This window comes from Methylomonas sp. MgM2 (assembly GCF_054172045.1).
Window position 1 is genome coordinate 1 of the sequence record NZ_JBSYXO010000038.1, and the last position, 41,641, is coordinate 41,641.

Annotated in this window: 36 protein-coding genes; 23 read left to right on the forward strand and 13 right to left on the reverse strand. The window is 48.6% G+C overall.

The window, feature by feature from the left end:
* Positions 1–104 precede the first annotated feature (104 nt).
* On the forward strand, positions 105–644 hold the full coding sequence (locus tag ACW73I_RS19585; RefSeq protein ID WP_458031144.1) for an REP-associated tyrosine transposase: 540 nt from the start codon (positions 105–107) through the stop codon (positions 642–644).
* Positions 645–756: 112 nt separating this feature from the next.
* Here the strand turns inward: ACW73I_RS19585 and rpsI are convergent, their stop codons facing one another.
* From rpsI to def, 8 genes are all read right to left on the reverse strand, one after another.
* Positions 757–1,146 carry a 30S ribosomal protein S9 gene (rpsI, locus tag ACW73I_RS19590; RefSeq protein WP_458031146.1) on the reverse strand — a complete coding sequence of 130 codons (390 nt, stop codon included), beginning with the start codon at positions 1,144–1,146 and terminating at the stop codon, positions 757–759.
* Between the two features lie 15 nt (positions 1,147–1,161).
* Positions 1,162–1,590 (reverse strand): 50S ribosomal protein L13, encoded by a 429-nt coding sequence (rplM, locus tag ACW73I_RS19595; RefSeq protein WP_458031148.1) that lies wholly within the window; start codon positions 1,588–1,590, stop codon positions 1,162–1,164.
* A gap of 75 nt (positions 1,591–1,665) precedes the next feature.
* Positions 1,666–3,027, reverse strand: a complete 1,362-nt coding sequence (locus ACW73I_RS19600; protein ID WP_458031149.1) for a sigma-54-dependent transcriptional regulator — start codon at positions 3,025–3,027, stop codon at positions 1,666–1,668.
* Positions 3,024–5,180, reverse strand: coding sequence for an ATP-binding protein (locus ACW73I_RS19605; protein ID WP_458031151.1), 2,157 nt, complete (start codon positions 5,178–5,180; stop codon positions 3,024–3,026). The genes ACW73I_RS19600 and ACW73I_RS19605 overlap by 4 nt, the downstream gene beginning before the upstream one ends.
* Positions 5,162–5,725, reverse strand: a complete 564-nt coding sequence (locus tag ACW73I_RS19610) for a DUF4390 domain-containing protein (protein WP_458031153.1) — start codon at positions 5,723–5,725, stop codon at positions 5,162–5,164. The genes ACW73I_RS19605 and ACW73I_RS19610 overlap by 19 nt, the downstream gene beginning before the upstream one ends.
* The gene (gene rsmB / locus ACW73I_RS19615; RefSeq protein ID WP_458031155.1) at positions 5,700–6,995 is read right to left on the reverse strand and encodes a 16S rRNA (cytosine(967)-C(5))-methyltransferase RsmB; all 1,296 of its coding nucleotides are present in this window, start codon (positions 6,993–6,995) and stop codon (positions 5,700–5,702) included. Before rsmB ends, ACW73I_RS19610 begins: the two co-directional genes overlap by 26 nt.
* The gene (gene fmt, locus ACW73I_RS19620; protein WP_458031156.1) at positions 6,992–7,918 is read right to left on the reverse strand and encodes a methionyl-tRNA formyltransferase; all 927 of its coding nucleotides are present in this window, start codon (positions 7,916–7,918) and stop codon (positions 6,992–6,994) included. The genes rsmB and fmt overlap by 4 nt, the downstream gene beginning before the upstream one ends.
* Before the next feature lie 14 nt (positions 7,919–7,932).
* Positions 7,933–8,439: a peptide deformylase gene (def, locus tag ACW73I_RS19625; RefSeq protein WP_458031158.1), complete on the reverse strand. Its 507-nt coding sequence runs from the start codon at positions 8,437–8,439 to the stop codon at positions 7,933–7,935.
* Between the two features lie 193 nt (positions 8,440–8,632).
* Between def and gap the strand changes: the two genes are divergently transcribed.
* Both gap and pyk read left to right on the forward strand, forming a co-directional pair.
* Positions 8,633–9,646 carry a type I glyceraldehyde-3-phosphate dehydrogenase gene (gene gap, locus ACW73I_RS19630; RefSeq protein ID WP_458031160.1) on the forward strand — a complete coding sequence of 338 codons (1,014 nt, stop codon included), beginning with the start codon at positions 8,633–8,635 and terminating at the stop codon, positions 9,644–9,646.
* 9 nt (positions 9,647–9,655) lie between these two features.
* The gene (pyk, locus tag ACW73I_RS19635; RefSeq protein WP_458031162.1) at positions 9,656–11,092 is read left to right on the forward strand and encodes a pyruvate kinase; all 1,437 of its coding nucleotides are present in this window, start codon (positions 9,656–9,658) and stop codon (positions 11,090–11,092) included.
* Positions 11,093–11,368: 276 nt separating this feature from the next.
* Here pyk and ACW73I_RS19640 read toward each other — a convergent pair whose 3' ends face one another.
* Together ACW73I_RS19640 and uvrD are read right to left on the reverse strand one after the other, a co-directional pair.
* A complete protein-coding gene (locus ACW73I_RS19640; RefSeq protein WP_458031163.1) occupies positions 11,369–12,607 on the reverse strand; it encodes a ComEA family DNA-binding protein in 1,239 nt (412 codons plus the stop codon).
* Between the two features lie 843 nt (positions 12,608–13,450).
* A complete protein-coding gene (gene uvrD, locus ACW73I_RS19645; RefSeq protein WP_458031164.1) occupies positions 13,451–15,619 on the reverse strand; it encodes a DNA helicase II in 2,169 nt (722 codons plus the stop codon).
* Between the two features lie 102 nt (positions 15,620–15,721).
* Between uvrD and ACW73I_RS19650 the strand changes: the two genes are divergently transcribed.
* Positions 15,722–16,003, forward strand: a complete 282-nt coding sequence (locus ACW73I_RS19650; RefSeq protein ID WP_458031166.1) for a YgaP family membrane protein — start codon at positions 15,722–15,724, stop codon at positions 16,001–16,003.
* Positions 16,004–16,054: 51 nt separating this feature from the next.
* Here ACW73I_RS19650 and ACW73I_RS19655 read toward each other — a convergent pair whose 3' ends face one another.
* On the reverse strand, positions 16,055–16,507 hold the full coding sequence (locus ACW73I_RS19655; protein ID WP_458031167.1) for an FxsA family protein: 453 nt from the start codon (positions 16,505–16,507) through the stop codon (positions 16,055–16,057).
* A gap of 164 nt (positions 16,508–16,671) precedes the next feature.
* On the opposite strand from ACW73I_RS19655, the gene cutA reads away from it, so the two are divergent.
* The 10 genes from cutA (at position 16,672) to ACW73I_RS19705 (ending at position 25,579) form a co-directional block, all read left to right on the forward strand.
* Positions 16,672–16,989, forward strand: coding sequence for a divalent-cation tolerance protein CutA (gene cutA / locus ACW73I_RS19660; protein ID WP_458031168.1), 318 nt, complete (start codon positions 16,672–16,674; stop codon positions 16,987–16,989).
* On the forward strand, positions 16,971–19,190 hold the full coding sequence (gene dsbD / locus ACW73I_RS19665; RefSeq protein WP_458031170.1) for a protein-disulfide reductase DsbD: 2,220 nt from the start codon (positions 16,971–16,973) through the stop codon (positions 19,188–19,190). Before cutA ends, dsbD begins: the two co-directional genes overlap by 19 nt.
* On the forward strand, positions 19,187–19,711 hold the full coding sequence (locus ACW73I_RS19670) for a TlpA family protein disulfide reductase (protein WP_458031171.1): 525 nt from the start codon (positions 19,187–19,189) through the stop codon (positions 19,709–19,711). The genes dsbD and ACW73I_RS19670 overlap by 4 nt, the downstream gene beginning before the upstream one ends.
* Before the next feature lie 99 nt (positions 19,712–19,810).
* Entirely contained in the window at positions 19,811–20,272 is a 462-nt protein-coding gene (gene aroQ, locus ACW73I_RS19675; RefSeq protein WP_458031172.1) for a type II 3-dehydroquinate dehydratase, read from the forward strand.
* Complete coding sequence (accB, locus tag ACW73I_RS19680) at positions 20,262–20,705, forward strand: acetyl-CoA carboxylase biotin carboxyl carrier protein (protein ID WP_458031173.1); 444 nt, start codon at positions 20,262–20,264, stop codon at positions 20,703–20,705. The genes aroQ and accB overlap by 11 nt, the downstream gene beginning before the upstream one ends.
* Before the next feature lie 17 nt (positions 20,706–20,722).
* Positions 20,723–22,066, forward strand: a complete 1,344-nt coding sequence (gene accC, locus ACW73I_RS19685) for an acetyl-CoA carboxylase biotin carboxylase subunit (RefSeq protein WP_458031174.1) — start codon at positions 20,723–20,725, stop codon at positions 22,064–22,066.
* 67 nt (positions 22,067–22,133) lie between these two features.
* Positions 22,134–23,015 carry a 50S ribosomal protein L11 methyltransferase gene (gene prmA, locus ACW73I_RS19690; protein ID WP_458031175.1) on the forward strand — a complete coding sequence of 294 codons (882 nt, stop codon included), beginning with the start codon at positions 22,134–22,136 and terminating at the stop codon, positions 23,013–23,015.
* Positions 23,012–23,662: a zinc-ribbon and DUF3426 domain-containing protein gene (locus ACW73I_RS19695; protein WP_458031176.1), complete on the forward strand. Its 651-nt coding sequence runs from the start codon at positions 23,012–23,014 to the stop codon at positions 23,660–23,662. The genes prmA and ACW73I_RS19695 overlap by 4 nt, the downstream gene beginning before the upstream one ends.
* A 3-nt stretch (positions 23,663–23,665) precedes the next feature.
* Entirely contained in the window at positions 23,666–24,862 is a 1,197-nt protein-coding gene (locus ACW73I_RS19700) for a class I SAM-dependent rRNA methyltransferase (RefSeq protein ID WP_458031177.1), read from the forward strand.
* Between the two features lie 180 nt (positions 24,863–25,042).
* On the forward strand, positions 25,043–25,579 hold the full coding sequence (locus ACW73I_RS19705) for a hypothetical protein (RefSeq protein WP_458031179.1): 537 nt from the start codon (positions 25,043–25,045) through the stop codon (positions 25,577–25,579).
* Between the two features lie 678 nt (positions 25,580–26,257).
* On the opposite strand, the gene ACW73I_RS19710 is transcribed toward ACW73I_RS19705, so the two are convergent.
* Positions 26,258–26,644, reverse strand: coding sequence for a hypothetical protein (locus ACW73I_RS19710; protein ID WP_458031180.1), 387 nt, complete (start codon positions 26,642–26,644; stop codon positions 26,258–26,260).
* A gap of 346 nt (positions 26,645–26,990) precedes the next feature.
* Between ACW73I_RS19710 and ACW73I_RS19715 the strand changes: the two genes are divergently transcribed.
* The 6 genes from ACW73I_RS19715 to ACW73I_RS19740 all read left to right on the forward strand — a co-directional run bounded on the left by ACW73I_RS19715 (position 26,991) and on the right by ACW73I_RS19740 (position 35,004).
* On the forward strand, positions 26,991–27,167 hold the full coding sequence (locus tag ACW73I_RS19715) for a hypothetical protein (protein ID WP_458031181.1): 177 nt from the start codon (positions 26,991–26,993) through the stop codon (positions 27,165–27,167).
* Positions 27,168–27,726: 559 nt separating this feature from the next.
* Positions 27,727–30,465, forward strand: coding sequence for a preprotein translocase subunit SecA (secA, locus tag ACW73I_RS19720; RefSeq protein WP_458031182.1), 2,739 nt, complete (start codon positions 27,727–27,729; stop codon positions 30,463–30,465).
* Between the two features lie 112 nt (positions 30,466–30,577).
* Positions 30,578–33,082 (forward strand): glycogen/starch/alpha-glucan phosphorylase, encoded by a 2,505-nt coding sequence (locus ACW73I_RS19725; RefSeq protein ID WP_458031183.1) that lies wholly within the window; start codon positions 30,578–30,580, stop codon positions 33,080–33,082.
* A gap of 3 nt (positions 33,083–33,085) precedes the next feature.
* Positions 33,086–33,556, forward strand: a complete 471-nt coding sequence (trmL, locus tag ACW73I_RS19730; RefSeq protein ID WP_458031184.1) for a tRNA (uridine(34)/cytosine(34)/5-carboxymethylaminomethyluridine(34)-2'-O)-methyltransferase TrmL — start codon at positions 33,086–33,088, stop codon at positions 33,554–33,556.
* A gap of 158 nt (positions 33,557–33,714) precedes the next feature.
* Positions 33,715–34,248 (forward strand): septal ring lytic transglycosylase RlpA family protein, encoded by a 534-nt coding sequence (locus ACW73I_RS19735; protein ID WP_458031185.1) that lies wholly within the window; start codon positions 33,715–33,717, stop codon positions 34,246–34,248.
* A 255-nt stretch (positions 34,249–34,503) separates the two neighbouring features.
* Positions 34,504–35,004 carry a copper resistance protein NlpE gene (locus ACW73I_RS19740; RefSeq protein ID WP_458031186.1) on the forward strand — a complete coding sequence of 167 codons (501 nt, stop codon included), beginning with the start codon at positions 34,504–34,506 and terminating at the stop codon, positions 35,002–35,004.
* Positions 35,005–35,089: 85 nt separating this feature from the next.
* Here the strand turns inward: ACW73I_RS19740 and ACW73I_RS19745 are convergent, their stop codons facing one another.
* A complete protein-coding gene (locus ACW73I_RS19745; protein WP_458031187.1) occupies positions 35,090–37,267 on the reverse strand; it encodes an ABC transporter substrate-binding protein in 2,178 nt (725 codons plus the stop codon).
* A gap of 641 nt (positions 37,268–37,908) precedes the next feature.
* Here ACW73I_RS19745 and ACW73I_RS19750 point away from each other — a divergent pair.
* The 3 genes from ACW73I_RS19750 (at position 37,909) to ACW73I_RS19760 (ending at position 41,242) form a co-directional block, all read left to right on the forward strand.
* Complete coding sequence (locus ACW73I_RS19750; RefSeq protein WP_458031188.1) at positions 37,909–39,282, forward strand: CHASE2 domain-containing protein; 1,374 nt, start codon at positions 37,909–37,911, stop codon at positions 39,280–39,282.
* Between the two features lie 81 nt (positions 39,283–39,363).
* Complete coding sequence (locus ACW73I_RS19755) at positions 39,364–39,708, forward strand: hypothetical protein (RefSeq protein WP_458031189.1); 345 nt, start codon at positions 39,364–39,366, stop codon at positions 39,706–39,708.
* Positions 39,709–39,739: 31 nt separating this feature from the next.
* Positions 39,740–41,242: a M48 family metalloprotease gene (locus tag ACW73I_RS19760; RefSeq protein WP_458031190.1), complete on the forward strand. Its 1,503-nt coding sequence runs from the start codon at positions 39,740–39,742 to the stop codon at positions 41,240–41,242.
* Positions 41,243–41,641: the final 399 nt, after the last annotated feature.

Consider the following 41,641-nt stretch of genomic DNA (forward strand, 5'->3'; position numbering starts at 1 on the left):
GCTTTATAAGTTAATCTAGCGGCTGGCTCAGCGAATCAATGCGGATTGCGGGGGCGATAAAATCAACAGCCTGTTAGCTTTTTTAGAAGGAATGGGATGTCACCATGGAAATGAAGCACCGCTTGCATCATCCTCCACATATCTTTCACGACGAAACCGTTTATTTTCTGACTGCGGCAATTTACAAGAAGCGCCCATTGCTGCAATCGGCAGGGGTGAAATGGTATCTGCTGGAGTTGATCGAAAACACATTAAACGAGTTTGCTTGGGAGCTTATGCATTGGGTGATTTTGGATAACCATTACCATCTTCTGATAAAAAGTGCTCAAGGCTGCGATCTTTCACGGATTTTCAGAAAGATACACGGCGTTGGCGGCTTTTATATCAAACAAGCTACGCAGGCCGAAAGACCGATTTGGTGGAATTACTGGGATTATTGTCCGCGGGACGAGGCCGATTACTTCAAGCATTTGAATTATTTGTTTAACAATCCGGTTAAGCATGGCTATGTCACAGACTTGAACGATTATCCGTTTTCAAGTTTTCATCGGTATTTTGCCGAACAAGGCAGAGACGGGCTGGTGAAGCAGTTTAAAAAGTATGGCGGCTATCAGGAATTGGAATTTGTCGAAGACGACTTTTAGGAGTGCAATGGCTTTAGCCATTGCTTTTTAAAAATAGCTGAAGCTATTTTATTCCGTTTGGAAAATAAAAAAGCCGCTGAAAAGCGGCTTTTTTGCGTCCCGTGTAAAACGATTAACGTTTCGAGTATTGAGGACGTTTTCTCGCTTTATGCAAGCCGACTTTTTTGCGTTCGACGACACGGGCATCGCGAGTGACATAGCCTGCTTTTCTTAAAGGCGAGCGGCTGGTTTCGTCGAATTCGATCAATGCGCGAGCCAAGCCGTGACGGATCGCGCCGGCTTGGCCGGATGGGCCGCCGCCGGTGACGACGATGTTGACGTCGAATTCGCCGGTTTTTTCCAGCAGTTCCAGCGGTTGTTTGGCGATCATTTCGTCGGTTTTGCGGCCGAAGTATTCTTCGATAGGACGGTTGTTGATAGTGAATTTACCGGAGCCGATGCTCGCGTATACGCGTGCTACAGAGCTTTTGCGGCGACCGGTCCCATAGTATTGAGCTGCCATAAGCGAGGTACCTATTTAGAATTCCAAAACTTTAGGTTGCTGAGCTTGATGGTTGTGCTCCGAACCTGCGTAGATTTTTAATTTTTTGAACATCGCCCGGCCTAATGGATTTTTAGGCAGCATGCCTTGCACGGCGGTGCTGATGATGCGATCGGGAAAGGTTTGTCTCAGTTTGCCTAAGGAGGCTGACTTCATGTTGCCGACATAGCCGGTATGGCGGTAATACATTTTGTCGGTTTCTTTGTTGCCGGTGACGCCTATTTTTTCGGCGTTGACGACGATGATGTAATCGCCGGTATCAACATGGGGCGTATATTCCGGTTTATGTTTGCCGCGAAGACGACGTGCAATTTCAGTAGCAAGGCGACCTAGCGTCTTTCCTTCTGCATCAATCACGTACCAATCGCGCTTCACTTCTGCGGGCTTTGCACTAAATGTTTTCATCTTTGCTTCTTAGTCTGTTAAGGCTATATAAAGACCGGCCATTTTACTTAAAGCGGCAGCCGACTTCAAGTCGATTTAAAGTTTAATTTTTAGCGAATGCAATTTCCGGTATAAGTGAGTGCGCTCCATTCCGATAGCGGCAGCCAGTTTGGCGACGCTGCCACCGTTTTTCTCGAAATGATATTCCAAATAAGACTTTTCGAAATGGTCGCGCGCTTCCTTGAGCGGCAGATTGAAAAATTCCGGGACGTTAGAGCCCAATTTGGGTTGTTCGGCAATCGAGCCTAGCGCCGTTTTGACTTCGTCGAGTTCAATGTCGTCGCCGGCACCGAGTATCATCAGGCGCTGAACCAAATTGCGCAATTCGCGCACGTTGCCGGGCCAGCTATAGTTGCGCAAATAATTTTGTGCGGCCATCGAAAAACGCCTAAACGGCAGTTTTTCGTGTATGACGAAATGATCGACATAAAAGTTAAGCAGGCTCGGTACGTCTTCGCTGTGATCCCGCAATGGATCTACGGCTAATGTCACTTCGTTTAGTAGATAATAAAGGTCCTGACGGAAGCGGTTTTGGTTGACTTCTTCTTCGAGTGCCATACGGGACGAAGCAACGACGCGGACGTCGACGCGTACCGTTTGGCTGCCGGCCACCCTCAAGAACGAGCTGGATTCCAAGGCGCTCAACAAACGTGCTTGTGTTTCCGGATCCATGCCGCCTATTTCGCCGAGAAACAAGGTTCCTCTATCGGCTTGTTCAAGCAAGCCTCGATAAATCCTGCCGCCGTCCTCACGGCCGAAAAATTCGACAGCGGCATTTTCCGGAGCGATGCTGCCGACCGAGACATCGACGAAAGGACCGTCGCGGCGAGGGCTGTGGCTATGCAGATACCGGGCAAACAGCTCCTTACCCACGCCGGCTTCGCCGACAAATAGCACGCGAGTGTCGTGTTGCGCCAGGCGCTTAACCTTGTCTTTGGTGCGTTCTATGACGGCGCTTTTGCCAACCGGAGCGACGCTTATCATCAGCTGCTGCTTCAATCCGGCATTTTCGCGCTGCAACGAGCTGGTTTCCAAGGCGCGTTCGACAATCAACAGCAGCTTCGCCATCGACAGCGGTTTTTCCAGAAAATCGTACGCGCCCAGGCGAGTCGCTTCTACGGCGGATTCCACAGAGCCGTGTCCGGACATCATGATGACCGGGCACAACACTTCGTCTTCCGCGACCCATTCCCGCAGCAAGGTTATGCCGTCACAGTCGGGCATCCAGATATCCAATAAAATCAGCTGGGGTTCGCGTTCGCTCTTGAGTTTTTTGGCTTCAGCGGCATTTTCGGCCATGGCGACTTCATAACCTTCATCCTCGAGTATTTCCGAAACCAATTGACGAATATCTTGTTCGTCATCGACGACCAGTATGTAAGGCGCTTGCTTGTTCATTCACTGTTTCCAAATTCAAAAACCGGTAGCTGGATGACAAAACCAGCACCTTCATTATAAGCGGTATCCACCCAAATCGCGCCGCCATGTTCTTCGATAATTTTTTTAACAATGGCTAGCCCGAGGCCGGTACCTTTGGCTTTTGTCGTGACATAAGGTTCAAATAAGGTTTCGATTTGGTCGGCTCGTAGGCCGCTGCCGTTGTCGTAGACGCCCAATTCGACGTATTCGGCGTTGTTACGCACGGCTTTGCCGATTTTAATTTCGATATGGCATGGTCCCGTGGTGGCTTCCTGGGCGTTCTTGATGAGATTGTGCAGGACCTGGCGGATGCTGACCGGATCGGCTTCGATAATGACGCGATCGGTGGACAAGGAGAGGTCGAATTGAATGCCGACAGGCTGATATAAGGAAAGGATTTCTTGTATCAGGTCGATTAAATTGATCTGTTCCACTTGTTTCTTAGAGGGGCGGGCGTATTCGGAAAAGTCGTCCACCATGTGTTTCATCGCTTCTACCTGCTGGACAATGGTGCGGGTGCCGCGCTGCAAAAACTCCGAAGATTTATCCGACAACTCTTTGGAGAGCTTATGTTGCAGGCGTTCGGCCGAGAGCTGAATAGGCGTTAGCGGGTTCTTGATTTCGTGAGCCAGGCGGCGCGCGACCTCGCCCCAAGCCGCATTTTTCTGAGCCTGGATCAAGTCGGTAACGTCGTCAAATACGACGACGGCACCCATGCGCTTGCCGTCTTGTTGAAACAACGGCGTGCCGCGGCATAATAATTCCTGGCGGCCGCTGGGGCCCAAGAACACGATGCGCTGCTCCCAAATGTCGTCGGCCGTTTCCAATAGGTGTTCGATGGTTCCAAGCACATCGGTTAATTCATTGTTCCGTTTTGCCAGGTTCGGTAAGGTTTGGCCGACAAAACGGCTGACCGGCATGTGTAAAATGCGGTAGGCGGCTTGGTTGGCGGTTCGAATGCGGAATGAAGCGTCGAAACTAATGACGCCTGCGGTCAAGTTGGCCAAAATGGTTTCCAAATAGGCGCGCTGGTTTTCTACTTCCAGGCCGGCCGCTCGAGTTTCCGCCTGAGATTGCGCGATACGTTTTGTCATCAGGTTGAACGATTCGACCAAAAAACCGAGATCATCCTGGTTCATGACCGGCAGCTCTTGTTTGTAGTCGCCGTCGGCAACGGCTTGTGTGCCTTTCACTAGTTCTTTTACGGGAGCGACGATGTTGCGGATGCTGATAAAAGCCACCCAGATCGCCGCCAGCAGGCTCAGTAGCAATACCAACAGCAAGATCAGCGAAAAGCTGGTTTTGAGCGAATTGCGTAAAAAGGTCATTTGCTGGTAGCGGATAAAGGCAAACTCGATTGAGTCGGCCAAGTCGGTCACGCGTACCGGGACGGGGTATAGCACTTGTAAAAAACGGCGTTGATCCCGGTCTATCGGTAAGATGATCCGAACCATCATTTCATCGTTATCACCCGGATCGAATGCGTAATATTCCTTGTTTTGTTTGAGCTGCAACCAGATTTGTTCGTCCGGCATGTGCGGCAGAATCTCGGAGGGATTGGCGCTGCTGGAGGCTAAGATTCGACCCGTACTGGAAAAGGCGGCGATTTCCATGGCACCTGATTCCGCCCATAAGGTACCTATTTCAAGTGCGATCAGCGTATCCGATTTGTCTTCCAGCTGAGCGGCGAGTTGCCGCGTTTGTTTAATATGCCAAGTCATACGTTGCGCCAGAGAAGACTGGCTGAGTTCCAGCGCGTCGTCCATCGCACGGTCGACTTCGACATTAAACCAGCTGTCGATGCCTTGATGCAGGAATTGCACGGAAAAATAAAACACTATCGCCGCAGGCGCCAACGCGAGTAATACGAATAACGATATCATCCGGGTAGTTAGCCGCGACCCCGCTTCCTTTTTTTTCAACTCCCGTATCAAGGAATAGGCATTCACTACAACCAGCACTAATAGCGTGATGGAGCCTAAGGTATTGATCACCAACAACCAGGAATGCATCTCGCTGAGCTGGGAAGACTCCTGAGTTGAACTGCTCATCAACTGCAATGACAGCAGGATGAAGCCAAACAGTGCTAGGATCGAGGCGCTAGCCGGAAGTTTTATTTTCGAATCGGGCATAAATACCAGTCACTGGACAGATACCATTGTGAATCAAGATAAGTGAAAGGGCGGAGCGGTACCGGCAGCGATTCGCGATCGAATTGACATTTGACTGCCAATACGTGCCGTCGGCCGGACCGAAAGATGTCCGCCGGAATCGGCTTAGTGTCGCGTAGATTGGATAAGAAACTTAAGGCCGCGTTTAATGTTAAGAACATTTCGCTCTGCTTATTCGGCGTCACCACTTCGTATTGGTTCAGCAACGCGTGAAATTGCAAGCAATAAGGGAGTTCCAGAGAGTAGATGTTACTGTCCCAAATTCGGCCGATTTCGCGGATTTCCACCAATACGATCCACGTTAGCGCTACGCCTTTATGCAAGGCTTCCTTAGCCGTAGGGCTGAGCCGGTACTTGATTTTTGCTTGGACGCGTAAGTTTTGGCCGTTGTCGACCAGGTCGGCGCGCTGGATCTGAGCGGAGAATACGTCTGCAAGACTGCATAAAGGCCAAAAAAAAAGGAAAACCAATAAGACCGGACTAACCGTTCTTGCCAAGTTTGGCATAGTAAAAGCCATCCATTCGTAAATTGCCGGTCAGAATCTGCCTGCCATGCGGCCGCTTTAATCCCCAGTCAGCCGTTATCGGTAGCTCGACAGCATCGGCGTGCTGCTGCAAAAAACGGTCTATTTGGTATTCGTTCTCCTGTTTCAACACCGAGCAGGTGGCGTACAGCAAGACGCCGCCCGGTTTCAATGATGTCCAGGCGGCATCAAGGATTTTGGTTTGCAAAGTCTGCAAGGCGGCAATGTCGCTTATTCTACGCAACAGTTTGATGTCCGGGTGGCGGCGGATTACGCCGAAGCCTGAGCAGGGGGCATCGAGAAGAATGCGGTCGAACTGTTTGTGGTTGGCCCAGCTTTTTATTTGGCCGGCATCGGCAACCAATGTGTCGCCTGGCAAATGAAGTCGTTTCAATGTCTGGTTGACCCGCTGCAGGCGTTTTTCGTCTACGTCGACCGCCAGCATGGAAGCCGCTAGCGGCTGCCGTTCCAAAATCGCGGCCGTTTTTCCTCCCGGCGCCGCACACAGATCCAGCACATGATCTTTGGGCTGGACATCCAATAATATAGCCGCCAATTGCGCGGCAACATCTTGAACCGACACCCTGCCTTCGCTAAAGCCGGGCAGTTGTTCCACGGATAAGGCTTGGTCGAGAACGAGTGCGGATGAACAGTGGTCGACAGTTTGCGCGCTTATGCCTTGCTGGTTGAGTATGCCGAGATATTCGTCGCGGCTGTTTTGCAATAAATTGACGCGTAGTGCCATTGGGGGCGGCTGGTCGTTCGCCGCCAGTATTTGTCCGAATTGTTCCGGCCAATTCTGTTTGAGCAGTTTGATGATCCATGCCGGGTGGTTAAAGGCGGACTCTTCGTTGGTATTGCATGCTAGTTGCAGATTTTCGGCTTGGCGTAAAAAATTTCTGAGCACGGCGTTGACCAGCGACTTCGCCCATGGTTTGTGCTTTGTTGCGGCTACGGTTTCCGACACGGCGGCGTGCGGTTTTACGCGCATGTACTGCAATTGGTAAAGGCCTATTAACAGCAAGGCTTGAATATCGCCGTCTTTTTGCTTTAGCGGCTTATTAAGCAACTGCCGCAGGATGTGGTTCAATGCGAAATAGTGCCTGATTACGCCGTAGCACATGGCTTGTACGAAGGCGCGATCTTGCGGATTGTGAATTTTAGCGAGGTGGTTATCCAGCGCGGCCGTCAATGATTGGCCGTCGCTAATGACATGCGCCAGAATTCGGGCGGCATAACCGCGCAGGTTCATAGGCCTAACTTGACGCCGTCTGCAGCGTGGGCGTTCAGAAAATCCTTGCCTGCGATACGTTTGCCTCCTGGCATCTGAACCTCCAACAGCCGGATCACGCCGTCTCCGGTGGCTACATCCAAGGTATGCTGTCCGGTATCGATCGTGCCGGGTTCGGCGCTTAGGCTGCGATCGGTCAAGGCGCTGTTCCACACTCTAAGAACCTCCCCTTTGAATCGAGTCTGAGCGACCGGCCAGGCGTTTAAGCCGCGAATCTTTCGGTCCAATTCGACGGCTGATAGCTTCCAATCCAGCACGGCTTCTTGCTTTTCCAATTTATGCGCGTAGGTAACCAAGGCCTCGTCCTGAGGCTCCGGACGAACGTCGCCATTTTGATACTGTTCGACCACTCGTATTAATGCCTCGGCCCCCATTTCGGCCAAGCGGTCGTGCAGGGCGCTAGAGGTGTCGTTTTTCGAAATCGGGCATTCGACTTTCAATAACATATCGCCGGCATCGAGTTTTTTGACGACTTTCATGATGGTGACGCCGGTTTTTTCGTCGCCGGCCATCAGCGCTCGGTGTATTGGCGCCGCTCCGCGCCAACGCGGCAATAGGGAGCCATGAATGTTGATACAAGCTAAGCGGGGAGCGTCGATTACGGCTTGAGGCAGAATTAATCCGTAAGCGACTACGACCATCAAATCCGCGTCCATTGATTGTAATTGCGATAACGCTTCCGGGGCTTTGAAGTTTTCCGGCTGAAAAACCGGAATTTGATTGGCGAGAGCCAGTTGCTTGATTGGGCTGGCCGTCAGCTTGCGGCCTCTTCCGGCCGGGCGGTCCGGTTGCGTATAGACGGCGCAAACCTCATAAGGCGAATCCAGCAAAGCCCTGAGCGTTGGTACGGCAAATTCCGGTGTGCCGGCAAAAACGATTTTCATGGCTATTCTCGTCTTTAATGGTCTTGTTGCCGGTGGATTTTTTCCAATTTATTTTTGATGCGGTTGCGCTTGAAAGGCGATAAATAATCCACGAAAAGTTTTCCTTGCAGATGATCCATTTCATGCTGAATGCAGACGGCTAATAGACCGTCTGCTTCCATTTCAAAGCTTTCGCCGTCGCGGCTTAAGGCCTTTATTTTGATTTGTTCCGCCCGAGTCACCTTTTCAAAAAAGCCGGGTACGGACAGACAACCTTCTTCCGATTCCTCGGTGCCGCATTTTTCAACGATTTTCGGATTGATTAAGCAAATGGGTTCGTTTTTCTCTTCGCTAATGTCCATCACGATGACACGTTTATGTACGTTGATCTGGGTGGCGGCCAATCCGATACCCTTTGCGGCGTACATGGTCTCTAACATGTCGTCTACTAGGGTTTTAATGCTGTTATCGACTTGGTTGACTTCCTCGGCCACGGTGCGTAACCGTTTATCGGGAAATTCCAGAATCGTTAAGATACTCACTCAATGCTCCGCTAAAAAATGTAATTCGCTGATTTTATCCGGTTTTACCGGAATCTGAAACCAAAGGCTGAAATTTAACTTTGTCCGTCTGGACGCTATAAAGCGCTATTTGCTACAATTTAGACTATTTTTGGCGCTGCTAGTGCCAAATTGTTTACCCAGGTCTTTTACCCTTTATCCCGGAGAACACTTTATGGCAATTAAAGTTGCAATTAACGGTTATGGTCGTATCGGTCGCAATGTCATGCGCGCGCTATACGAATCTGGACGTACCAATGAAATTCAAGTCGTGGCTATCAACGATCTGGGCGACTCCAAAACCAACGCTCATTTAACCAAATATGACACTGTACACGGCAAGTTCCCGTTCGAAGTTTCTGTAGACGGTGACTATATCGTCATCAATGGCGACAAAATTCGCGTTTTTGCTGAAAGAGATCCTGCAAAACTGCCTTGGGGCGAACTGGGTGTCGACGTGGTACACGAATGTACCGGCTTTTTTACCAGCAAGGAGAAGGCGTCCGCCCATTTACAAGCCGGTGCAAAAAAAGTCATCATTTCCGCTCCCGGCGGCAAAGACGTCGATGCAACCATCGTATACGGCGTAAATCACCAAACTTTGAAAGCGTCCGACACTGTTATCTCCAACGCTTCTTGCACCACCAACTGTTTGGCTCCCTTGGTAAAACCATTAATGGACAGCATTGGCGTCGACCACGGTTTGATGACCACTATCCATGCTTATACCAATGACCAAGTGCTGACCGACGTTTATCATAGCGACTTGCGCCGTGCCCGCTCCGCAACCCAATCGATGATACCGACTAAAACCGGCGCGGCGGCGGCGGTCGGTTTGGTGTTGCCGGAAATGATGGGTAAATTGGACGGTTTCGCGATGCGTGTACCGACCATCAACGTTTCAGTCGTGGATTTAAGCTTCCAAGCGTCTCGCGACACAAGCAAGGAAGAAATCGACAGCGTACTGAAAGCGGCCGCCGAAGGCCCATTAAAAGGCATATTGGCATACAACGACGAGCCGCTGGTCTCTATGGACTTCAACCACAATCCGCACTCTTCGATTTATGAATCCACGTTGACCAAAGTGACTGCCGGCAACTTCGTAAAAGTCTTGTCGTGGTACGACAACGAATGGGGTTTCTCGAACCGCATGTTGGACACCACCGTTGCTCTGTTCAACGCCAAATAAAGGAATTACATGCTTTTAAGAAGAACCAAAATCTTGGCTACGCTGGGACCTGCCACGGATAAGCCGGGGGTCCTGGAGGAATTGTTCCGGGCAGGCATCGACGTAGTTAGGTTGAACTTCTCTCACGGTTCGGCACAGGATCATATAGACCGCGCTAACCGCGTTCGCGAGTTGAGCAAAAAAACCGGCCGCAGGGTCGGAATTTTGGCCGATCTGCAAGGTCCGAAAATCCGCATCGAACGCTTTAAGGAAAACAAAGTCTGGCTGGAAGAAGGCCAGGCTTTCGCTTTGGACATCAATTTGGGCAAATTTGACGGCGACAACACACAGGTCGGTATCAGTTACGAGCCGTTAGCCCGCGAAGTCAAAGCCGGCACTCGCTTGCTGCTGGACGATGGTCGCGTCGTGTTGGACGTTGTCGATGTGGAAAATAATACGCGTGTTAATACCACTGTTGTAGTTGGCGGCGATCTGTCCAACAATAAAGGCATTAACCTGTTGGGCGGTGGTTTGTCTGCGGCGGCATTGACCGACAAAGATAAAGAAGACATCAAAACCATTGCCCAAATCAATTCCGATTATGTTGCGGTGTCCTTTCCTCGCACAGCCGAAGATTTGCATGAAGCCCGTCGTCTGCTTGAGGCCGAAGGCTGCTATGCGGGTATCGTTGCCAAAGTTGAACGTGCCGAAGCGATGGAAGTCCTCGATGAGATCATCCTGGCTTCCGATGCGATTATGGTGGCTCGCGGCGATTTAGGTGTGGAAATCGGTGACGCCAATCTACCGGCGGCGCAAAAACTCCTGATTAAGCGTTCGCGCGAATTGAATCGGGTTGTCATTACAGCGACGCAGATGATGGAATCCATGATCGAAAACCCGATTCCGACTCGTGCGGAAGTGTTTGACGTGGCTAACGCCATTGTCGACGGTACCGATGCGATCATGCTGTCGGCGGAAACCGCCTCAGGAAAGCATCCGGTCAAAACGGTACAAGCCATGGTGCGCATCTGCTTGGAAACGGAAAAACAACCTAGCGTGACGCAATCCATGCACCGCATGTCCGAAAGCTTCAATCGTATCGACGAAGCGATAGCGATGTCGGCCATGTATATGGCAAACCACACCGAGATCGCCGGTATTGCGTCTTTGACCGAGTCGGGTTCGACTCCGTTGTGGATGTCCAGAATCAGTTCCGATATTCCGATCTTTGCGTTTAGCAGTCAGGAGCGTACCCTGGGCCGGGTGACCCTGTATAAAGGCGTATTCCCAATTCCGTTTTCCAAGGAAAAGATGGAATCGCCCAGTGTGACCGAAAGCCTCATTAGCGCTTTGAAAAAGCGCGGCGTAGTGAAAGCCGGTGATGCATTGATTCGGACCAAAGGCGACTTAACCGGTGCTAGCGGCGGCACCAACTCGCTGAAAGTAATTACCGTTACCGACAATTAGTCAGTAAGCATCGTTCGACCATGAAGGGAGGCGCCGCGCGAGCGGCACCTCCTTTTTTGTGCCGCAAATTTGCAAAACCTGATTTCCGAGCAAGAGAGAACTGGGCTTGGTCCTGTTAAGATAGGGGCTGCGCGCAAGAGACGGCGGTTTGATTGACGAAAGCGAGCGGTATCGATTGTCGTGATCGGGCGATCGAAGACAAGTTCGTTTACGTGTTGGTGTTTATATTCAGTTGTTCGGCGCCCTAAGGCCAATCGGCAAATGTTGATCTTGCGTTTACAGCGAGAAAATTTTCCGTAACATGTTCAGTAGCCTGGGGCCGACTCCTTTGACGGTCAATACGTCATCGAAGGACTCGAAAGGCCGATTAGCCACAATGTTTTCGGCCGTTTTCTTCGATAACCCTTTAATCGATACAAGCTCGTCAAAGTCTGCGTGATTGATTGACGCGGCGCCTTCCTCGGTTTTGGCTTTTGACTCGTTGCCGAGAGATGGTGATGTTTCCATCGCTGATTTTACCGTTTCGGCGACAGGGTAAACGGCTTTCTTGTCCCCGCCAAAGCTTACGTTAATGACATTGCTCGTGTCTCTACGTCCGACCGCCGGTTTGGCTTCCGCTATGTAAGGTATTGCAAAGTTGATGAAATCCCGCGTTTCGTACGCGGTACCGCTCCATTCGCGCAGCATAAGTGCCAGGCACCAAGTGCCTTCGGGCGGTTCCTGAAAATCTAAATCCAAGCAAGCGGAGTGAATGGCATGTTGACCTTGAATTTCGCCTATGCGTGTGCCTGCTAAGCAAATTCCGTTGAATCCTTCGCCGCCATAAGGTTGCTTCAGAGCCCAAAGCTCTATCGATAACGTGCCGCTGATATTCCCGGTTGGACGTAAATTGGCCACTTCGCCTACATTGATCGTAATTTGATCTTCTTGTAAGGTATAGCCGCTCATACCGTTGATTCTTAGCTCGCTAGCCACGGGTCTGGTCATTTGTGATTGTATTGTGCATTCGTTTAACGATTGATTTCCGGCTTCGGCATCCGGTACGGTGACATTTCTGGTTTCTGTAAAGCTTACTGTAATTACGTTGTCCGATTCGGTCCGGGCGACAGCATGCTTGCCGCTCGCTAAGTACGGCGCGGAAAAGTTGACGAAATCGCGGGTTTCGTAAGCGGCGCCATTCCATTCGCGCAGCATAAGGGTCAGATTCCAAGTGCCTGCCGGCGGTTCGTGAAAGTTTAATTCGAAGTTGGGAGGATTGATAAAATGTTCTCCGTAAATTTCGCCGACTTGCGTTCCGGCTAAAGAGAAACCGTCAAAATATCCTCCTTCATAGGGTTGTTTGAGTGCCCATAATTCGATGGACAATGTTCCGCTAATCGTTCCTGCGTCGCGTTGATTGGATATTCCGCTTATATCGATATTAATTTTGTCGCCGTGTATGCTGTAGCCGCAACTTCCGTTTAGGCTGAGTTCGGTCACTACCGGTTCGGCGGTTTTGGGGGTTCTTGCATACATTGAAATGCTCCTCGGTTGAAAGTGTTAATTATATAGCCGTTCAAAAAATAATTAATATTTTTTTATATTTAAAAACCAGTTAAAACAATAGGTTATGCACCTTATGGGTGCGTCTGCACCTGATTTATGCATATTAATTATCTGGCTGTTTGATTAAGTTACTTAATGTTTTATTTTGGTGCATTAAATTAATGCGGTTATTAATCTGCTTATAATCAATGGCGGATTTACCTAGTATTTATCTGGTTTTGTTTGGGCAAGGAGCTGTGAGAATCGTTGTGTTTTTTTAGATCGACACAGCGGAAAAGTTGCGCGTGCGCCGCTGCTTGGGCGGCATTGAAAAATGGATATGCTCAACAAACCAAATTTGTTGAATGTGATAGCCGGAGGTTCGGCGTATCGGATGGTCTGATTTTTTCTGCATCGCAGCGTCGAGCCGCAGCAAAATATGCTTAGCATGTTTATTACGGCGGACCCTGTTTATGCGTAGCAAGTTGCCGAATGCTTTTAGCTGTCCTCTGGCGAGCGTATTAAATATAGACAGTTTTATATGACGCCTTTTTTGCCGTATAAGCCGCTGATTTGGCGTTTTGCATGCCTATAAGTTTGAAACGGGAAATCAAAAACGGAAGGAAAGTGCCGAGCGGCCGTTTCAATCGTCTGGCATAGGCCGTACACAACGATATCTCGACGCATGACGACTGATGCGGAGCGCACCGCTATCGCGACCGAACAAAACGTACCGAGCGCAACATAAAGGGCGCAATCCGGTGTTTTTGCTGGATTACGCCGTCTGGAATGTCTTGGGTTGCCGCATGAAGGCAAACGATTTTGCTGGTGAAACTAAATCGCTTCCAGCTTGGCATAGGCCAGCATCAGCCATTTAATGCCGGCATTGCGGAAGTTGATTTGCACTTTTTCCTGTTCGCCGTCGCCTTCCGTTTGCAAAACCACGCCTTCGCCGAACTTCTCGTGCCTGACATTCTGACCCATGCGGAAGCGGCCGGCCGACTGGGCGATGTTACCCAAAGTCGTATTGAACGACGCCGCAGGCCGTGAGACTTGGGCGCGTAAACGGATTTCCCGGATCACCTCCGGCGGAATCTCGCGCAGGAAACGCGACGGTCGGGGATAGTTGTCTTTGCCATATAGCCTGCGCGATTCGGCGTGGGTCAGATACAGTTGTTCCATCGCCCGGGTAATGCCGACATAACACAGACGGCGTTCCTCTTGCAGCCGGCCGGCATCGTCGGTAGCCTGCTGCGACGGAAACAGCCCCTCTTCCAAGCCGACCATGAACACCAGTTTGAACTCCAAGCCTTTGGCCGAATGCAGCGTCATCAACTGCACGCAGTCCTGGTCCGCTTCGGCTTGGGTTTCGCCGGCTTCCAAGGCGGCATGCGTAAGAAACAGGTCGATCTCGCCGAGGTTCTCTTCGTTCATGCCGTTGGCGTCGAATAGACGCGCGGCGTTGACCAGCTCTTCCAGGTTTTCGACCCGCGCTTCGCCTTTGTCCTGCTTTTCTTTTTTATAGAGTTCGATCAGGCCGCTCTGTTCGACAACCAGTTTGACGGCTTCGTGTAAGGGCTGTTCTTGAGTTTGGCTGCCGAGGCGTTCGATCAGGTGTAAAAAGCCTTTCAAGGCGTTGCCGGCGCGCGGCGGCAAGCGGTTTTCGTTCAGCATGTGCACGCTCGCCTGCCACAGCGGTAGATTGTGCTCGCGAGCCACGATACGGATGTCGTCCAGCGTTTTTGCGCCGATGCCGCGGGCGGGGACGTTAACGATTCGTTCGAAAGAGGCGTCGTCGTCGCGATGCGCGGACAGGCGCAAATAGGCCAGGGCGTTTTTAATCTCCATGCGTTCGAAGAAACGCAGGCCTCCGTAGACGCGATACGGCACGCCGGTCGTCATCAAGCGCTCTTCGAATTGGCGGGATTGGGCGTTCGAACGGTAAAGTATCGCTACATCGCTGCGCAGACCGCCGTCGCTGATCCATTGCCTGATTTTTTCGACGACGAAATAGGCTTCGTCCTGTTCGTTGAAGGCGGAATACAACGCAATCGGCTGGCCTTCGCCGGCGTCTGTCCACAGTTCCTTGCCCATCCTGGCTTCGTTGTTGGCGATCAGCGTATTGGCGGCTTTCAGAATATGCCCGGTCGATCGGTAATTCTGCTCCAAGCGCACGACCTGGTGGTCCGGGTAGTGTTTTTGGAAATTGAAAATGTTCTCGATTTTGGCGCCGCGCCAACCATAAATCGATTGATCGTCGTCGCCGACCACGAACAGGTTGTTGTTGCCTTCGGTCAAAAGGCGCAGCCAAGCGTATTGTATGGTGTTGGTGTCCTGAAATTCGTCGACGTGTACCTGCTGAAAACGCTGACGATAAAAATGCAGCAAATCTTCGTTGTCGCGCAGCAGTTCATGGGCGCGCAACAACAATTCGGCGAAGTCCACCAATCCGGAACGCTCGCAAGCGTCCTCGTAGGCCTTATAGATAGCCAACATCTGTCGCAGGTAAAGGTCGCCGCTTTCCTGCATGTGCCTGGCCCGGATGCCTTCTTCCTTTTGGCCGTTGATGAACCATTGCACCTGCTTGGGCGGCCATTTGCCTTCGTCGATATTCAGGTTTTTCAGTAGGCGCTTGATGACGCGAAGCTGGTCGTCGCTGTCCATGACCTGAAAATTAGCCGGCAATTTGGCTTGTTCGGCATGTTGGCGCAGCAAGCGGTGCGCCAAGCCGTGAAATGTGCCTATCCACATCGCGCGGGCGGAGACTTCGAGCAGGTGCTCGATGCGTTCGCGCATTTCGTTGGCGGCCTTGTTGGTGAAAGTCACCGCCAAAATATGGTAGGGCGAGATTTGCTTGATTTTGATTTGCCATGCAATGCGATGAACCAACACGCGCGTCTTGCCGCTGCCGGCGCCGGCCAATACCAGTACGGCCTGGTCCGGAGCGGACACGGCCAGCCGTTGAGCGTCGTTCAACGGCGCAATGATTGCTGAGACATCCATTTTTTATTTGCAGATTTTACTGAGCTGTGTATAGTTTCTGGCTCGTTAAAGGAAAGCCTTAAGTCAGGATAATAAAAACTATTAAATCAACGAGGGTTGGAAATGAATTTCGATTATAAACGCTTGGTTAAATTTGAGCACAACGTCGGCGCTAAAGATAAAAAAATTCGCATGACTGCGGGTATCATATTGTTGGCCATATCTTTGTTTACCGCGAACGTTCTTTTTTTGTTGGTAGGCTTGGTGTTGGTTGCCACCAGTTATTTCGGTTGGTGCCCGGCTTATTCCGGTTTCGGCAAAAATACGCTCGAGCCGGATGAAGCGGTTGTCGGCGCGGCTGCGGATACCGAGTCAGAGTCCGGTTCGGATTCCGACGGTCAATAAAAAATCGGCGAGCTGTCTGAATCCTGGATATCGACGGGATTCGGACAGCTTTCAAATGTCCTTGTCTTCTTTGCTGAATTCGCCTTCGATGATGTCGCGATCACGAGGCCGGGTTCGTTTGAATATGTTGCCGGATTCAGAAAGCAATAAATGGTGCTCGATGATGTATTGAGCAATTTTTCGGCGCAAGCTCGGAATTAAACAGGCAAATCCCATCGCATCGGTGAAAAAACCAGGTGTTAACAGCAGCGCACCGCCAACCAACAAAATCGGACCTTCTATCATTTCATAAGCCGGAATCATGCCTTGATTCAGATTGGCCTGGAAACGTTGCCAGGTAGCGAAGCCCTGGCGGCGTAATAGCCAGGCACCTAATGCCGCAGTAAATACCACCAGCAAGATCGTTGGAAATGCGCCTATCCAGCCACCGACCTTTAATAAGAAGTAAATTTCCAAGAAAGGAACGATCAGAAAAAATAAAAATAAGGTTTGAACAGTTCTCATAAGACGACTCGATCAATTTTGGCCACGGCTAATGCAATTTCATCGTAGTTTGCTCAGCCAAGAGTGACAGTTTAACTGATAACAGCGGCCCGATCAGCTTTAGGCGCAAATACGGGATTCCCGCCGTTATAACATTTGAACCGAATTTACGGGATAATAGCGCTATGTATCATCTGATTTATTGTACCTGTCCTAATCAAGAATCCGCCGAACGAATCGCAAGACAGTTGGTTTCCGCGAAACTCGCGGCTTGTGTGAATATTTTGCCCGGCGTCACATCCGTGTACGAATGGGACGGACAGATCGAAACCGCTCAGGAACATTTTTTGCTGATCAAAAGTCGGAAAGACCGCTATGCGGCTATCGAAGCTGCAATCAAAGCCAATCATACCTACGATATTCCGGAAATAATTGCCGTTGCGATCGACAACGGCTCGAACGACTATATGCAATGGATCGACTCATGCGTCTCTACCCACTGATTGTTTTTTGTCTGTTTACGCTTTTGGCCAAGCCCGTAGCGGCGTTGACCAGCGAGGATATTCTTCCCCCGGGTGAAGCTTTTAAATTGACGGTTACCGGGCAATCACGTCAGTTGCTTGAATTGAGCTGGCAAGTGGCGGAAGGCTATCATTTGTACCGGGATAAAATCAAAATCGAGTCGAAAACCGAATCCATTCAATTGGAGCAATTCGAACTACCGCCGGGGCTGCTGGAGCAAGACCCGATTTTCGGCGAATCGGTGGTTTACCGCGGTAATCCTAAAGTCAGCCTGCCGTTGATCAATCACGACAATCAGGCGCGGATTAAATTGTTCGTTAAATATCAGGGTTGTGCCGATATCGGTGTTTGCTACCCGCCGCAAAAAGTCTTGATGGACGTCGATTTGCCGGAAACCGCGATGCTGAATGCGCCGAATGCGGTTGATCAATTTTTCGGTAAATTAAAAAAATTGACGCCGAGCCTTTTCGATGACGAGTTGTTGCCGCCGGAACAAGCCTTCCAATTCTTTGCGACGCTTAAAGACGCGCAAACCATACACGTAAGCTGGATCATCGCCGACGGCTATTATCTTTATAAAGATAAATTGGCCTTGAGTATTGCTGAATCGGCCGATACGCGTTTGCCGGCTTTGCCTTTGCCTACCGGAGAAACCCATCTTGACGAAGAATTCGGCCGGGTCGAAATTTATCGACATGAATTGAGCCTGGATGTGCCGTTGATAAGGCAAAGTCGCGAGGCGGAAACGGTAGAACTGATCGCTAAGTTCCAAGGCTGTGCCGACCGAGGGGTTTGCTATCCGCCGATGACGAGTAAGGTGGCTTTGACAGTGCCGGAGGTCGATGCATTAACTCCGGTTGCGGAATCTAATCGGGAAGCCGAAGTATCCGAGCAAGACAGGATCGTCAATGCCTTGAAGCAAGACAGTATGGCTTTAACCTTGCTGAGTTTCTTCGGATTTGGTTTGCTCCTGGCGCATACGCCGTGCGTGTTTCCGATGATTCCGATTCTGTCCGGCATCATCGTCGGTCATGGGCATCAGATAGGCACGCGTAAAGCATTCCTGCTGTCAGCCAGTTTCGTATTGGCTTCGGCCTTGATGTACACCGTTTTCGGCATTTTGGCTGCTTTATTCGGCAGCAATCTGCAAGCGGCTTTCCAGGAACCGTGGGTCATCGCGACTTTCGCGGGTTTATTTGTGCTGTTGTCTTTGTCGATGTTCGGTTTTTATGATTTGCAGTTGCCGTCGGCATTGCAGTCAAAGTTGCATCATTCCAGCGACATGCACCGCGACGGCTCTTATTGGGGGGCCGGCATCATGGGCGCCTTATCGTCGCTGATCGTTGGTCCGTGTGTTGCGGCGCCGTTAGCGGCGGCCTTGATTTACATCGGACAGACCGGCGACGTGGTTTTGGGCGGATCGGCCTTATTCGTGATGGGATTGGGCATGGGCGTACCGTTATTGGTGGTCGGTGCATCCGCCGGCAAATTACTGCCCAAGGCCGGCGCATGGATGAATGCGATCAAGGCGGTATTCGGCGTCGTCATGCTGGCAGTAGCGGTTTGGATGTTATCGAGGATCTTGCCGCCTGTTGTTACGATGTTACTCACGGCGATGCTGTTGATCATTCCGGCCATTTATTTGAATGCCATCGAACCCTTGCCGCAACCGGCATCCGGTTGGAAGAAATTGTGGAAAGGAGTCGGGCTGATAATGCTGGTATTCGGAGTCATGCAACTCATCGGCTTGAGCGCTGGCAATACCAATCCGTTGCAACCTTTGGCCGGACTGGCGTCTGGAGAGTCGTCCCGTGCAGAGTCCGGTCTGCAATTTCAACGAATTCATACAATTAAAGATCTGGCGCAAATTTTGGAGCGGGCTAAAGTCGACAAGCAATGGGTGATGCTGGATTTTTACGCGGACTGGTGCGTGTCCTGTAAAGAAATGGAGACTTTCACCTTTACCGATCGCAAGGTGCAGCAGCATTTGAGCGGATTTGTATTGATACAAGCGGATGTGACCGAAAACAACGACGAAGACCAAGCCCTGTTAAAGCGTTTCAATTTGGTCGGACCGCCCGGCATCATCTTTTTCGACCCTGAAGGCAGGGAGCGCCAAAGTCAGCGGGTAATCGGCTATCAGGATCCGGCGGCCTTTCTGCAATCGTTGAAGCGTTTATGAAAAGTAACGGCTTGATTGCCTTGGTGGCGATATTGGCTTTGGCTGTCGGATTTATGCTGCAAAAGCATCATACCGGCAAGCCGGCCGTGTCGGCGCCTATCCCGTTGGATTTCAGCTTTCCTGATATAAACGGCCAGAGGCAGAGTGTAGCGCAATGGAAAGGCAAGATCTTGGTGCTTAATTTTTGGGCAAGCTGGTGTCCGCCATGTTTGAAGGAAATTCCCGAATTCATTCGCTGGCAACAGGAGTTAAAACCTCAGCAGGTGCAGTTTGTCGGTATTTCCCTCGATGATCAAAAGGCCGCCGCCAATTACCTGCAAACGATCAACATCAATTATCCGATACTGGTCGCCGGTGACGAAGGCGCCGGGTTAGCCCAACAACTGGGTAATATCATTAACACGGTGCCGTTTACCGTGATCGTTAATCAACAAGGACAGATCGTACATCGCCAACTTGGCGAGTTCAGCCGAGCCCAATTTTTAGAGGAGATTCGGCCCTTGCTTCGGTCAAATCCCTAAAAGTTACGGCAAATGCCTTAAAAAATTGGTTTGTCTGGACAAAAACCTACAAATTAGGCAGAATTCATTTTTTAACATATTAGATGAATTTGTATCTCAATGGCGACTATTTCCGTACTAAACGGTCCCAATTTGAATCTTTTAGGCGTGCGGGAGCCTGGTTTATATGGCAATAAAACCCTGCAGGATATTCATGACAGTCTGGAACGACTGGCTACGAATTTGGGACATCGGTTGTTTTTTTTTCAGAGCAACGCAGAGCATGCAATCATTGAACAAATTCATCACGCTTATCAAGAAGGCGTGGATTTCATCATTCTCAATCCGGCCGCATTTACTCATACCAGCGTGGCGATTCGAGACGCCTTGCTGGCGACCCGAATTGCATTCATTGAAGTACATCTATCCAATGTGCATGCCCGCGAAGCATTCAGGCGACATTCCTATTTCTCAGATATAGCTCAAGGCGTTATCTGCGGTTTGGGTGCCCGCGGTTACGAACTGGCTTTACAAGCCGCCCACCAGATCTTACAAGAGAGAACTCAGAACAATGGATATTAGAAAAATAAAAAAGCTCATCGATCTTATCGAGGAATCCGATATTGCTGAGATAGAAATTTCAGAAGGCGAAGAGTCAGTCAGAATTAGCCGTTATACGTCTGCTCCGGCGCAATATATTGCCGCGGCGGCGCCTGCCGCAATGACGGCTGCACAGTCTGCTGCCGCGGCGCCGGCCACGCCTGCCGAGGAAAAAATCAGCGGACATGTGATTAAATCGCCTATGGTCGGTACCTTCTATCGTTCCGCGTCACCAGGTTCGGCGCCCTTTGTTGAAATCGGTCAGTCCGTTTCGGTCGGTCAGACTTTGTGTATTATCGAAGCCATGAAGATTCTTAACCAAATTGAGTCCGATAAAAGCGGCAAAGTCAAGCAAATTCTGGTTGAGAACGCCCATCCGGTTGAATACGGTCAGCCTTTATTCGTCATTGAATAAGCGGCAGGGTGACAACTATGTTCGAAAAAATTGTCATAGCCAACCGAGGCGAAATCGCGCTACGGGTATTACGCGCATGCCGCGAATTGGGTATTAAAACCGTTGCAGTCTTTTCAGAAGCGGATCGTGACTTGAAACATGTCCGTCTAGCCGACGAGGCGGTCTGTATCGGCCCCGCCGCTTCGGCGCAAAGTTATTTGAACATTCCGGCTATTATCAGCGCTGCCGAAGTGACCGATGCTCAGGCGATTCATCCGGGTTACGGCTTTCTGTCCGAAAATGCGGATTTTTCGGAAAAAGTTAGCCGAAGCGGTTTCGTCTTCATCGGTCCGAAAGCGGAGACTATCCGAATGATGGGCGACAAGATCTCCGCCAAAAAAGCCATGATTGCGGCCGGCATCCCCTGTGTGCCCGGTAACGGCGAACCGCTGGGCGATAAAGATCAGCTGAACTTGGACTTGGCCAGGGAAATCGGCTATCCGGTCATCATTAAAGCCGCCGGCGGAGGGGGCGGACGCGGTATGCGGGTCGTACATACCGAAGCGGCTTTGATTAGCTCGATCGAGTTAACCAAAGGCGAGGCCAGTGCGGCTTTTGGCAATGCCACCGTGTATATGGAAAAATTCCTGGAAGATCCCCGTCACATCGAATTTCAAATATTGGCCGACTCCCACGGTAACGCCATCCATTTAGGCGAACGCGACTGTTCGATGCAACGGCGCCACCAAAAAGTGGTGGAAGAAGCGCCCGCACCGGGCATAACGCCGGAACAGCGCCGGCAAATGGGCGAGCTTTGCGCGAATGCCTGCAGGGAAATCGGTTATTTAGGCGCGGGCACGTTTGAGTTCTTGTATGAGAGAGGCCGGTTCTATTTCATCGAGATGAATACGCGCGTGCAGGTCGAGCATCCCGTGACCGAGATGATCACCGGTTTCGATATCGTCAAAGAACAATTACGAATTGCGGCGGGTCTGCCTTTGTCGCTGACTCAAGATCAAGTCAGATTTACCGGCCACGCCATCGAATGTCGCTTAAATGCGGAAGATCCGAAGACTTTCATGCCCAGTCCCGGCACTATAGAGCAATTCCATATGCCGGGCGGGCCGGGTATTCGTTGTGAAACACATATTTACAACGGTTACCGCGTGCCGCCGTATTACGATTCTATGATAGGCAAATTAATCGCGCATGGCGAAGACCGAAACAGTGCGATTGCTCGTATGAAAACGGCACTGAGCGAAATGGTGATAGACGGCATCAAAACCAACATTCCATTGCAACAAAGTATCATGGCGGATTCGGCCTTCGAGACTGGAGGGCAAAACATCCATTACCTGGAAAAGAAACTGGGTATTCATTAAATACAGGCAATAAGGTGACGCGGGATGGGTGTCGCCTTTGTCCTATCCAAGATTTCTGAATAAAACTATGGCATGGCATCAGCTTTCAGTCGTGACTGACGAGCATACCGCTCCGGGGTTATCGGATTTTTTCAGCGAATTAGGGGCGGTATCGGTCACTTACAGCGACGCTGAAGATGAGCCTGTTTATGAACCGGCCATCGATCAAATTCAAATTTGGAACAACACTCGGGTCATTGCCTTATTTGAGTTGGATTCAGATCCGGATATCGTACAAACCTTGGTTTTCAATCAATTCATCGGCCATCCGTTGCAGCAGTGGCAGGCGGAAGTCATCCAAGATCAAGCTTGGGAACGTGCGTGGATGGAACATTTTCAACCTATGCATTTTGCCGACAAGTTGTGGGTTTGTCCTAGCGGTCAGGAGATCGATGAGGCAGGGACGGTCTGCATGACCTTGGATCCCGGTTTGGCTTTCGGAACCGGGACCCATCCGACGACGGCCTTATGTCTGGAGTGGCTGGCAAGTCATGATTTGCATCATAAAGTGATTGTCGACTATGGATGCGGCTCCGGCATCTTAGCCATCGCTGCTTTGTTACTCGGTGCGGAATGCGCATACGGTGTCGATATCGACCCGCAGGCTTTAGAGGCTACGCATTACAACGCCGAGAAAAATAGGGTGCTGGACCGAATCAGGTACTGTTTACCCGAACACTTCGATAGGGTTAATGCGGATATTGTGATGGCTAATATTCTTGCCAAGCCGTTGATCGAACTGTCTGCGACAATTGCAAGCATGCTAAGGCCGGGTGGACAATTGATTCTATCCGGCATATTGAACGAGCAAGCGCAAGCGGTAGCCGCTGCTTATCGGGCGTGCGGGCTGAATGTGTCGGAACCCGTCAGTCAGGACGATTGGTGCAGATTGGATGCTTGGAAGCCATGACGATGTTTTGTCGTTGTACGCATTGTAATAAGCAGCGGCAGATCAGTGCTCGGGAGTTACGCACCAGCCGTGGTTTGTTGAAATGTAGGAGTTGCGGACAGTCCTTCGACGCGTTGGCGTCATTATCCGAAAAGCCTGATGAAGCGCAACCACGATATGACAAAGGTTCCGGCTTTGCGTTCGGGCCGACTGAACTTATGCAAGCCTCTCGGCTTTGGACTATCGGCAGTGTCGTCATGTTGGTCGTTTTGTTGGCCCAGGTCGTCTACTTCGACGGTCGGCGTTTATATGGCCAGCCAGTCGTCAATGTCGCGCTGGCAAAAGTCTGCCGGGCATTGAATTGTCGCCCACCCATTTTCAACGATCCCGAGCAGTGGGCCGTATCTCATACTGAGTTAGAGCCGCATTTGGATAATCGTTATTGGTTGGTTGCCGCGTTGACAAATCAGGCTAAAGTGACTCAAGCCTTACCAAATTTAAAACTGACATTGACGAATTTCGGCGGTCAGCCTCTGGCTGAACGAGTATTTTTGCCATATCAATATTCTGCCGATACGCAACTGGCTGCAAACGAAACCGTGCTTGTTCGTTTGCCTTTGATTATGGCCAACGATGAAATTGGCGGCTATACGCTCGATACACTATAAACCATGAGTTACCCCGAACTGTTTCTGAAAAAACACGAGGACAAGCGCTTACGGCAAGGACATCTGTGGGTGTTCAGCAATGAAATCGACACAAAGCGCAGCCCGTTAGAACAATTTGAAGCGGGGGATTTGGTCGTCGTAAACGATAGCGGCGGTCAAGCGTTAGGGGTGGCTTATATCAATCCGCATGCGCTCATTTGCGCGCGCTTATTAACGCGTAAGCCAAACGGCGCCATAGGCGAAACTTTTTTCAAAACCCGTATCAATCGGGCCTTATCGTTGCGTCAGCGTTTGTTCGATAAACCGTTCTATAGATTAGTATTTGGCGAAAGCGACGGCTTGCCCGGCTTGGTAATCGATCGTTACGATGAGGTGCTGTCGGTGCAAATCACCACAGCCGGTATGGAGCGGCACAAGCAAGTGTTGGTTAAGGTGCTTGCGGAGTTATTGCAACCTAGTGCGATATTACTGAAAAACGATAATAGCCAGCGCCAATTGGAAACGCTGTCTTTAGAGCCGGAAGTGGCTTACGGCGAGTTGCCGGAAACCTTGCTCATTGAAGAAAACAATACTCGCTTTTTTATCGATGTCGCCGAAGGCCAGAAAACCGGCTGGTTTTACGACCATCGCGAAAGCCGCGCTCAGTTTTCGCATTGGGCGCAAGGCCTGAAAGTCTTGGATTTATTCAGCTATGCAGGGGCCTGGGGTATTACTGCCGCGCTGGCCGGCGCCAAGGAAGTCACCTGCGTGGACAGTTCGGAGACGGCGTTGTCGCTGGCCGCGGAAAGCGCCGGGCTGAACGGGGTGCAGGATAAGATACGGTTTGTGCGTGGTGACGTTTTTGAGTTTTTGAAACAGGCCCGAGAACAAAATCGGCATTACGATGCCGTGGTGCTGGATCCGCCTGCATTGATCAAACGTCGGAAAGATTACAAAGCCGGTTACGAGGCCTATCGCCGCTTGAATCATCTGGCTCTGCAAGTTCTATCGAACGACGGTCTATTAGTATCCGCTTCTTGTTCACATCATCTAAGCCGAAGCGATTTGCATGAAATTTTGCGGTCTTCGGCCCGGCATATCGACCGGCATTTGGTGTTCCTCGCCAGCAACGGGCAGGGGGCGGATCACCCTGTATTGCCGGCGATGCCTGAAACCCAGTATTTGAAAACCTTTTTCTGTGCAGTGTCGGCGCGTATGTAACAAAGACATGAAAAAAAAACATTATCCCTGCGACTTATGCGGTCAGTCGGTCAGATCGTCCGGATTCACCTCTGAGGGCTCCGATGGGCTGAAAAAGTTTTGCTGCGAAGGCTGTTTACGGATTTTTCAACTGCTCAGTCCCGAGCAACATTCAACTAAACCACCACCGGAGAAAACTTCATGAAAGCCTGCGAATCCTGCGCCGATCGGGTTAATATTGGTTGCCATCATAAACAAAAGTCCGTTCTGTCGAGAGCAATCGGACTGGTGTTTATTTATTTACCGATATTGACCCTGCCGTTCGTATTCATCAGTGCTTATTTAACGTATTTCAGTTTGAAGTTGGTCGGCGCTGAAAATGTCAAGAAATATAGCGACTTCCTACCCGATCGCGCCAGCCATCGATATACCTTAAAGAACCAGATTGTCATGGATGGCTCTTTTAAACTCAGCATGGCGCAGTTCAGATTGTTTTGGATTTTAAATTGCACCTGGTATTGCCCATACAGCGTCGGTTTGTTCGAATGGCATGCCTATATGGTTAAAGTAGTGGAAAATTGGTGGTGCCCGTTCGGTCATAGCCGCAAAAACAGCTATACCGAAGGTGCGATTGATCAATCCTTCTGGCATATCTACCCGGACGAAAAAGCCAAATTAACCGAAGAAGATAAAAATAATCCGATTTTTACCGTTGACGCAAGCGAAACGGAAGGTTGATCTTGCATCGAAAAATTGGCGAGAGCACGTGGAATGCGGGCGTGCTCTCAACTCGTCAGCCTTAAACCTAGGCGATGAGCAACGGTAATCAAATTACAAGGCGTCGATAAGCGTAAACCGGATGAGCTGCAAAGGAAGGATCAGCGCGTTCTGGAGTTGAGAGATAATGATAGTCTCATTCGCCCTATTGAAGGGATGACATCGCCGTATGAGGAGGGGCATGTCATCACTGATGGCGGACTACCGGATTCATTTGGATTACGTCCCTATAAACCCGGGCTTGGTTGCCAGAGTAGCCGATTTCCCCACAGGGCATAAAGGCCGGATTCCGCCATCAGTTGGTCGATATAAAGTTTATCCGTCGAATTAATTGGGCTGACGGGTCGGAGCCTGTATTGGCTTATAACGGTTAATTCGCATTCGGTGCAATGCCCGTCGGTTATTTTCATCCTACGGCTCTCCATGGCTAGTCGAAGAAATAGAGAAGTCGCACAGAGTTCTTAGGCCGAATAGTCTTTTGCTTTTTTACAAAACCGCCATAATCTCAAATTCGAATGATTCTCCGTCATTCGGGAAGATCCATTAAACCGAGCCGTGTCAAGGATTCCCTTGGTTCCGATTTCATGGCCGGCACTAAATGGTTAATAAATTTTCCCGGTTAAATCAAATGCGACCGTTTCATTGCGTCAGGGGCAATACCTCAATGATCCCTTTTGGCTGACGGTTGTTATAACTGTAAATGGCGCGACCATACGCGGTATTAACATACTCGATATTCCATGGCGTAACTTTTTCGGTTCCTGAGTGCGGATAGCTATAAATGGCTGGCCCATAAGCCTGACTGACATAAATCAGCTCCGGCTTAAGAGAGATTTCCCCTAATAGACTATTTATATAACTATAAATACTGGGACCGCTTGTTTTGGATTGATAGATTACAGACGGCTGTTCCTCCGGTTGCAATTTTTCGTTCGCGTCAGCATTTACCGATACACTTATAGCAGTAGCAATAGCCGCCATCACGATTGTCAAATGCTTTGTCGTTTTAATTTTTTCTGTGTTCATGGCAAATCTCCTTTTATGTTATTTTCTACATTTTCTAAGAATTAGTTTTACCTAATAAAGTTCAAGAAAAATCCCTTAGCGACCTAAACACAAGCAAACGTTTTGAATTTTTCATCGTTTGACTTTACGTTAGGATATCGTCCAAAATAACTTCCCGATATGGCAATGGTCACTGGGGACGTACCGAGTGAGGATGTCGGCGGCAAGGACGCTGCCGTCAAGCCCCATGGAAGGGTTCACGGCGATCCTCATTCGGTATGCCCCAGGGTTCGCATCGGCAAGACGGGAAGTTATTTTTGGCCAAATCCTTAGCTGCTATCCAAGTCAATCCAATAGAGACATTACAATGAGCGACGAAGAAGCCCAAAAAGTAATCGTAGTTGATTTGCAAATGCCGTTTTTATCCATCGTCGTCTTGATGGTTAAATGGGCGCTAGCGTCTATTCCCGCTATCATCATTTTGGCCACTATTTTCAGTCTGGTCAGTGGTTTGATGGGTGGTTTGCTGTTTCCATCCGTATAAAATTTAGACGACGCCGTCGCGACGCGCCTGAGACAAGAAGCGAACTAGGCTTATTGCCGATATGGCGGTTCGAGTTCCGTCTGTTCGACCGCTCGCAGGCAGTCAGGTGTTAAAATTAAGCGATCCCTGATTATTTGACCGCTACCACCATAAGCAGATGTGGTTTGTATAAACCGTTTCGGCCCGTCGCTGGTGGTAATTTCAACCGAATTATCAGGCTGATCTGACTGAAAGCCGCAGCAATCATGGTGTTGAAAAAAGGCACGGTAATTGCGTTTCCGTTTCTGAGGGATGTTCAGACGGTCACTCCGGTAATAGCTAACTATATGGCCCTGAAGCAGGGACGCATCTCCATCCAAGCCCGCCAATCGTTCTCTCCAGTCTAAACACCTTAGTGCCGGAGCGATTTAATCCGTCAATATCAAATTGGATATTAAAGTTATTTATTATCATAGAGTTGGTGGGTGTTTTATGGTTTGATAGGGCTGTTTTCTAGCGGCGGAACTTATATAAGGTTTATAATCGTCAGCTTTGAATTCACTTTGACACTGGAAGTATCATGCTGGGTAAGCTGGTTAAAATGGTAGTTGGCAGCCGGAACGACAGGCTGATCAAGAAAAAACTCAAACTGGTCAAAAAAGTCAACGCCTTGGCCGATGATTTTAAAAAACTGTCCGACGAAGCGCTGAAAGTCAAAACTCAGGAATTTCGGGACCGTTTGGCTCAAGGTGAAAAACTCGATAGTTTGATACCTGAAGCCTTTGCATTGGTGCGGGAGGCGTCATCCCGCGTTTTCGATATGCGCCATTTCGACGTACAGTTGATCGGGGGCATGGTTTTGCATGACGGCAAAATCGCTGAGATGAAAACCGGCGAGGGTAAAACCCTGATGGCGACGCTGGCAGCCTATCTGAACGCTTTACCCGGCAAAGGCGTACACATCGTCACAGTCAACGACTACCTGGCGCGGCGTGATGCGGAAAACATGGGGCAACTCTATGGTTTTCTGGGCTTAACCACCGGTGTGATCGTCAGCGATCTTAATCACGAGCAGCGCAAAGAAGCTTACGCAGCCGATATTACCTATGGCACCAATAACGAATTCGGTTTCGACTATTTGCGCGATAATATGTCCTTCAGCCTGGAGCAAAAAGTTCAGCGCGACTTGCATTTCGCGATTGTCGACGAAGTGGACTCGATTCTGATCGACGAAGCGAGGACGCCTCTAATCATTTCCGGTCAGGCGGAAGGCAGTACGGACATATACCTGCAAACGAATGAAATCATACCTTACCTGACTAAACAGGAAAAAGCCGATGATCCGGAAAAACAAGACGAAATGCCCGGCGATTACTCGGTCGATGAAAAAGCGCGCCAAATACATTTAACCGAGGCGGGATACGAGCGGGTCGAGCATATGCTGGCGGAACGCGGTTTAATCGAAGAAGGCACCACACTGTACGATCCGGCCAATATCCGTTTAATGCATTACGTGAATGCCTCGTTGCGCGGGCATATCTTGTTTCAAAAAGACGTCGACTATGTGGTCAGAAACGATCAAATTATTATCGTCGACGAATTCACCGGCCGGATGATGAGCGGTCGCCGCTGGTCGGAAGGTTTGCACCAAGCCATCGAGGCCAAGGAAGGTGTAACGATCCAAAAAGAAAACCAAACCCTGGCATCGATTACTTTTCAAAATTACTTCCGCTTGTACGAAAAGTTGTCCGGCATGACCGGTACCGCCGATACCGAAGCCTTTGAGCTGAATAAAATCTATGGTTTGGAAGTAGTGGTGATTCCGACCCATAAGCCGATGATTCGTAAGGACATGGGCGACCTCGTGTATTTATCGGCTCGCGAAAAATACAATGCGGTGATAGAAGACATCAAAGACTGTCACAAACGCGGTCAGCCGGTTTTGGTCGGTACGACGTCGATCGAGAAATCCGAGCTGATTTCCGGCTTGCTCAAGCAACAGAACATTCCGCATGAGGTTTTGAATGCCAAACAGCACGAACGCGAGGCTCATATCGTCGAAAACGCCGGTATGCCGGGGGCGGTAACCATTGCCACCAATATGGCCGGCCGCGGTACCGACATCGTATTAGGCGGCAATCTGGCGGCGGAATTGGCCGCGTTAGGGGACGGAGCCTCCGAAGACGAGAGGGCGAAAGTGCGCGGCGCCTGGCTGGATAGGCACGAGCAAGTCGTTGCGGCCGGCGGTCTGCATGTAATCGGTTCAGAGCGTCACGAATCCCGGCGTATCGACAATCAATTACGCGGACGTTCAGGTCGGCAGGGCGACCCGGGCTCATCGCGATTCTACTTGTCGCTACAGGATGACTTGATGCGAATTTTTGCGTCTGAACGGGTGGCGGGTTTGATGCAAAAACTGGGTATGCAAGAAGGGGAGGCCATCGAACATCCTTGGGTAACTCGGTCCATCGAAAGCGCACAGCGCAAGGTAGAAGGCCGCAACTTCGATATTCGTAAAGAAATTCTGGCTTACGACGATGTTGCCAACGATCAACGTAAGGTGGTTTATGCTCAACGCAATGAATTGATGGCGGCCGATGATATCAGCGATATCATTTCTACGATTAGGGCGGATGTGATCAATGACATGATTACCCAGTTCATTCCGCCTAAAACCATGGAAGAGCAATGGGATATTGCCGGGCTTGAATCGGTTCTTAAACAAGACTTGAATTTGCATTTGCCGCTGAAGGAGATGGTCGATGCCGACCATAGCTTGAACGAGCCCCGCATAAGACAGTTAGTCGTCGCTAAGGCCGAGGAGGATGCAAAAGCCAAAGAAGACGCTATCGGTTCCGAAGTCATCAGGCATTTTGAAAAATCGGTAATGCTGCAGGTTCTCGATAACAGCTGGAAAGAGCATCTAGCGGCAATGGATCAACTTCGCCAAGGGATTCATTTGCGCGGTTATGCCCAGAAAGATCCGAAACAAGAATATAAGCGTGAGGCTTTCCAGATGTTCAATGCCTTGCTGGGTCATATCAAATCGGAAATCGTCAGTATCTTGGCGAAGGTTCAAGTTACCCGCGAAGAAGATGTGCAGGCGATAGACGAACAGCGCCAAACTCCGGTAGAAATGCACTATGAACACGCAGAAGCGCATTCGGCTTTTGCGGAGGAGCCGCAAGAATTGCCGGATGAACAATCTGAAACCGGCGAACAACCTTATGTTCGCGCCGGCCAAAAAATTGGCCGAAATGATCTTTGTCCTTGCGGATCCGGAAAAAAATACAAGCATTGTCACGGTAAATTAACTTAACCGCTTTGGACGGTTTGTTATCGTTTATATGGAGTCGGCCCGGTATTATGGCCTGCAATAGGGCTTTGTTAGCTGGTTTAAAATTAATGTCCACTACCTGAAGGGTAAAGCGATGCCACAGAAAGTTTTCAGTAAAAGCAATCCGAAATCCGACATTACCAAGTTACCCCGGCTGGGAATGGAGAAGCTCCACATTACTGCTGATTTCAAGCATTACTACAGCCATCGTTTAGGGCGTGACGAAAATTGCCGTTCGCCGCACTATGCCTATGAAGCTTTATCGTTGGCGATTAGCGATCGCATCGTCGAGCGCTGGAAAAAAACCTATAACGTTTATCGCAATGCGGATTGTAAGAAGGCCTTTTATTTGTCGATGGAATTCTTAATGGGACGCTCGTTGAGTAATGCGATGCTGAATTTAGGCGTTGACGACGAAGTCGCACAAGCCCTTTACGATATGGGTTTGGAAGCGGAAGAGCTGTTAGAGAGCGAGCCCGACGCCGGATTGGGTAACGGCGGTCTTGGCCGGCTGGCGGCCTGTTTTATCGATAGTTGTGCTACCTTGCAATTACCGGTGACGGGTTACGGTTTACGTTACGAATACGGCATGTTTACCCAAGAAATTCTCAATGGAGAACAAGTCGAAAAACCGGATCATTGGTTACGCAATGGTAATGTCTGGGAAATTGAACGCCCCGAATACATGACCCGGGTAAAATTCGGCGGCCATACTGAAACTCACATGGATGAGTATGGCCGCAGACGCACAAGTTGGGTCGATACGCATGACGTTCTGGCCATGCCGTACGACATACCCGTTCCGGGATATAAAAACGGTACCGTCAACACTTTGCGGCTTTGGAAAGCCATGGCCACGGAGGAGTTTAACCTGCAGGAGTTCAATGCCGGCGATTACGCCGAGGCGGTTGCTCAAAAGAACACTGCCGAAAACATTACCATGGTGCTGTATCCGAATGACGCCAATGAAAACGGCAAGGCCTTGCGTCTGCAGCAACAATATCTATTGGCATCCGCCAGTTTGCAGGACGTTATCGCCAACTGGATCGGGCGCCATGGCCGTGATTTTTCGAAATTCGCCGAACAAAACTGTTTCCAATTGAACGACACGCATCCGAGTATTGCGGTAGCGGAACTGATGCGGCTATTGGTCGATATTCACGGCATGTCTTGGAATGAGGCCTGGAATATCACCAAGCTGACCATGGCCTATACCAACCATACGCTGTTACCCGAAGCGCTGGAAAAATGGTCGGTCAATTTGATGCAAAGTTTGTTGCCGCGCTTGATGGAAATTATATTCGAGATTAACGCGCATTTCTTGGCGGAAGTGTCGGCGCGTTGGCCCGGAGACGGCGAACGGATGGCGAGAATGTCGTTGATCGAAGAAGGGCATGAAAAGCAAGTGCGGATGGCCTATCTGGCGATAGTTGGTAGTTTTTCGGTCAATGGCGTGGCGGAGTTGCATTCGAAACTATTGAAAGAAGGCTTGTTCAAGGATTTTTACGAATTGTGGCCGCAGAAATTCAACAATAAAACCAATGGAGTTACGCCGAGACGTTGGTTGGCCGGGTGTAATCCGGAGTTGGCAGCCTTGATTACTGAAACCATAGGCGACGGCTGGATCACGGATTTATCGGAATTAATTAAACTTCGGCCTTATGCCGATGACGCGGAATTCAGAAAAAAATGGCGCTATTTGAATCAGGCCAGCAAACAACGTTTGGTCGATTTCAAGAAATCCGAATTGGATATCGATATCAATATCGAAGCATTGTTCGATGTACAAGTTAAGCGTATACACGAATATAAGCGGCAAGTATTGAACGTGCTGCATGTCATTCATTTATACGATCGCATTAAGCGCGGCGATACCCAAGATTGGGTAGACCGTTGCGTATTGATCGGCGGCAAGGCCGCTCCCGGTTACGCGATGGCGAAGAAAATTATTAAATTGATTAACAACGTCGCCGGCGTAGTCAACAACGATCCCGAAGTCGGCAGTAAACTTACCGTGGTGTTTTTGCCGAATTACCGGGTATCGGCCATGGAAAAGATTTGTCCGGGCGCCGATTTATCCGAGCAAATTTCGACAGCCGGCAAGGAAGCATCCGGTACGGGAAATATGAAATTCATGATGAATGGTTCGCTTACCATCGGCACCCTGGATGGCGCCAACATCGAGATTCGGGAGGAGGTGGGCGACGAAAATTTCTTCTTGTTCGGCTTGACCGAACAAGAAGTAGAAGCCTTGAAACCGCATTACAATCCGCAAGAATTCATTGATAGGGATCCTGACTTACAGGGCGTAATGCGTTTGTTGGAGTGCGGACATTTCAATCAGTTCGAGCCTGGTATTTTCGATGACATTCTGGCTTCCATCAAAAGCCCGAACGATCCATGGATGACCATTGCCGATTTTCGCAGTTATCTTGATGCCCAACGCCGGGTGGAATCGGTCTGGCGCGATCAGGAGTTATGGACCAAAATGAGCATCTATAACACCGCCGCCAGCGGAAAATTTTCCACCGACAGGACGATAGCCGATTACAACAGAGATATTTGGAAGCTAACGCCTATCGATGTGAACAGCCAATAAACTATGTTGGATATTGTCTTATTCGAGCCGGAAATTCCGGCGAATACCGGCAATATCATCCGTTTGTGCGCCAATACCGGCGCACATCTGCATTTGATCCAGCCGCTCGGCTTTGAGTTGGACGACAAGCGTCTCCGCAGAGCCGGGCTGGATTATCATGAATGGGTTAGCGTTAGGCAATATGCATCGTTGGCCGACTATGTCGACCGAGCAAAGCCTAAGCGCCTGTTTGCATTGACCACCAAGGGTTCCTTGAGCTATCACAGAGTCAAGTTTCAACGTGGTGACGCATTACTGTTCGGTCCTGAGTCGCGCGGATTGCCGGTCGATTTTTTAAATCGGCAGCCTGACGGTTTAAAACTATTCTTACCGATGCGGCAAGAAAGTCGCAGCCTTAATCTTTCTAATTCCGTCGCAATTGTGCTATATGAAGCATGGAAGCAACTGGGGTTCTCCGGCTCAAATTCAAAATAGTTTGGCGGCTGACTATCCCTTCGAGGGTCATTCGAGTGATATTCTGACTGTAACCAAAAAGTTGAATTACTAATAATTCGCGGTTAAGAATGAGTTGGCAACCTTGTGACTTTGTTGAAATAGCATAAGCGTATTGCAATAAACATAGGATCTAAATAATGGCTTTACACCGATCAGTCTCTATTTGCGAAAATAATCTTGTATGCTCGTCCTGTCGATCACTCATCGTACAAGGCGCATTGCTCCTTCTGTTGGGCGGTTGTGCCTCCGAACCGACGTTACCGCCCACACCCGAGCGGGCCGATCAGCCCGATTACCGAAACCAAGCCGCGTATAACAAGCCTTACAGGGTGAAAGGCAAGGTGTATTATCCATTGGATACGGCGGTAGGATATAGCGAGCGGGGAATCGCCTCTTGGTACGGTTCGGAATCAGGAACGCACACCGCGATGGGTAGCCGCTTTAAACCGAACTGGATCACCGCTGCGCATCGAACCTTGCCGTTACCTTGTAAGGTGCGCGTTACTAACTTGCGCAATGGCAAAGCCATTGACGTTTTGGTCAACGACCGAGGTCCTTTCAACGATAAGCGATTAATCGACTTGTCGCGCGGTGCGGCAATGCAATTAGGTATCACCGGGCTGGCAGAGGTTCAGGTCGAGTATGTCGAAACCGCGTCAGAGAATTTTTGATCCGTTTTTAACGTTATGCTAAATCGTCGTGACGCTTGTTTACGATACAAATGCATTTTGATGCGGTATTTTGCCTTCGATTATCAATTGTTTGATATGGACGATTAAGCTGATAATCTTAGCTTGGAAAGCTTGGGTTTTAGGAACAGGCAGCTTACAGCAATGAGTATCTCGCTGTAAGCCGGGCACTATATACTTTAGAAATAGAAAAATCGTATGCAAACCTTGAATAGAAAAATAAAAATAAACGTCTTTATGAATCTTTTCGCTATATCGGTTTCGATGGCGAGCAACGCCTGGGCCGAATCGGATATGCAGCTTCAGGAAAAAGCGTTAAAGGCCCGTGAAAGCAGTCTTCACGAGGGAATGGATCATTCTTCGCACGCCGAGGCCGCCGACGATGCGGGAGGGTTTCGTGGCGTTTTTTACGGCTATTTGCCTTGCAATCAAAAGGATTGCGACGGTATTAAGCAAACCTTATCTTTGAAGCCGAAAAACAATTATTTACTCGTCACTCAATATGCAAGGGAATCCGCACGAGAGTATTACGAGAAAGGCAAATATGATTGGGACGACAACACTCGCACCTTGATTTTGACGCCTAAAAAAGATGCGCCTAAACGGTTTTATACTATTCAAGACGAGGGAGCCCTGGTGACGCTGGATAGTAAGGGCAAATCGATGGCAGGCGATCAAGAGGCCTATACCTTACGTAGAAGCGATAAGACCAAAACGCGAGAAGTGCATTTTCACTAACTTTTGCGTTGCAAGATAGATTGCGATTCTGCCGGATGTTTTTTGTATATCCGGCCAATCGCCGATTCGGATTCATTTCCGAAACTCAGGTCTGCAACTGCCTTCTGCGATAAGCCTTTACCGCCGGATAAATCGCTCCTCCCAATATCGCTATCAGCACCAGTAGCGGCCAGAATTCGGCATTGTTCCACTCTTGCCGCTTTCGCTCGCGCAACTCGGTATCGATACGGCTGTATTTCAGGCGGTTGTTGACCATGCGGGCCGGTTTCAAGTTTTTGTACCAGCTGTGCAGCAAGGCGAAATCCTTAGGATAGTAACCGAACAGCCATGGCGCGTCCTGGCGCAAGATGCCTTGCATCCGGTCTATTATTTGCTGGCGTTCCGGGCCGTTGGCCATGTTGCGCATTTGTTCGAATAGGCGGTCGAATTCGGGATTAGCATAATTGCCGGCGTTTTCACCGCCATGGCTGACCTTGGCGTTGGGGCCGTATAATAGAAAGAAAAAGTTTTCCGGATCCGGGTAGTCGGCATTCCAACCCCAGACAAAAATCTGTTCGGCGCCGCTACGCATTTTTTCCTGAAAGCGATTGTAATCGGTGCCGCGTATGACCAGCTGTATGCCTAGTTTGTCGAATTGCTTGCGGTACCAGTTCATTAAAGGTCTGTCGTCGGCTCCGGTGGCCGTGCTGTCGAAATACAGCAACAGTCTTTCACCCGTGCCCGGATCGACGCCGTTTGGATAGCCTGCTTCGGTCATCAGTTCCTTCGCGCGTTCTATCGGCTTACGTTGCGCTTTGCCGTTGCGCCATTCGTAAACCACTGGATTGATGCCTGCTTCACCGTCCTGATAACCGAAAATGCCCGGAGGCAGCGCGCCCTGTGCGGCCACGCCGCGGCCGTTAACGAATATCGCGATGAATTCTTCATAATCGACTGCGATGGATATGGCTTGCCGCAACTTACGCGCTCGTTCGCTATCGCCGCCGATCACCGGATCCAGCATATTGAATCCCATATAGAAGATTGATGTCGCCACCGACGTCTGCAATTGAATTTGCTTGTCGCGCATCAGTGGGGTCAATTGTGGATCGCCTGTGGCGGAAAATTGCACGGCTTGATCAAAACTGTCCGAGGCGATGCCGGAGGCGTCGTAATAGCCTTGCAAAAACTTGGCCCAATAAGGGATGGTTTCTTTTTCCAACGTGAAGACCACCTTGTCGACAAAGGGCAGTCTTTTACCGGCATCGTCCAGCCAGCCGGCCTTGCGGTCGCCGGTATCACCTTCCGAGGGATAGAATTCCGGATGGAAATTCGGGTTTTTTGTCAGCACCATGCGCCGATTGGGATTGTTTTCTTCCAACCAGTACGGTCCGGTACCGATGGGGTACCAATCCAGCGTGATGTTTTTGTTTTTCAATTCCGGCTGATCGTAAAAAGCATCGGCTTCCCAAGGCATCGGTGCGAAAAACGGCATGGCAAGCCAGTATTGAAACTGCGGATATAGGCCTTTGATGCGGATAAGGTATTGGCGATCATTAATAGCCTTAGCGCCGCGCATGGTTTGATTTTTGAGTTCTTTGATCGGGATGGCGGCGGTATCCTTGGCGAACTCGGCAAAGCCGTCGATATAGTTAGCCATGAGTTCCGCGATAGGCGATTGGATTTTCGGATAGGCCAGACGCTTGATTTGATAGACATAATCCTCGGCCACTAATTCACGGCTTTGCTGTACCGGCAAGTCGGCTAAGGTATCGATATTAGCCAGTTGTTCGCGGTTTAGGGAATGGTACAAAAATCGGCCATGTTGATCGCGGCTGATAGCGGGGTGCGGTTGATAGCGTACGCCCGTTTTGATAGTGATCAAATATTCGCTGTAGGCAATGTCTTTTGGATCGGCCGTGTCCGCTAACTTATTGCCGTGCCGGTCTAAATAATGCATCTCAGGTAAGCCAACCGCGGTGGCGGCTTGCAATTGGTACGGACGTTTCAAATAATCGTACTGTAGCGGCGGCTCATAGATCTGGCCGATGAAACCGTATTCGTTGCTGCTGTATGCCACTGCCGGGTCCAAGTGTTTGGGCCGTTCCGAAAAAGACGAATACATGATGGCTTTTCCGCGATCCGCAGCCGGATAGGGATTATTCAACTCTGATACATCGCAAGCTGCTTGAGAAAGAATCGACAGTGCTAGAAGTGAGCTGCGAATGGTGGAAATCGGCAATAAACGGGACATGTCAGGCTGGGCTACGAATACTTGCCGCATTCTACAATAATGCGGATACAGCCGGCATCGGGTTTTGCTTGTCATTTTCAGAAGGCGACTGCACAGAATATCAGGAGTCGACTGCGCCGGCTGTCGGGACTATTTGTAGTGGCTCGCATTTGTCGCCGATTTGAGCTCGAATTAACTGCAAATGAGCTTGCATTTACCGGCGTTAGCCCGCAATCCATTTTCGTGAGCTCACAATAATTGCAAATTTAGGTGCGTCCTTATTTCGTCGCATTTATGGGGTGTAAGCCGGAAACCCAGAAAATTTTGTCTCTTGATGCCCATTCAGATACAACATGCTCAGCCAGATTTTGAACGCTCGCAGTCGGCCATCAAGAGACAGTCACAGATTTTTGCAATAGTCAGGTAACTGATCCAAAGTGGTCATAGTGGGAGTCCTGCGGAAACATTCGAACCCCTGATAAGTGATCTAGCTTCCATTGATCAACAATCCTTAGTCCTGAAATGTTTATAAATGCGCAGTGTAATACATATTGATAGTTGGTTGATGCATCGCCTTCTACGCTAAAAGTTAAAAAATTCATTGACGAAAACTGGTTGACTGTATACATAATTGCGACATCTAGTTTTCATACTAAGTGTGTTTGCTAACTACCTACGCTACAAATAAGCTAATGAACATTAAGCATCAAAATAGCTTTGATCAAATTAAAACGAAAATAAGAAGATTTATATATTTATCTGTATCTGCTTCAGCGCTCAGTGTTTTGTCTATTTTACTTTTGCACGGATCAGATTTTATTCTAACTAACGATTCAGCCGCAAATTATTTAGCTGATGTTGAGATGAGGTACATCAATGACTATGATCCTGCTAACTTAGACAATATCTCATTACTTCTCATATCTGATCATGATTTAGATCAGCTCGGACTTTCATGGCCCCCAAGTTTAGATTGGTATTTACAGATGCTCACCGAAGTAGCATGTAGAAAACCTCGTGCCATTCTTGTTGATTTAACAATTGATCGCTTATCGCATGAAAGTACTTTGGAAGGCAATAATATGGAGACGTCTAGATTTCGCAATAAATTAGTTGAAATTAGCGAAGGCAGGCAAATATGTCCTAACAATGTCAAGCCTCAAAAAACCAAAATATATTTACCAGATCCTAATTATAGAGACCAAAAAAATGCTGGCGTGATTGGCAATGTTGATACTAAACTAGAGATCGGAAATACGCAAAGGCGTTACGACCAGGAGTATCCATATGATATGAATGGGGTATTTTCCCTCGCTTACGGAGCATTTAGAGATATATGTATATTTGCCTCACCAGACCGAAAATATAGTTGCAATGGCAATGGGTATTTTGTAGTTAACTGGTCGACTAAGTACTCAGATAGAAGAAATATACAGGTTATGGAAAATCCTTGTGATGCTATTGATTCCAGTGAAAAAAGTTTTATTTTAAGAACATTAGGAAAATTTGCTGTCTATAATGAAATTTATGGAGATCGAGCTACTTTAAAGTGTTTTCCTTTTGTTTATAGTTATCTTTCCAGGCTTATGAAGACGCCAAGTCAGCAAGATAATGTAATATTAAATGCACTTATATACAATAAATACGTTTTCATAGGGGGGCATGGAATAGCCTCGAATGATTATATTGAAACTCCATTGCACACTATTAGATTTCCAGGTGTTATTTTTCATGCAATGGCGCTTGAAAATTTGCTAACGCAGAATGAAAACACAAGAAGCCTAATTCCAGAAAAACTATACAAAATATTTCTTTTTTTTGGTTACTTTATTGGATACTTGTTTGTATTTTTGACAAACTCAACCATGCATAATTATAAGCACATCGCCGCTTACATACCATCCATACTTGTTTCAATGCTGTCAATTATATTTTATTTTATTTCAGTTAAATTAAATTGGTTTGGCGCGATTAGCGTTATAGCACCTGTCTTAGGGAATGTTTTCTCGCTAAACTTTGTAAGTATGTATTTAAATCATCTCTGGAAAATACAGCGAAAAATGTAATCCAACACATGTATATGATTAGACGTTATGTTTTTAACATTAAATTGAGTGTCTTTTTAAGAATCTTAAAGGAGAGCGTCCGTGCATAAATGGCAATTTATAATTTATTTGACGTTGTTATCTATTCGGGTACTTGCTAACGATCAAGTACAAATAATAGACTTTGAGTTGGATTCGATACAGACATATAGTCAAGATGGAAAACTTGGTAAAAAATTGAGTCGTGGAGATCTTCCTTTTCCTTTGCCTGGATTTCGAGTTGATTTAAAAGAATTAGGCAATGGAGTTTGTTTGACAAATGATAAAGGCACCTGCTTTCATGAGGGAGAACTAAAACTAAAAGATCCAGAATATACTAATAGCACAAATTGTGTCGATATGCGTAAGGAAGCAGGATCTAGAGGCCAGGGTTCTTGTGGAAGTTAATGATTAATCTTTATGATTAGGGTCATTTTAAATGATGCGTTACAACAAACGTGCTTCAATTTTTGCTCTACTTTTTTTAGTCGGATGCGCAACGATATCTAACACCGTACAGCATGACATTCCATCCTCTGAAGAGGTGATAAGTTGGATTGACAAAACTAATACGTGTGAAGGAACTGAAGATAGCTTTATTAAGGGCTATTTGTCGCATTCTTTAAATAAAGGAATAGTTAGAGATGCCAATTTGGATAGTTACATTACTTCAGTTAAAGATCGATTACTTACAGGATTACCAACTTCAAGGCCACGTATCCCGATCTATATAACATTCGATGATTCTGACTTTAGGGAAACATACCCGGAATGCGCTATTTTCATTAGTTTCGACTTTATAAATTCAGCAACTTCTGAAGATGAAATAGCAGCAGTTTTAGCTCACGAAATGTCGCACATTATGATAGGGCATTTTCAATCGGACGATGTTTTTAAAGCAATAAAAATGATGGGCAACCTTGCAACGACAGGCAGCATATTGGCTACAGGTGGCGGGACATTGCCACTTTTAAACGCATTAGGAATATTAGCCCCCTCTGTTGGCGGTGAAATTGGCGACAGCGTTGGGAGGCCGACCTGGAATCGAGGGCAAGAAACTCAAGCCGATTTACTCGGTCTTGAGCTGATGGTTAGAGCAGGTTATGACTATTCAGGTGCGAAAAGAACAATATCAAGCTATGAAAAATACGAAAACTCAAATAGTAAACCTCCATTACTTGAGCATAGCGGTGATAATCAAAACAAAATCACGAAAATTAACTTAATAAGTATGTTCAATGCAAAGTCGCATCCTTTAACTCAAGACCGAACTTCATTAATTGTACAATATAAATCTAAAAATCTAACCTCTGCAAAAGTAAGAATCGATAGGAATGAGAATTTTAAGGCGCTTAAGGAATCTAAAGGCTTTAAGAACCTGGCTGAGCAAGTTCACACGGTTAAAAATATAACCATTAATACTATATCGCCTGCGAATGGCGCTAGTCTATTGAATAAAAAGTTACTAAACGATTCTGATACTACCTTTAACTTTAAGGTACTTTCAAAAATTGGTGAACTCAAGTCTGCAAGTGTAAGCGTACTTAAAGAATTAGCCGCTCATGGAGATGCTCCTAAATTATTTCAATTATATGTTATCCGGGAGCTAATTAATGAAAATAGGTTAATTGATGCTGCAGAAGTATTTGAAATAGTTAATACAAAAAGAAATCTTGCTTTGAATGAATATAGAATTGGGCTTGAACTTTATGAAGCGCTCGGTGGGCATCAACGAAGAACTCTGGGTAATATCTTGCAATCGAACGTAGAAAATCCTTACGAATCGAAATTTACATCGCTGAAAAAGGATTGTATGTTAAAGGATGTCGAGAATTTCTCGACAAACTTATTGACAGACGCAATGAATTATAATCCAAATGATACAGAGAAAAATTCTCCTTGTATGACTTCGCATGAACGAAGCTTATATCAAGTTAGATAACGAAACCCTCTACAGATATTTGCTTGGGGTTGCCCTAATTGCAATACTACTAATTGCCCATCGCAACTATAATTTGAATGACAGCCTAATTGCTATTAGCTGTTCCTGCATACAAAATCTTGCCTGGCTGGTCAGAGTCGGTTTTGCTCCTTTGTCTTCGATAGAGCAAGTTCGGCCATTAACATATGGATTTTGATTATGTTCAATAACTTGCCGGAATTAGGGCTTTCGGTTGAATGTCGGCTGATTGGATTCCTGCCGACATTGAGTCCAAAACCTTGAATGGCAAATAGGGGTCGCTATGTTAAGCTCAACATAGCGGCCACTATGTGTAGTACGAAACTATGTGTATTTGCACATTTACCCAGGGGATCAGCCCTTGCTATCCATTGCATAAGG

Bases quoted from the DNA above. Each gene is read 5' to 3' on its own strand.
- ACW73I_RS19585 (WP_458031144.1), top strand. From the start codon at position 105: ATGGAAATGAAGCACCGCTTGCATCATCCTCCACATATCTTTCACGAC.
- rpsI (WP_458031146.1), bottom strand. From the start codon at position 1,146: ATGGCAGCTCAATACTATGGGACCGGTCGCCGCAAAAGCTCTGTAGCA.
- rplM (WP_458031148.1), bottom strand. From the start codon at position 1,590: ATGAAAACATTTAGTGCAAAGCCCGCAGAAGTGAAGCGCGATTGGTAC.
- ACW73I_RS19600 (WP_458031149.1), bottom strand. From the start codon at position 3,027: ATGAACAAGCAAGCGCCTTACATACTGGTCGTCGATGACGAACAAGAT.
- ACW73I_RS19605 (WP_458031151.1), bottom strand. From the start codon at position 5,180: ATGCCCGATTCGAAAATAAAACTTCCGGCTAGCGCCTCGATCCTAGCA.
- ACW73I_RS19610 (WP_458031153.1), bottom strand. From the start codon at position 5,725: ATGCCAAACTTGGCAAGAACGGTTAGTCCGGTCTTATTGGTTTTCCTT.
- rsmB (WP_458031155.1), bottom strand. From the start codon at position 6,995: ATGAACCTGCGCGGTTATGCCGCCCGAATTCTGGCGCATGTCATTAGC.
- fmt (WP_458031156.1), bottom strand. From the start codon at position 7,918: ATGAAAATCGTTTTTGCCGGCACACCGGAATTTGCCGTACCAACGCTC.
- gap (WP_458031160.1), top strand. From the start codon at position 8,633: ATGGCAATTAAAGTTGCAATTAACGGTTATGGTCGTATCGGTCGCAAT.
- pyk (WP_458031162.1), top strand. From the start codon at position 9,656: ATGCTTTTAAGAAGAACCAAAATCTTGGCTACGCTGGGACCTGCCACG.
- ACW73I_RS19640 (WP_458031163.1), bottom strand. From the start codon at position 12,607: ATGTATGCAAGAACCCCCAAAACCGCCGAACCGGTAGTGACCGAACTC.
- uvrD (WP_458031164.1), bottom strand. From the start codon at position 15,619: ATGGATGTCTCAGCAATCATTGCGCCGTTGAACGACGCTCAACGGCTG.
- ACW73I_RS19650 (WP_458031166.1), top strand. From the start codon at position 15,722: ATGAATTTCGATTATAAACGCTTGGTTAAATTTGAGCACAACGTCGGC.
- ACW73I_RS19655 (WP_458031167.1), bottom strand. From the start codon at position 16,507: ATGAGAACTGTTCAAACCTTATTTTTATTTTTTCTGATCGTTCCTTTC.
- cutA (WP_458031168.1), top strand. From the start codon at position 16,672: ATGTATCATCTGATTTATTGTACCTGTCCTAATCAAGAATCCGCCGAA.
- dsbD (WP_458031170.1), top strand. From the start codon at position 16,971: ATGCGTCTCTACCCACTGATTGTTTTTTGTCTGTTTACGCTTTTGGCC.
- ACW73I_RS19670 (WP_458031171.1), top strand. From the start codon at position 19,187: ATGAAAAGTAACGGCTTGATTGCCTTGGTGGCGATATTGGCTTTGGCT.
- aroQ (WP_458031172.1), top strand. From the start codon at position 19,811: ATGGCGACTATTTCCGTACTAAACGGTCCCAATTTGAATCTTTTAGGC.
- accB (WP_458031173.1), top strand. From the start codon at position 20,262: ATGGATATTAGAAAAATAAAAAAGCTCATCGATCTTATCGAGGAATCC.
- accC (WP_458031174.1), top strand. From the start codon at position 20,723: ATGTTCGAAAAAATTGTCATAGCCAACCGAGGCGAAATCGCGCTACGG.
- prmA (WP_458031175.1), top strand. From the start codon at position 22,134: ATGGCATGGCATCAGCTTTCAGTCGTGACTGACGAGCATACCGCTCCG.
- ACW73I_RS19695 (WP_458031176.1), top strand. From the start codon at position 23,012: ATGACGATGTTTTGTCGTTGTACGCATTGTAATAAGCAGCGGCAGATC.
- ACW73I_RS19700 (WP_458031177.1), top strand. From the start codon at position 23,666: ATGAGTTACCCCGAACTGTTTCTGAAAAAACACGAGGACAAGCGCTTA.
- ACW73I_RS19705 (WP_458031179.1), top strand. From the start codon at position 25,043: ATGAAAGCCTGCGAATCCTGCGCCGATCGGGTTAATATTGGTTGCCAT.
- ACW73I_RS19710 (WP_458031180.1), bottom strand. From the start codon at position 26,644: ATGAACACAGAAAAAATTAAAACGACAAAGCATTTGACAATCGTGATG.
- ACW73I_RS19715 (WP_458031181.1), top strand. From the start codon at position 26,991: ATGAGCGACGAAGAAGCCCAAAAAGTAATCGTAGTTGATTTGCAAATG.
- secA (WP_458031182.1), top strand. From the start codon at position 27,727: ATGCTGGGTAAGCTGGTTAAAATGGTAGTTGGCAGCCGGAACGACAGG.
- ACW73I_RS19725 (WP_458031183.1), top strand. From the start codon at position 30,578: ATGCCACAGAAAGTTTTCAGTAAAAGCAATCCGAAATCCGACATTACC.
- trmL (WP_458031184.1), top strand. From the start codon at position 33,086: ATGTTGGATATTGTCTTATTCGAGCCGGAAATTCCGGCGAATACCGGC.
- ACW73I_RS19735 (WP_458031185.1), top strand. From the start codon at position 33,715: ATGGCTTTACACCGATCAGTCTCTATTTGCGAAAATAATCTTGTATGC.
- ACW73I_RS19740 (WP_458031186.1), top strand. From the start codon at position 34,504: ATGAATCTTTTCGCTATATCGGTTTCGATGGCGAGCAACGCCTGGGCC.
- ACW73I_RS19745 (WP_458031187.1), bottom strand. From the start codon at position 37,267: ATGCGGCAAGTATTCGTAGCCCAGCCTGACATGTCCCGTTTATTGCCG.
- ACW73I_RS19750 (WP_458031188.1), top strand. From the start codon at position 37,909: ATGAACATTAAGCATCAAAATAGCTTTGATCAAATTAAAACGAAAATA.
- ACW73I_RS19760 (WP_458031190.1), top strand. From the start codon at position 39,740: ATGATGCGTTACAACAAACGTGCTTCAATTTTTGCTCTACTTTTTTTA.